This window comes from Citrobacter sp. CK189 (assembly GCF_030333505.1).
Classification (GTDB): Bacteria; Pseudomonadota; Gammaproteobacteria; order Enterobacterales; family Enterobacteriaceae; genus Citrobacter_B; species Citrobacter_B koseri.
The window spans coordinates 1-57671 of sequence record NZ_JAOWFV010000036.1; the positions used below are offsets into that span (position 1 = coordinate 1).

The following is a 57671-nucleotide window of genomic DNA, read 5'->3' on the forward strand; positions in this document are numbered from 1 at the left end:
TGGTGGCTACGACGGGATTCGAACCTGTGACCCCATCATTATGAGTGATGTGCTCTAACCAACTGAGCTACGTAGCCATCTTTTTTCGCGTTACCTTATCGGCGTTGCGGGGCGCATTATGCGTATTGAGCCTTGAAGCGTCAACCTCTTTTTCATTGAAAATGGCCGGAATGTGACTGTTTGGTTAGGTTGCGAACAGCGTGACGCAATATTCGGCAATTATTGGTTATTAATCGTTTTTTGCGGTGAAAAAACGGCGTAAAAAAAGAGTCCCGCAGGACTCTTTTTATCACGATAACTTATTTATAAGCGGACTGGTGTACGCCGACGGCGCGGCCTGATGGATCGTCCATCGTTTTGAACGCCTCATCCCATTCGATGGCCTTCGCAGAAGAACAGGCGACGGACGGGCCGCCTGGCACACATTCTGCCGCGCTGGGTACCGGGAACAGCTCTTCGAAGATTTCACGGTACAGGTACGCTTCTTTAGAAGATGGCGTGTTGTACGGGAAACGGAAGCGGGCGGTTTCCAGTTGCTGGTCGGAAATTTGCTCCGCCGCGACCTCTTTCAGCGTGTCGATCCAGCTGTAGCCGACGCCGTCAGAGAACTGCTCTTTTTGACGCCATGCCACGCTTGCGGGCAGGTAGGATTCAAAACATTCACGCAGGATATGTTTCTCCATTTTGCCGTTGCCGCACATTTTGTCTTCCGGGTTGATGCGCATCGCCACATCGAGGAATTTCTTATCCAGGAACGGGACGCGGGCTTCGACGCCCCAGGCAGACATCGCTTTGTTGGCGCGAGCGCAGTCAAACATATGCAACGCCTGTAGCTTACGCACGGTCTCTTCGTGCAGTTCTTTGGCGTTTGGCGCTTTATGGAAGTAGAGGTAGCCGCCGAACACTTCATCGGAACCTTCGCCGGACAGCACCATTTTGATTCCCATCGCTTTGATTTTACGCGACATTAAATACATCGGCGTCGAGGCGCGAATGGTGGTGACATCGTAAGTTTCGATGTGGTAAATCACGTCGCGAATCGCATCCAGACCTTCCTGCACGGTGAAGTGAATTTCGTGATGCACGGTGCCGAGATGGTTTGCCACTTCCTGCGCGGCTTTCAGATCCGGGGAGCCTTCCAGACCGACAGCAAAGGAGTGCAACTGAGGCCACCAGGCTTCCGAACGTTCCTGATCTTCCACGCGGCGTGCGGCGAATTTCTTGGTGATGGCGGAAATGATAGAGGAATCCAGGCCGCCCGAGAGCAATACGCCGTATGGCACGTCTGACATCAGGTGGCTTTTGACGGACTCTTCCAGCGCCTGACGCAGCACGTTTTTGTCCGTTTCGTTGTCTTTCACTGCGTCGAACTCGAACCAGTCGCGCTGGTAATACTGACGAATCTCACCGTCTTTGCTCCACAGGTAGCTGCCTGCCGGGAACTCTTTAATCGTGCGGCAGACCGGCACCAGCGCCTTCATTTCAGAGGCGACATAAAAGTTGCCGTGCTCGTCATGACCCATATAAAGCGGGATGATCCCGATGTGGTCGCGACCAATCAGCCAGGCATCCTGTTCGCTGTCGTACAGCGCAAAGGCGAACATACCCTGTAAGTCGTCGAGAAATTCCACCCCTTTTTCCTGGTACAGCGCGAGGATCACTTCACAGTCAGACCCGGTCTGGAACTGATAGCGGTCGCCATATTCCGCGCGTAATGCCTGGTGGTTATAAATTTCACCGTTAACGGCCAGCACATGTGTTTTCTTTTCGTTGTACAGCGGCTGCGCACCGGCGTTGACGTCGACAATAGACAGACGCTCGTGTGCCAGAATCGCGTTATCGCAGGCGTAAATACCGGACCAGTCAGGGCCGCGATGGCGCATCAAACGTGACAGCTCAAGGGCTTTTTTACGCAGCTCAACCGCGTCTGTTTTGATATCGAATACGCCAAAAATAGAACACATAACCTTCTCCATTAACCCGTTGCGTGGTGCTTTTTTGTGTTTGCTTGTTTATGAAAATGCCGCAAAGCCGCAGGGTTCGCAAGAGATTTGGCGTGATGAAAGCAAAAAATGCAATGGCAGTTGTTGAATGATGAAAAAAGATTACGTAATGAGCGTGTTTATTGATGAATCGATAATTTTATGGCGATTTTATTAAATGATGTTTTTTATCAGGCCTACGATTCGAACAGAACAATATTGTAGGCCTGATAAGCGCAGCGCTATCAGGCTGGGGGGCGTTTTCAGATAACGTCGATTTCGGCGACGGAAGGATAAATCCAGCTTGGTCTGAACGGCATGTCGTCGATATCGTTGAGCGTTGAGACGCCAGAGAGCACCAGAATGGTTTCCAGACCGGCCTGGAATCCCGCCAGAATATCGGTGCGCAGATTGTCGCCGACGATAACGGTCTCTTCCGAGTGTGCCTGCATTTTGTTTAACGCGGCGCGGATAATCCACGGGCTGGGTTTACCGACGTAAAAAGGCTTACGGCCAGAGATTTTTTCAATACCTGCACAGAGCGCGCCGCAGGCCGGATAGAAACCACGACCGTGGGTATCGGGGTTGGTGGCGATGAAACGGGCGCCGTTGGCGACGAAGAAGGCCGCTTTATGCATCATGTCCCAGTTATAGGAACGGGTCTCACCGACAATCACAAAATCGGGATTGACGTCGGTAATGGTAAAACCTGCTTTATACAATTCGTGAATTAGTGCGCCTTCACCGACCACATAGGCTTTCTTGCCTTCCTGACGACGCAGGAAATCGGCGGTGGCCATCGCGGAAGTATAAAAAACGCTGTCAGGTACGTTAACCCCTGCGGTAGCAAAGCGGTTCGCCAGATCCTGGCCGGTTTGCGAAGGGTAATTGGTCAGCAGCACCAGCGGCAGACCTTTTTCCATTACATCCGTCAGAAATTCTGCCGCACCGGGTACGGCAACATTGTCGTGCATCAGCACGCCGTCAATATCACAAATTACATTCTTGATGGTCATGAACTACCCAAAGGATTTAGTCATAATGCGCCACTATAAAAGCTCATTAATTTTCCAGCAAATGTTGCAACAAAATGCCGTTGAGCATGGCGCGTTTCACCAGCGCAAATGCGCCGATGGCGGAGCGGTGATCCAGCGTGGAACGGACAACCGGCAAATTTTTGCGAAACGCTTTCAGCGCCTGTGTGTTGATGCAGCTTTCGATCGCCGGCAGCAGCACTTTATCCGCTTCAGTAATTTCACCGGCAATCACGATTTTTTGCGGATTAAACAGGTTGATAGCGATAGCGATGGTTTTGCCCAGATGACGACCAACGTGTTCAATCACCTCTGCCGCTAAGCTGTCACCTTTATTAGCTGCCTTGCAGATGGTTTTAATCGTGCAGTCGTCCAGCGTAACGCGACTTTGGTAGCCTTGCTTGAGTAAGTGCTGTACGCGTTGTTCAATGGCCGCGTTGGCGGCGATGGTTTCCAGACAGCCAAAATTGCCGCAGTGACAGCGCTCGCCCAGCGGCTCGACCTGAATATGACCGATCTCCCCGACGTTGCCGTTGCGACCAATAAAAATGCGGCCATTTGAGATAATCCCGGCGCCAGTCCCCCGGTGTACACGCACCAGAATGGAATCTTCGCAATCCTGGCTCGCACCGAAATAGTGCTCGGCCAGTGCCAGACTGCGGATATCGTGACCGACAAAACAGGTTACGTGAAAACGTTTTTCCAGCGCTTCAACTAATCCCCAGTTTTCAACCTGAATATGCGGCATATAGCGGATTACGCCGCTTTCGGGATCGACAAGACCCGGCAGGATCACAGAAATCGCGATTAACTCGCGAAGTTTACGCTGATTACTGTCGACGAATGTGGTGATGGCATTGAGCAGGGCATGTTCCAGCGTCTCCTGAGTGCGCTCTGGCAGCGGGTAGTGCTCTTCAGCCAGCACTTTACTGCTCAGGTCAAACAGGGTAATGGTTGCGTCATGTCGACCCAACCGCACGCCAATGGCATGGAAATTACGGGTTTCGGTAACGATGGAGATGGCGCGGCGGCCCCCGGTGGAGGCCTGCTGATCAACTTCTTTGATCAGCCCGCGTTCAATGAGTTGACGCGTAATTTTGGTTACGCTGGCGGGAGCAAGCTGGCTTTGCTCGGCAATCTGAATACGCGAGATTGGCCCGTGCTGGTCAATCAGGCGGTAAACGGCCGCGCTGTTAAGCTGTTTTACGAGATCAACATTACCTATTTGAGCTTGTCCGCCTGGTGTCATACTTTCTCTTACTCAGTAACGACCTCGTTACCATTAACGATGGTCTTGATGATTTTAAAGTCGTGGGTGAAGGCGGTCAGGTTCGCAACTTTACCCGGCGCGAGGCTGCCGAGCTGCTTATCGACGCCAATCGCGCGCGCAGGGTAGAGCGTCGCCATACGCAGCACTTCATCCAGCGCAATACCGCAATGTTCAACCAGATTACGCACGCCTTCGATCATGGTTAATGATGATCCGCTCAGCGTACCGTTCTCATCCACACACAGTCCATTACGGTAGTATATTGTTTTACCAGCAAAAATGAACTGTTCAATGTTTGCACCCGCCGGGGCGGTTGCATCGGTCACCAGGCAAAGTTTGTCACCTTTCAGACGTTTAGCGTTACGAATGTTGACGTAATCAACATGCAGACCATCCGCGATGATGCCGCAATAAATATCGGCATCGTCAAGAATGGCGCCCGCCAGACCCGGTTCACGGCCCGTAATATACGGCATCGCGTTGAACAGGTGGGTGGCAAAGGTGATCCCTGCGCGGAAACCGGCTTTCGCCTCTTTTAACGTCGCATTGGAGTGACCGGCTGAAACCACAATGCCCGCCGCCGTCAGTTTGGCGATCACTTCCGCCGGCACCATTTCCGGCGCCAGCGTGACTTTGGTGATCACATCGGCATTATCGCACAGGAAGTCCACCAGCGCAGCGTCAGGTTGGCGGACAAAACTCGGATTATGGGTGCCTTTTTTGACCAGGTTCAGCCACGGACCTTCAAGATGAAGACCTAATGCCTGATTCGGGTATTTCGCCAGGTATTCACGCATGACGCGAATGCCCTGTTTCATCAGATCGTCGCTGGTGGTAATCAGCGTCGGCAGGTAGCTGGTGCAGCCTGATTTCTCATTGGCTTTCTGCATGATTTCCAGCGTTTCGACAGTCACCGCGTCAGCGGTATCGTTGAACTGGACGCCGCCGCAGCCGTTTAATTGCACATCAATAAAACCGGGGGAGAGAATGGCCCCATTCAACGCGCGTTGTTCTATCTCTGGCGGCAGTTCCGCCACTGGACAGATGCGATCAATCAGGCCATTGGCGACAACAATCGCATGGTCATCAAGAATTTCGTGACCGGTAAAAATCCGGCCCTGGGTTAAAGCATACATTCCGACCCCCGATTTCAAAAAAATGCCGCCCTGCGTCTGCGTACAGGGCGGAGATAACATTACAGACCTTTAATATTTTCGGCTTCTAACTCGTTGAAATATTTCAGTGTCTTAACTTTCAGTTCCATAGTGGAAGGTTCGTCGCACACCACGACCGCTTTCGGATGCAGTTGCAGACAGCTAATGGTCCACATGTGGTTGACGTTGCCTTCGACAGCCGCCTGTAGCGCCTGCGCTTTCTGATGGCCCAGCACCAGGATCATCACTTCTTCTGCGTCCAGCAGCGTACCCACGCCTACGGTCAGCGCATATTTCGGCACCTGATTGACGTCGCCGTCAAAGAAGCGGGAGTTTGCCACGCGGGTGTCATGGGTCAGCGTTTTGATACGCGTACGGGAAGCCAGGGAAGAAGCCGGTTCGTTAAACGCGATATGGCCGTCGTTACCTACGCCGCCCATAAACAGGTGAATTTTACCGTAAGAACGGATTTTTTCTTCATAATTACGGCATTCCGCATCGATATCCGGCGCGTTACCGTTGAGCAGGTTAATATTTTCTGCCGGAATATCAACGTGATCGAAGAAATTGCGGTGCATGAAGCTGTGGTAGCTTTCCGGGTGTTCTTTCGGAAGGCCAACATATTCGTCCATGTTGAACGTCACCACATGCTTAAAGCTGACCTGGCCCGCTTTGTGCATTTCGACTAATGCTTTATACGCCGTCAGCGGCGTGCCGCCGGTCGGCAGGCCCAGGACAAACGGGCGATCGGCGGTAGGTTTGAAGGCGTTAATACGGTTAACGATATGGCGAGCAGCCCATTTGCCGACCTGTTCTGCGGACGTCAGGGGGATCAGTCTCATTCTTCACCTCAAAAGTAAAAGTAATAAATTGGCGGATTGAGCATCTGTACGTTAGTAAGCGTAACCTGGATTCGTATGGACAGGCGCTAATCCGTGTTGATTTTTTGAATGATAAAATAAGTTTTCGCAGTTAGCCAGTATAAGGGAGGGTGAATAACGATATTTGGTGATTCAAATCACAAAAAACACGCGTTTAATTTGCGATACGAATTAATTTTTCACACACTCTGAGCGTAGATGAATAATTCATACCGTTGTTGCCAAACATCACGCTTTAACGATTTGTCGCACAATAAAAAAATGGCTTCCAGAAGCCTAATCGGGGTCTCGTAGGGGGAATAAGATGAATATTTTAGGTTTTTTCCAGCGACTGGGTAGGGCGTTACAGCTCCCTATCGCAGTGCTGCCAGTGGCGGCACTGTTGCTGCGATTCGGTCAACCAGATTTACTGAATGTCGCCTTTATCGCGCAGGTGGGCGGGGCGATCTTCGATAACCTCGCACTGATCTTCGCCATCGGTGTGGCATCCAGCTGGTCTAAGGACAGCGCGGGTGCAGCAGCGCTGGCGGGTGCGGTCGGGTACTTCGTCCTGACCAAAGCGATGGTGACGATTAACCCGGAAATCAACATGGGCGTCCTGGCGGGTATCATTACCGGTCTGGTGGGCGGCGCCGTTTATAACCGTTGGTCCGGTATCAAACTTCCTGATTTCCTGAGCTTCTTTGGCGGCAAACGTTTTGTGCCGATCGCCACGGGCTTCTTCTGTCTGGTGCTGGCGGCGATTTTCGGTTACGTCTGGCCTCCGGTTCAGCACGCTATTCATTCGGGCGGTGAATGGATCGTCGGCGCGGGTGCGCTGGGTTCCGGTATCTTCGGTTTCATCAACCGTCTGTTGATCCCGACAGGTCTGCATCAGGTGCTGAACACCATCGCCTGGTTCCAGATTGGCGAGTTCACTAACACGGCAGGTACGGTATTCCACGGCGACATCAACCGCTTCTACGCGGGTGACGGCACGGCGGGGATGTTCATGTCCGGCTTCTTCCCGATCATGATGTTCGGTCTGCCGGGTGCGGCGCTGGCGATGTACTTCGCTGCGCCGAAAGCGCGTCGTCCAATGGTTGGCGGTATGCTGCTGTCCGTTGCGATCACCGCGTTCCTGACCGGTGTTACTGAGCCGCTGGAATTCCTGTTCATGTTCCTGGCGCCGTTGCTGTACCTCCTGCACGCAGTATTGACCGGTATCAGCCTGTTCATCGCGACGCTGCTGGGTATTCATGCGGGCTTCTCCTTCTCCGCAGGCGCAATTGACTACGTGTTGATGTATAGCCTGCCTGCGGCCAGCAAAAACGTCTGGATGCTGCTGGTGATGGGCGCGGTCTTCTTCGTCATCTACTTCCTGCTGTTCAGTGCGGTAATTCGCGTGTTCAACCTGAAAACGCCGGGTCGTGAAGATAAAGACGACGATATCGTGACTGACGAAGCGAACAGCAACACTGAAGAAGGTATGACTCAACTGGCGACCAACTACATTGCTGCGGTTGGCGGTACGGATAACCTGAAAGCGATCGATGCCTGCATCACCCGTCTGCGCCTGACCGTTGCTGACGCGGCTCGCGTGAGCGATGCGATGTGTAAACGTCTTGGTGCGTCCGGCGTGGTGAAACTGAACAAACAGACCATCCAGGTTATCGTCGGCGCGAAAGCGGAATCTATCGGCGACGAAATGAAGAAAGTGGTGGCGCGTGGCCCGGTTGCGGCAGCGTCTGCTGACAGCGCGCCAGTGACTGCGGCGCCGGCGGCAAAACCGCAGGCGGTTCCTAATGCGGTGACCATCGCGACGCTGGTTTCTCCAGTCACGGGTGACGTGGTTGCGCTGGAACAGGTTCCTGACGAAGCGTTCGCCAGCAAAGCGGTTGGCGACGGCGTGGCGGTGAAACCAACGGATAAAACCGTTGTTTCCCCGGCGGCAGGCACCATTGTGAAAATCTTCAACACCAATCATGCGTTCTGCCTGGAAACTGAAAAAGGCGCGGAAATCGTTGTCCACATGGGGATCGATACCGTTGCGCTGAACGGTCAGGGCTTCAAACGCCTGGTGGAAGAGGGTACCGAAGTGGTTGCCGGTCAGCCGATCCTGGAAATGGATCTGGAGTTCCTGAACGCCAATGCGCGCTCGATGATTAGCCCGGTGGTTTGCAGCAACATCGACGATTTCAGCGGTCTGGTGATTAAAGCTGAAGGTCAGGTGGTTGCGGGTCAAACGCCACTGTATGAGATTAAAGGCAAATAATCGCTCCTGAGTAGAGTTTGTGCCTGAGCGGCGGGGGGAAACCTCCGCCGCTTTTTTTGCAGCCTGTAGGCTGGATAAGGTATAGCTGCTATCCGGCAAATGCGCCTGATGGCGCTGCGCTTATCAGGCCTACGGTTCGACGCAGTTTGTAGGCCGGATAAGGCGTAGCCGTCATCCGGCAAAGCGCCGTCGCTTTTTTTTACAGCAATCAGCCCCCATATTTTCTTCAAAGCCACTTTTTAAGTAACTAAAGGTTGTCAGTCTGTCCGGCTTATAAGATCATATGCCGTTATACGTTGTTTACGCTTTGAGGAATCCACGATGAGTGAGGCTGAAGCCCGCCCGACTAACTTTATTCGTCAGATCATCGATGAAGATCTGGCCAGTGGTAAGCACACCACAATCCACACCCGTTTTCCGCCGGAGCCGAATGGCTATCTGCACATCGGCCACGCGAAATCCATCTGTCTGAACTTTGGCATCGCGCAAGATTATCAGGGCCTGTGCAACCTGCGTTTCGATGATACCAACCCGGTAAAAGAAGATATCGAGTACGTTGATTCGATCAAAAACGACGTCGAGTGGTTAGGTTTTCACTGGGCTGGCAACGTTTGCTACTCCTCAGATTACTTCGATCAACTGCATGCGTATGCGGTTGAGCTGATCACCAAAGGTCTGGCGTACGTCGATGAGCTGACGCCGGATCAGATCCGCGAATATCGCGGTACGCTGAAAGAGCCGGGTAAAAACAGCCCGTTCCGCGATCGCAGCGTGGAAGAGAACCTGGCGCTGTTTGAAAAAATGCGTACCGGTGGTTTTGAAGAAGGTAAAGCGTGCCTGCGCGCCAAAATTGATATGGCGTCGCCGTTTATCGTGATGCGCGATCCGGTGCTGTACCGCATTAAATTTGCCGAACACCACCAGACCGGCAACAAGTGGTGCATCTACCCGATGTACGACTTTACCCACTGCATCAGCGATGCGCTGGAAGGCATTACGCACTCTCTGTGTACGCTGGAATTCCAGGACAACCGTCGTCTGTACGACTGGGTGCTGGACAACATCACCATCCCAGTTCACCCGCGTCAGTACGAATTCTCACGCCTGAATCTGGAATACACCGTGATGTCCAAGCGTAAGCTGAACCTGCTGGTGACGGACAAACACGTTGAAGGCTGGGACGATCCGCGTATGCCGACCATTTCTGGCCTGCGTCGTCGTGGCTATACCGCGGCCTCCATCCGTGAATTCTGCAAACGCATCGGCGTTACCAAGCAGGACAACACCATTGAGATGGCGTCGCTGGAGTCCTGCATTCGTGAAGATCTGAATGAAAACGCTCCGCGCGCGATGGCGGTTATCGATCCGGTGAAACTGGTTATCGAAAACTACCCGCAGGGCGAAAGCGAAATGGTCACCATGCCGAACCATCCGAACAAACCGGAAATGGGCAGCCGTGAAGTACCGTTTAGCGGTGAGATTTGGATCGATCGTGCTGACTTCCGCGAAGAAGCGAACAAGCAGTACAAGCGTCTGGTGATGGGGAAAGAAGTGCGTCTGCGTAACGCCTATGTGGTGAAAGCTGAGCGCGTGGAGAAGGATGCGGAAGGCAATATCACCACCATCTTCTGTACCTATGATGCGGACACCCTGAGCAAAGATCCGGCCGATGGCCGTAAAGTGAAGGGCGTCATTCACTGGGTAAGCGCGGCACACGCGCTGCCGGTTGAAATTCGTCTGTACGATCGTCTGTTCAGCGTGCCGAACCCGGGCGCCGCAGAGGACTTCCTGTCCGTGATCAACCCTGAATCGCTGGTAATTAAGCAGGGTTACGCGGAACCGTCGTTGCAGAACGCCGTAGCGGGTAAAGCGTATCAGTTTGAGCGTGAAGGCTACTTCTGCCTGGACAGCCGCTACACAACGGCGGATAAACGCGTGTTTAACCGTACCGTAGGTCTGCGCGATACGTGGGCTAAAGCGGGCGAGTAAAGCCACCGCATCACATCACCTTCCAACGCCGCATTTTGCGGCGTTTTTTTATCCTTTCCATTTTGTCATCCCGCTCTCTGTTTGCAGAGCGAATTAATGCCGTCGGGAAAATAATTTCGCAACAAAATAGTTTTGGCGTAGTGAATTTATGGAATGAATATCATTTCATGTGAAACCGATTTCATGTGCATGGAAAACAAGACAATTTTAACTTTTGTTCATCTTTTTTAGCGCCTGATGAAAATGTAACAGAAAGCAATGAAATATGTGCGGTTGCTCATACTCTTACATTCTCGTTACAGAAAGAGATTGATAATTCGCGTCGCGAAAAATAGTCTATTCACTGTAGTCTGCGAGGTTTTTCTCAACGCTACTTTTACATTTTTATTTTTCGCTGTCCGCTTTTGTTCGGCAGCATTTTATACGTCAAAGAGGATTAACACATGCGTACGTTTAGTGGCAAACGTAGTACGCTGGCGCTGGCTATCGCCGGTATCACAGCAATGTCAGGTTTGGTCGTCGTTCCACAGGCTCAGGCCGAAGGCTTTATTGACGATTCCACGTTAACAGGCGGCATCTATTACTGGCAGCGTGAGCGTGACCGTAAAGATGTCACCGACGATGACAAATATAAAACCAACCTTTCACACGCGACCTGGAACGCCAACCTGGATTTCCAGTCTGGTTATGCGGCTGATATGTTCGGTCTGGATATCGCGGCATTTACCGCGATAGAAATGGCGGAAAACGGCGACAGCGGACACCCCAACGAAATCGCCTTCTCGAAAAAGAATAAAGGTTACGATGAAGATTACTCTGGCGATAAGAGCGGGATCAGCCTTTATAAAGCCGCGGCAAAATTTAAGTACGGGCCAACCTGGGCGCGTGCGGGGTATATCCAGCCGACCGGTCAGACGCTGTTAGCGCCGCACTGGAGCTTTATGCCGGGTACTTATCAGGGCGCGGAAGCCGGAGCGAATTTTGACTACGGTGATGCGGGCGCGCTGAGTTTCTCCTATATGTGGGCCAACCAATATAAAGCGCCGTGGCACACCGATGTTGATAAATTCTATCAGGCCGATAAAAAGACCAAAGTGGATTACCTCCACTCTATCGGCGCTAAATACGATTTCAAAAATGACCTCGTGCTGGAAGCGGCATTTGGTCAGTCAGAAGGGTATGTCGACCAGTATTTTGCCAAAGCCAGCTACAAATTTGATTTGGGCGGCAACCCGTTCACCACCAGCTATCAGTTCTATGGTGCGCGCGACAAAGTTGATGATCGCAGCGTAAACGATATTTATGACGGCACCGCCTGGTTGCAGGCGCTGACTTTCGGTTACAAAGTGGCCGAAGTCGTCGATTTGCGCCTGGAAGGGACCTGGGTTAAGGCGGACGGTCAACAAGGTTACTTCCTGCAACGTATGACGCCAACTTACGCATCCTCAAACGGTCGTCTGGATATCTGGTGGGATAACCGCTCAGACTTTAACGCCAACGGCGAAAAAGCCGTCTTCTTCGGTGCGATGTACGATCTGAAAAACTGGAACCTGCCGGGCTGGGCAGTGGGGGCGTCATACGTTTATGCCTGGGACGCGAAGCCATCAACCTGGCAGATTACCCCGGATGCGTACTATGACAAAAACCGTACCATTGAAGAGTCTTCTTACAGCCTTGATGCGGTCTACACCCTACAGGAAGGCCGTGCCAAAGGCACCATGTTTAAACTGCACTTCACGGAATATGACAACCACTCCAACATCCCAAGCTGGGGCGGCGGTTACGGCAACATCTTCCAGGATGAACGTGACGTGAAGTTCATGGTTATCGCTCCGTTCACTATTTTCTGATGCCCGTTGCGGCAGGCGATTTGTCTGCCGCAACGTTGAGGACACTGATATGAAAAAACTGTTACTCATCGCCATGATGGCATCGGGACTGGTGGCCTGCGCGCAGCCAACCGCGCCGAAAGAAGACAGTCAGTTAAAAGAGGCGTACAGCGCCTGCATCAATACGGCGCAAGGTTCGCCAGAGAAAATCGAGGCCTGTCAGAGCGTACTGAACGTGCTGAAGAAAGATGACCAGCACAAGCAGTTTGCTACAGAAGAGAGCGTACGCGTGCTGGATTACCAGCAGTGCATTCAGGCTACGCGTACGGGGAACGATCAGGCGGTGACCGCCGATTGCGACAAAATCTGGCAGGAAATTCGCAGTAAAAATAGCGCCAAATAAAAGCAGGGCGGGTTAATGGTGGGCGGAGAGAGCTCTCCGCCCGTTTGCGTTTTTTAAGGCCGCTACCGGCTCGAAGGCATAAAAAAAGCCAACCGGTCGGTTGGCTTTTTAGGAGGGTTCACATTACTTCGCGTCGTGCGCGTGCTCGTCTTCCCGGCAATCGCCTTCAGCGCAGTGGCCGTAGAGATAGAGGCTGTGGTTCGTCAAACGAATGCCATGCTTAGCCGCAATCTCACGCTGGCGCGCTTCGATAGAATCATCACTGAATTCGATCACTTTGCCACAATCGAGGCAAATAAGGTGATCGTGATGATGCTGTTGGGTCAGCTCAAAAACGGATTTACCGCCTTCAAAATTGTGGCGGGTTACGATACCGGCGTCATCAAACTGGTTCAGCACGCGGTACACGGTCGCCAGCCCAATCTCTTCACCCATGTCGATCAGACGTTTATATAAATCTTCCGCACTGACGTGATGGTTATCCGGTTCCTGAAGAACTTCCAGAATTTTTAAACGAGGAAGCGTTACTTTCAGGCCAGCCTTCTTTAATGCGGTATTGTTGTCAGTCATGCGGAATCTGTCCTGTTGCTAAACGATTCACTTCAAACAAAGAAGTGACAGAAATTGCACTTGAGATCATGCGTTTCATTATAGAACTGCCACGCCTAAATGAAAACTGCAAGCCTCCGGCAAATATTGTTAATAAAAACGAGGTATCGCCAACAAACACACTGTGCAATACCAGAATAACACCCGGACATTGTACAGGGTCAGGCAAGAAAGTTACAAATTTGTAGCAATTATTTTAATTGGTTTTATCTATTGATGCGACGCAGATGCTTTTCTGCGCCGCACAAAATCAGGCGTTAATGATTTCGTCGAGGTGCAGTTCGCCGGAAATCTGTTTAACCCATTTTTCAACGCGCTCTGCGGTCAGTTCAGGCTGACGGTCTTCGTCGATAGCCAGACCAACAAAGTGATCGTCGTCAGCCAGACCTTTGGACGCTTCAAAATGGTAGCCCGCCGTTGGCCAGTGGCCGACGATGGTCGCGCCGCGCGGCTCAATGATGTCGCGGATGGTGCCTAACGCGTCGCAGAAATATTCTGCGTAATCTTCCTGGTCGCCGCAGCCGAACAGCGCCACCAGTTTACCGTTAAAATCAATCTCTTCGAGAGTCGGGAAGAAGTCATCCCAGTCACATTGCGCTTCACCGTAGTACCAGGTCGGGATGCCCAGCAGCAGGATGTCGTACCCTTCCAGGTCCTCTTTGCTGCTTTTCGCAATGTCATGCACATCGGCAACGTCTTTACCAAGCTGTTTTTGAATCATTTTTGCGATATTTTCGGTATTACCGGTGTCGCTGCCGAAAAAGATGCCAGTGATTGCCATGAGTAAAATAACCTCTTGAAACTTATTGAAATGGTGGTGGCGTATTGCCCGCAGATAAGGGCAATCATAGCAGAACAGTCAGGCATGCGGAAACAGCAATCACGCGGGACTGCACTCTGTGCTACATGATTTATGATATTGAGCAGTTTTTCAGACTACGCCCTGGCCGCGCAGCGCTGCCAGTTGAGTCATCAGCATCTCTTCGATGAGTTCGCTACGGCTCATATTGCGGGATTCGGCCAGCTCGTTCAGCGCATCGACAGCCTCAGCGTTGAGTTTCAGTTCGACACGCTTAAGGCCACGTACTTTGTCGCGTTTTAGCTGGTTACGCTTATTAATGCGCAGCTGTTCATCACGCGAAAGCGGATTGGTTTTGGGTCGTCCCGGGCGACGCTCGTGTGCGAACAGATCTAATGTCGTACGGTCCGTTTGTTCTTTGGCCATGATTTTGGTGACTTCGGGGAAACAATCAGCCAGGCGTCTGCCCGGATGGATAGCGCGCCATCATACATCAGCAAGGCAGACACGCCAACGCCCGCGGACGTAATCGCGCGCGGACGCTGAGTTTTTAATCAGTTGGCCTTATCTGCCAGATAGCGACGAATGGCGCGCAGCACCGCATCGGGTTTTTCCGCGTGAACCCAGTGGCCCGCTCCGGCGATGACGTGCGCTCGCGCCTGAGGGAACTGCGCCAGCAGATCGTGACGATATGCTTCGGTCACATAAGGCGAGTTGCCGCCGGGGATAAACAACGCCGGGTGATCCCAGGCTGGAATGGTCTCCCAGCCCACAATATGTGGATACTGTTCCCACAACACCGGTACGTTAAAGCGCCATTCGCCGTCGATAAACGATTTCAGCAGAAACTGGATGACGCCTTCTTCTTGCAGATGTTGACGCATAACGGTGGCGGCCTGTTGACGGGTTTCGGCGCCCGCGTCGGTGACGGCATTGATGGCGGCGAAGATTTCATCGTGGCGGCGAACGTGGTAATCGACCGGCGCGATGTCGATCGCGACTAACTGGTCAATACGCTCCGGCGCCAGTGCGGTGAGCGCCATTACCGCTTTACCGCCCATGGAGTGGCCGATAAAGGTGGCTTTCTCAATGCCTTCGGCATCAATGGTATCCAGTAAGTCTTGCGCCATTGCCGGGTAGTCCATCACCGGATCGCGAGGGGAGAGACCGTGGTTGCGCATATCAACCTGAATGATATCGTGATCGGTCACCAGGTCGCGCGCCAGAACGCCGAGGTTGTCCAGGCTGCCAAACAAACCGTGAACGAGGACGATGGGAGAATTATTGTGCAGGTTTTGTGCAGTTTGCGCTCGGATATTCAATTTCATGGCAAAGTTCTTTTTTTCGCTCTGTCGGGTTAGGGTATTATGTTGACTATTCTGCCACAGGGCTGCAACAACTACGGTTTACTCCGAGTTTTTCCGTCAGCCAGGTTTGACGCTATCCGCTGTTGGAATTTGCCTTTACACTACGTGCAGGTAATCCCAACGACTTGTATTCAGATAAGACACCGCACTGGATTAAGATGAAAACGATTGAAGTTGATGATGAACTCTATAGCTATATTGCCAGCCACACCAAGCATATTGGCGAGAGCGCATCCGACATTTTACGGCGCATGTTGAAGTTTTCCGCCGTATCACAGCCTGTCACTCCGGCGGCGAAAGAGGTTCGCATCGCGCAACCTGCTATCGTGGAAGCGAAGCCCGTCAACCCCGTAAAAGATAAAGTCCGCGCCATGCGTGAACTGCTGCTTTCCGACGAGTACGCGGAGCAGAAGAAAGCGGTAAACCGCTTCATGCTGGTGCTGTCTACACTCTACTCACTGGATAATCGCGCGTTTGCCGAAGCGACGGAGTCGTTGCATGGCCGTACGCGCGTCTATTTTGCGGCTGATGAACAAACGCTGCTGAAAAATGGTAATCAAACCAAACCGAAACATGTGCCCGGCACGCCGTATTGGGTGATTACCAACACCAACACCGGCCGTAAATGCAGCATGGTTGAACACATCATGCAGTCAATGCAATTCCCGGCGGAATTGATTGAGAAGGTTTGCGGAACAATTTAATCCTTGCATTAAAAGGACCAGGCAATGGCAATCCACAACCGTGCAGGTCAACCTGCGCAACAGAGTGATTTGATTAACGTCGCCCAACTGACGGCACAGTACTATGTACTGAAACCCGAAGCAGGGAATGCAGAGCACGCCGTGAAGTTCGGTACGTCCGGGCATCGCGGTAGCGCAGGTCGTCATAGTTTTAACGAGCCGCACATCCTGGCGATCGCCCAGGCGATTGCGGAAGAGCGTGCAAAAAACGGTATCACTGGTCCTTGTTATGTGGGCAAAGATACCCACGCGCTGTCTGAACCGGCATTTATCTCTGTACTGGAAGTGCTGGCGGCGAACGGTGTTGATGTCATCGTGCAGGAAAACAATGGCTTCACGCCAACGCCTGCCGTTTCTAACGCTATCCTGGTTCACAATAAAAAAGGCGGCCCGCTGGCTGATGGCATCGTGATCACGCCATCTCACAACCCACCGGAAGACGGCGGTATTAAGTACAACCCGCCAAACGGTGGCCCGGCGGATACCAACGTCACCAAAGTGGTGGAAGACAGGGCCAACGCGCTGTTGGCTGACGGTCTGAAGGGCGTGAAGCGTATCTCTCTGGATGCGGCGATGGCCTCAGGCCACGTTAAAGAGCAGGATCTGGTGCAGCCGTTTGTTGAAGGGCTGGCGGATATCGTCGATATGGCGGCGATTCAGAAAGCGGGCCTGACGCTGGGCGTCGATCCGCTGGGCGGTTCCGGTATCGAATACTGGAAGCGTATTGCTAAGCACTACAACCTGAACCTGACTATCGTTAACGATCACGTTGACCAGACGTTCCGCTTTATGCATCTCGACAAAGACGGTGCAATCCGTATGGACTGTTCCTCCGAGTGCGCGATGGCGGGTCTGCTGGCGCTGCGTGATAAGTTCGATCTGGCGTTCGCCAACGACCCGGACTATGACCGCCACGGCATCGTGACTCCGGCAGGGCTGATGAACCCGAACCACTATCTGGCGGTAGCGATCAACTATCTGTTCCAGCACCGTCCGCAGTGGGGCAAAGAGGTGGCGGTCGGTAAAACGCTGGTTTCCTCTGCGATGATCGACCGCGTGGTGAACGATTTGGGGCGTAAACTGGTGGAAGTGCCGGTCGGCTTTAAATGGTTCGTCGACGGTCTGTTCGACGGCAGCTTCGGCTTCGGCGGCGAAGAGAGCGCCGGGGCGTCTTTCCTGCGTTTCGACGGCACGCCGTGGTCTACCGATAAAGACGGCATCATCATGTGCCTGCTGGCGGCGGAAATCACGGCCGTCACCGGGAAGAACCCGCAGGAGCACTACAACGAGCTGGCGGCCCGCTTCGGCGCGCCGAGCTATAACCGTTTGCAGGCAAGCGCAACGTCTGCGCAGAAAGCCGCATTGTCTAAGCTCTCTCCAGAAATGGTGAGCGCCAGCACGCTGGCGGGCGATCCGATCACCGCGCGTCTGACGGCGGCGCCGGGTAACGGCGCGTCGATTGGCGGCCTGAAAGTGATGACCGACAACGGCTGGTTTGCCGCGCGGCCTTCTGGCACGGAAGACGCTTATAAGATTTATTGCGAAAGTTTCCTCGGCGAGGAACACCGCAAGCAGATCGAAAAAGAAGCGGTTGAGATTGTCAGCGAAGTGCTGAAAAACGCGTAAGTGCGGTTTGTGTGCCGGGCGGTACTGCGTTTGCCCGGCCTACAACAACGATCGTAGGCCCGGTAAGCGTTAGCGCCACCGGGCTTTTTTTTAGCCGTGTTTGTTTTTCAGCTCAAAGCGCGGCGATACCAGTCCATACAGCGTCCAGCCGAGGAAGGTCACGATGGAGCCGTACAGCATCGCTTCTTCACCGGATGAATACAGCGCGTAGAAGCTGTACAGTGCGCCGATGAATGCCACGAAGTTCGCCGTTTTGGCTTTTGACGACGGAACATTTGCCACTTTCTGAATGATCACCAGCGCGGCCATCGACAGAATGTACGGGATAATGTTTGTTACCACCGCCAGGTTAACCAGCACGTTGAACTGGCTGTTCAGCGATGGGCTGATGGTCATCAGCGATAATCCGCTCTGGATAATCACGATGGTCAGCATCCCCTGAACCGGCGCATCCACTTTCGTTACGCGAGAGAAGATTTTCGGGAAATAACCTTCATCCGCCGAGGATTTGAAGACCTGGGCGATAGTGAACTGCCAGCCCAGCAGCGAACCGCAGCAGGACATCACCATCAACGCCATGATCACTTTACCGACTTCCGGGGTAAACATCTGTGCGAACGCCAGACCGAACGGCGCGGTGGAGTTGGCCAGATCCATGTTCGGTACGATCCCGGCAATCACGTTGGTGGAGATGATGTAAATCACCGCCGCGCCCAGCGTACCGCCTAATACCGCAATCGGTACGTTACGCTCCGGGTTTTCCACTACTTCGGCGTTGGCGCAGGCAGATTCCAGACCGAGGAAGGCCCACAGCGTCATCGCAATAGAAGAACCGACGGCGGTGAAGAACGGTACGTGATGCGGGTTCCAGGAGTTGGCGTACAGCGTTGGGCTAAACCAGAACCAGCCGATGATGCACAGACCGACAACCGGAATAATCACGCCCCAGACGGTGATACTGCTGATTTGCCCGGTAATGCGCGCGCCGCCGAAGTTGGCGACGGTGCACAGCCACAGCACGCCGATGGTCGCCAGACCGATCTGCACCGGTGACAGCGTGGCGCCGAACAGCTCGGTGCCGTAGCCGACGGCGGAGATGGCGATAGCGACGTTGGCAATCAGCAGCGAAACGCCATAGGTGTAGTTCGCCATAAAGTTGCCGGACTTACCAAAGGCATACTCCGCGTAGCCGCCCATACCGCCGGATTTACGGCTAAACATCCCGCATTTGGCGAAAGCCCATGCCAGCGCCATTGAACCAACGGCAGTCACCAGCCACGAGATGATCGAGATGGTGCCGACCTCCGCAAGTTTGGTGGGCAGCATGATAATCCCGGAGCCCATCATATTGACCATTGTCAGGATGGTGAGCTGAACGACGCCCATTTTATTGGATTTGGCTTTACTCATAATTTTTCCCCTTTCAGCAGGGTGTTCTGTGCTTCGCGCGGTTTAATGACGTAGCACCACACCTGTTTACGGCCGTCGTGTTCTTCGATGTAAACGCCCTGTAGTTCAGGCGCAAAGCCCGGCAGCAGGTTGATCCCTTCTTCCAGCGCGCTGAAATAACGCAGCACCGCACCGCCCCAGATTTCACCCGGAACAACGCACAAAACCCCTGGCGGATACGGAAGCGCGCCTTCTGCCGCGATCCGTCCTTCCGCATCCGGCAGGCGAACCAGTTCGACTTCACCGCGCAGATAGGCGTAGTTGGCGTCCTGCGGGTTCATGCTGACGCGTGGAAAATGGGATTTACGGAACATCTCTTTTTGCAGCTGTTTCACGTTATGGCGTGCGTACAGATCGTGCATCTCCTGGCACAGCTGACGCAGGGTGTAGCCGGCATAACGCGCTTCATGCTGCTTATAAATTGACGGCAGAACGTCAGCCAGCGGCGCATCGGCTTCCAGCAGTTTCTCAAAGCGCACCAGCAGGGCGACGAGTTGCTGCAATTTCGCCATGTCTTCCGCTGGCGTCAGCAGGAACAGGATCGAGTTGAGATCGCATTTTTCCGGCACCACGCCGTTTTCACGCAGGAAGTTGGCAAGGATGGTCGCCGGAACGCCGAAGGTGTCGTATTCGCCGTTGCGCGCATTGATGCCCGGCGTCGTGAGCAGCAGTTTGCACGGATCAACAAAGTACTGGTGTTCGGCGTAGCCTTCGAAGGCATGCCAGTGTTCGCCCGGCACAAAGTGGAAGAAGCGCAGGTCGTTTGCGATCTCCGCCGTGGGGTAAGACTGCCACGGTTTGCCGTCGATCAGTTCCGGCACAAACGGACGGATGTGATGGCAGTTATCAAGGATCAGCTTACGAGCATTGATGCCATTCGCCACGCAGTCCATCCACATGTTACGGCCACCGACGCCTTCGTGCATTTTGGCGTTGATGTCCAGGGCGGCGAACAGCGGGTAGAACGGGCTGGTGGAGGCGTGCATCATGAACGCGTTATTCATACGTTTATGCGGCACATAGCGAGACTGACCTTTGATATGGCTGTCTTTCTTGTGGATCTGCGAGGTCTGGGAGAAACCGGCCTGCTGTTTGTGAACAGACTGCGTGACCAGGATTCCCGGATCGTTCTCGTTCAGATCCAGCAGCAACGGCGAGCAATCGGCCATCATCGGGATAAACTGCTCGTAGCCGACCCATGCGGAGTCAAACAGGATGTAGTCGCACAGATGACCAATCTTATCCACTACCTGACGGGCGTTATAGATGGTGCCGTCGTAGGTGCCTAACTGGATCACTGCCAGGCGGAACGGACGGGCGTCTTGCGCGCGTTGCGGCGCCACTTCGCTGACCAGTTCACGCAGATAGTCTTCTTCAAAGCAGTGGGCGTCGATCCCGCCGATGAAGCCGTACGGGTTGCGTGCGGTTTCCAGATAAACCGGCGTCGCGCCCGCCTGCAACAGCGCGCCGTGGTGGTTCGATTTGTGGTTATTACGATCGAACAGCACCAGATCGCCTGGGGTCAGCAGCGCGTTAAGTACCACTTTGTTTGACGATGAGGTGCCGTTCAGCACAAAGTAGGTTTTATCGGCGTTGAACACTTTCGCGGCGTGTTGTTGCGCGATGCACGGCGCGCCTTCATGGATAAGCAGATCGCCCATCGCCACGTCGGCGTTACACAAATCAGAGCGGAAAAGCGTTTCGCCAAAGTACTCAACAAACTGGTTCCCTGCGGGGTGACGGCGGAAGAATTCACCGCCCTGATGCCCCGGACAGTCAAATGCGCTGTTGCCCTGGTTTACGTAATCCACCAGCGCCCGGAAGAACGGCGGGCGCAGTTGCGTTTCATAGTGGCTGGCAGCGGTCTCCAGTTGGCGGCCATAGAAGGCGTTACGGGCTTCATTATGTTCGAATACGCCCGAGATCCGCGGCAGATATTCTGCCGGAACGCGCTCTTCATTTTGTGTCGCGATAAACACGGGAATACCGTAGCCCGTCGCATCAATCTCATCGAGTTTACCTCGTTCAATATCATTGATGGATAACACGATAGCGGCAACATCAATGAAATTACTTTCATCAACATTAACGATACTGCGCTGTGTAGAAAAACAATCAGGGCAGGAACGACTGACGGCAATTTTTAATTCAGACATTTTCATCTCTTTATTTTCAGGTAATAGCAGGTCCTCAATTTCTCGAATGAGAAACTGATAGCTCCGGAAAAAAAGCAATACGACGCCACTGATAAATAAATCAGTAAATTGCTTTTTAGAAGATGCAATAAACCCTAACCTTTCCGGTCACAGGTAAAACAGGGTTATGCAGTGTGAGCACCACGAGATACAGGCGTTAGCCTGCAATGCAAGGGGTCAGGAAGACCTGTATGCTGGAGTGCCCTTAGTCGAAAGACTAACGGGCATTAAAGAAATGAAAGTCGAAGCTGTTACGGTGAGCAAACATCATAATATGAGTTGTCCGCCTTATATGGGGCATTGTACGGCTATTATTTTCCATTTTGGTTACCTTTACTGGATAAGTGGAAGGTGAGGGTATTTTATCCAGGAAATGAGCCTGATCTGTGAAGAAGATCAATAAAAAACGATCATTTCTAAAATATTTAGTCGTTGTTTATGCATATCACACGATAAGATATCGTATTGTTGTTTATATGTTATGGGTTTGTATTTTTATATTTTTTAAGGAATGAGCTTACACTGCAAAATACATTATTTGCAGTGTGGTTAATGATAAAAATGATATTTAGGAATTAATTAAAAAAAATGAATAACCATTCATGGCATAAAACGATAACCGATTCCGGTTTCGGTAATGAAATGGCGGGGGCGGGCGGGATCTTTCTCCAGTTTCTGTCGCAGGTGACCCATATAAATACGCAAATAGTGACTGTGCTCGACGGCGTTCGGTCCCCAGACCTGGTTCAACAGCTGCCGCTGGGTGAGCACTTTGCCCGCATTATTCAGCAACACGGCCAGTAAGCGAAACTCAATCGGCGTCAGGTGAATTTCTTCTTCATCACGGTGGACAAGGTGTGCTGCTAAGTCCACTTTTATGCTGGAAAACTGCACGATGGGGTCAGGAGAAGGGCCGCTGGCGTGACGGCGCAGCGCCACGCGTAAGCGCGCCTGTAGTTCGCCAATGCCGAAGGGTTTACTCAGATAGTCATCGGCGCCCGCATCCAGCGCAGTGATTTTATCGCTCTCCTCGCTGCGAGCAGAAAGCACAATCACCGGAATTGCGCTCCATTGTCGCAGGTCGCGAATAAAATCGATGCCGTCGCCGTCAGGCAGGCCAAGATCAAGAATGATGAGATCGGGTTTCCGCGTGGCGGCTTCCAGCAACCCACGGCTCAGCGTCTCTGCTTCGTACACGCGCAGCCCGTCGCTTTCCAGCGCGCTACGCAGAAAGCGACGAATAGCCTGTTCGTCTTCAACAATCAGAACGTTGGTCACATATCCTCATGAAAATCTTCAAATTCAGGTGCAGTTTCCTGCGGGAGTGTAACACGGAAACAGGCTCCGCCCTGCGGGCGATTGTGGGCGGAAATCGTTCCACCGTGCACTTCAACAATCGCCTGGCAAATAGCCAGCCCCAGCCCAACGCCCGGTACGGCAGACTCTTTATTTCCCCGGGCAAATTTGTCGAAGATACTTTTCTCCTGCCCGTCAGGAATGCCGGGGCCATTATCCCAGACGTCAAGCTGAAGATGTTCGTCTTCAACATGGGCATCAATGCCGATCTCCGCCTGTGAACCGGCGTATTTGACGGCGTTTTCCAGAAGGTTGATCAGTACCCGTTCAAACAGCGGGCCGTCAACGTGTACCAGCGTCAGCGGCGCTGGCAGCGACAGGTTAATGGGGTGGGGTAGCCCCGGCTCCAGCATTTGCAGGGCGCTGCCGACAACCTCTTCCAGCGTCAGCCACTCTTTTTTAAGATTAAATCCACCGGACTGAATGCGCGCCATATCCAGCAGGTTATTCACCAGTCGGGTGGTGTTGAGAATGTGCTGGCGGATTTCGCTGGCCTGGCGCGCATGTGGCGATCCTTCACTTGCCAAATCCAGGGTTAAAATCTCCGCCTGACCAAACAGCACCGTCAGCGGCGTGCGCAAGTCGTGGGAGAGGGCGGCGAGCAGGGCATTGCGAATGCTTTCGCGCTCGCTGGCGAGTCGGGCCAGCTCTTCACTGGCGGTAAGCGTCAGACGCTCCAGCGCGCTGGCGACCAGCAAGGTGAATGTTTCCAGTAGCCGCTGTTGCTCCGGGATCATCAACTGGCGAAGATTCCCCGGCTCGACCACCACCAGTCCATGCGTTTTATCGGCGCTTTTTAACGGTAAAATTTGATACGGCACGCCGGGCAGGGTATCCGTGCCCGCCCCGGCCGGCTGGCCTTTGTCAAAGCTCCACCGGGCGATGGCGTCATCCCACGGCGTTATGCCCTGCTGGTGGGTCAGCGGCGTCAGCGTGCCGTTTTCATCCGGCAATAACACCTGGCTGCGGGCCTGAAACGTGGAGGCGATAAACTGTTCGCTGGTGGCGGCGATATCCTGCCTGCTTCGCCCCACCGCCAGCGCTTTGGACATCTCGTACAGATGGCGCGTGCGCTGTTCCCGATAGCGGGCAACCCGCGCCTGATAGCGTACGCCCGCCGTCAGGTTACCGATCACCAGCCCCACCGTCAGCATCACGGCGAAGGTCAACAGATACTGCACATCGGAAACGGCAAGCGTGCCGCGAGGAGCAATAAAAAAGAGATCGAAGCTGGCGACGTTAATAAAGGTTGCCACTACCGAGGGCCAGCGCCCATAAAACAGAGCGATAATCACCACGCCCAGCAGATACAGCATCACCAGGTTAGCGGCGTCAAAGGCGACCATCCACTGTACGGCGATGACGGTGGTCACCGCGCAAAGAGTGATCGCGACCAGGCAGCCCTGTATCTGCACTCGCCACTTATCTTTGAAGGCACGGGTATCCGGTGTCTGATTCAACGGGCGAGTCGGGGGATCATCAAGGGCGACGACCACCTGATCGAGATCCGGCGCCTGTTTCGCCAGGCGATCGGCAAACGAATCTCTGCGCCACCAGCGTCGCGTTGCCGGGCGACCCAGCACAATTTTGCCGAGGTTATGTTCCCGGGCGTAACGCACAACCGCTTTTTCTTCGGCGGGATCGGAAAGCGTGGCGGTTTCTGCGCCCAGCTCCTGTGCCAGACGCAGGGCGCTCAAGATGGCGCGCCGCTGCTTTTCCGGCAGGCGATGCAGCGCCGGGGTTTCGACATACACCGCGTGCCAGACGCTGCCGAGGCGGGCAGCCAGCCGCGCGGCGGCACGCACCAGTTTTTCACTGCCGGTGTTGTGCCCGATGCACAGCAGAATGGCGTCGCGGGTATGCCACACTTTCTCTTCGCCCGGATGGCTCCGCCAGGCGCGCATTTGATCGTCCACCCGGTCGGCCGTGCGGCGCAGCGCCAGTTCACGCAGGGCGATCAAATTGCCTTTGCGAAAGAAGTGCTCAATGGCGCGTTCAGCCTGGCCGGCAATGTACACCTTGCCCTCTTTCAGACGCGCTCGCAGATCGTCAGGCGGCAGGTCGACCAGAACCACCTCGTCGGCGGCATCGAAGAAGGGGTCTGGCACGGTTTCACGAACCTGAATGCCGGTCACGCCGCTGACCACATCGTTGAGGCTTTCCAGGTGCTGGACGTTGACGGTGGTAAAGACGTCAATACCCGCTTCCAGCAGCTCTTCAATATCCTGCCAGCGTTTGGGATGGCGCGAGCCTGGCGCATTACTGTGCGCCAGTTCGTCCATGAGAATAAGCGCCGGGCGACGGGCCAGCGCCGCGTCAAGATCGAACTCGCTGAGATGGCGTCCGTGACGCGTCTGCCGTTTTAGCGGCAGGATGCTGAGGCCGTCCAGCAGCGCGGCGGTCTCTTTACGCCCGTGGGTTTCCACGACACCCGTCAAAATATCCAGCCCTTGCGCCCGCAGTCGCTGCGCCTCAGCCAGCATCGCCCAGGTTTTCCCAACGCCTGCGCAGGCACCGAAGAAGATTTTCAGTTTTCCCCGGTGTGGTGCGGCGGTCTGTTCCAGCAGGCGATCGGGGTCAGGGCGTAGCGGTTCTTCATTAACCATCAGAGCTTATCCAGCGCTAAATTGAGTTCCACGATATTGACCACTGGCTGGCCGATAAAACTCACCAGCGGCTTTTGCGTATATTCTGCGACCAACTGCGTCACGGCTTCAACGCTGAGATTTCGCGCTTTGGCGACGCGCGGGATCTGCCACGCCGCCGCTGCTGGCGTCAGGTTATTGTCCAGCCCGCTGGCGGAGGCGGTGAGCAGTTCCACCGGAATCGTCGTGCTGGCGTCCGGGTTAGCGGCCCGCAGCGCCTTCACCCGCTGCTGCAACTGGTTATCCAGTTCCGGGTTGCTGACCGCCAGATTACTGCCGCCGGAAGCCATGGGATTATAGGGTATTTCCGCCGTTGCTGACGGGCGTCCCTGAAAATAGCCGTCGGCGGTAAAATTCTGCCCGATAAGCGCAGAGCCGCGCACGAGACTGCCATCAACAATCAGTGAGCCGTTAGCCTGATGCGGGAACCACCATTGCCCCAGCGCGGTGGTAAGCAGCGGGTAAATGCCGCCGGTTAGCAGCGTCAGAAACACCAGCGTTGATAATGCAGGACGTAATCCACTCATTATAAACCTCACACCAGACCCAGCAGAGTCAGCAGTAAATCAATCACTTTAATGCCGATAAACGGCACAACCAGACCACCCAGGCCGTAGACCCACAGGTTACGGCGCAGCATGGCAGAGGCCGAAAGCGGCTTATAGCTCACCCCTTTCAATGCCAGCGGGATCAGAAAAACGATAATCAACGCATTGAAGATCACCGCGCTGAGGATTGCGGAATCCGGCGAATGCAGACGCATAATGTTCAGCGTATTCAACTGCGGGTACGTCGCGGCAAACGCCGCCGGAATGATGGCGAAATATTTCGCCACGTCATTGGCGATACTGAACGTAGTGAGCGAACCGCGCGTCATCAGCATCTGTTTACCGATATGCACCACTTCGATCAGCTTGGTCGGGTTGGAATCCAGATCAACCATGTTACCGGCTTCTTTCGCTGCCTGAGTACCGGAGTTCATCGCCACCGCCACATCAGCCTGCGCCAGCGCCGGTGCATCGTTGGTTCCGTCGCCGGTCATCGCCACCAGGCGACCTTCAGCCTGGTACTGGCGGATCAACGCCAGCTTGGCTTCTGGTGTGGCTTCCGCCAGGAAATCATCCACACCGGCTTCGGCGGCAATCGCCGCGGCCGTCAGGCGGTTGTCGCCGGTGATCATCACCGTTTTGATGCCCATTTTGCGCAACTGGGCAAAACGTTCCTTAATCCCGCCTTTGACAATATCTTTCAGCGCGATAACGCCCAGCACGCGGGAACCTTCCACCACCACCAGCGGCGTGGCGCCAAGACGGGCGACGCTATCCACTTTTTGCTCCACGTCAGCAGGGAAGTGACCGCCGCTGGCTTCAACGTGGCGGCGAATGGCATCCACGGAACCTTTACGGATCATTCGGTTATCAATGTTGATGCCGCTCATCCGGCTTTGCGCGGTAAAGGGAACAAAGGTGGCATGGCGCGACTGCACATCGCGCTCGCGCAGATTAAAACGCTGTTTGGCGAGAATGACGATGCTGCGGCCTTCCGGCGTCTCGTCGGCCAGCGAAGAGAGTTGCGCTGCGTCGGCCAGCGTCTTTTCATCCACGCCCTGAGCGGGCAGAAAGTCCGAGGCCTGACGGTTGCCGAGGGTGATGGTGCCGGTTTTATCCAGCAGCAGGACGTCCACGTCGCCTGCGGCTTCTACCGCCCGCCCACTGGTGGCGATGACGTTTGCTCCCAGCATTCGACTCATCCCGGCGACGCCGATCGCCGAAAGTAATCCGCCGATAGTGGTGGGGATCAGGCAAACCAGCAGGGCGACCAGCACCGTCACGCTGACGGCATGGCCGCCCCAGGCGGAAAAGGGCCAGAGCGTGGCGGTTGCCAGTAAAAAGACAATAGTCAGGGCAACCAGCAGAATGGTCAGCGCGATTTCGTTTGGCGTTTTACGGCGCTGCGCGCCTTCCACCATCGCGATCATCCGGTCAAGGAAGGTTTCGCCGGGATTCACGCTGCATTCGATGACCAGCCAGTCGGAGAGAATACGTGTTCCGCCGGTCACTGAGGCAAAGTCGCCGCCAGATTCACGAATCACCGGCGCGGACTCACCGGTAATGGCGCTTTCGTCCACCGATGCGCCGCCTTCAATGACCTCGCCGTCGCAGGGAATAATATCGCCCGCTTCAACCAGGACGATATCCCCTTTACGCAGCTCATCGGCAGGGAGGCGATCCGCCTGCGCGCCATACTTTGGTTCACGCAGTTTGCGGGCAAATGCCGTTTTCTTCACCCCTTTCAGACTGCTGGCCTGCGCTTTGCTGCGACCTTCCGCCAGCGCTTCGGCAACGTTTGCGAACAGGACGGTAACCCACAGCCAGAGGCTTATCGCGCCAGTAAACCGGGGATTACCTGGCATCTGCCCGGTTGCCATCGCCGCCGTGATAAGGGTCGTCAGCAGACTGCCGATCCAGACAATAAACATGACCGGATTGCGCCACTGGGTATGTGGGCTTAATTTTTTCACGGCCTCGATCAGCGCCTGAGCGACCAGGGAGGGCTCGAACAGCGCCAGTTGTTTGCGACTCATCACCATGTACTCCGCTTCGCTCAATATAAAGAGAGGTGTTCAGCAACCGGCCCAAGCGCCAGCGCAGGAATAAAGGTCAGTGCGCCCACCAGCAACACCGTACCGATCAGCAGGCCGACAAACAGCGCGCCGTGCGTCGGCAGTGTGCCGGGGCTGGCCGGCTGGCGCTTTTTACCGACCAGCGATCCGGCAATTGCCATGACCGGGATAATCACCCCGAAGCGACCGATAAACATGCAGAAGGCCAGCAGGCAGTTCCAGAAGGGTGTGCTGGCGTTCAGACCGGCAAAGGCGCTGCCGTTGTTGTTGGCCGCCGAAGAGACGGCGTACAGCACTTCGCTAAAACCGTGTGGGCCGGGGTTGAGCATTCCGCTACGGCCGGTTTCGGTCATCATCGCCAGCGCCGTACCGAGCAATACCAACGTCGGGGTAATCAGAATCGCCAGAGCGGTCATTTTCATTTCGCGCACGTCGATTTTTTTACCCAGATATTCTGGCGTGCGGCCAATCATCAGCCCGGCGATAAATACGGCTAACAATACGAACAACAGCATGCCGTACAAACCCGAACCGACGCCGCCAAAAACCACTTCGCCGATTTGCATCAGCCACATTGGCACCATGCCGCCCAGCGCGGTAAAGGAGTCATGCATAGCGATAACCGCCCCGCAGGAGGCCGCCGTGGTCACGACGGCAAACAGGCTGCTGACCAGCACGCCAAAGCGGCTCTCTTTGCCTTCCATATTGAGGCTGCTGTCGGCGCCAAACTTCAGCAGATGAGGATTGCCCTGAACTTCCGCCGACATCACCACGGCGACGCAGACCACGAAAATGATCGACATCGCCCACAGCAGCATCTGCCCCTGACGGCGATCGCCTGACGCATCGCCAAAGGCAAAGCAAAGCGCGGCGGGAATCAAAAAGATCGCCAGCATCTGTACCATGTTGGTTAATGCGCTCGGGTTTTCAAACGGATGCGATGAGTTGGCGTTGAAGAACCCGCCGCCGTTGGTGCCGAGCATCTTTATGGCTTCCTGTGAAGCTACCGGCCCCATCGGTAAAAGCTGTTTCACACCTTCAACACTGGTGAACGATTGATAGGGCAGCAGGTTTTGCAGTGCGCCCTGCTGGATGAAAAGCAGGGCGATTAACAGGGCGAGCGGCAATAAGATCCACAGCGTAATGCGCACCAAATCCATCCAGGCGTTGCCCAGCGTATTCATGCTCTGGCGCGTAAAGGCGCGGATCAGAGCGAAGATCACCGCGATACCGGTAGCCGCCGACAGGAAGTTCTGTACGGTCAGTCCCGCCATCTGGCTGAAGTAGCTTAAGGTGGTTTCCCCACCGTAGGACTGCCAGTTGGTATTGGTGACAAAACTGATGGCCGTATTGAGCGCCAGATGCCAGGAAAGGCCAGGCAACTGCTGCGGGTTCAGCGGCAGCAGGTTTTGCCCCAGCAGCATCAGAAACAGCACTGCCAGACCCAACAGATTCAGGGTAAGAATGGCCAGCAGATACTGTTTCCAGTCCATTTCCTGCGTCGATATCCCCAACCCGCGCCATAGCAGACGCTCTGCGCTGGCGGTGCCTGGCAGGGGAATGTCGTTGATAAGTCGCGCCAGACCCACGCCTAAAGGGCGGGCGAGCACGAACAGGATCAGTAAAAAACTGGCTGTCAGTAAAAATCCCTGGGCCGCCATCAGAATGCCTCCGCATTAATCAGGGCATACACCAGGTAACCCAAAAGTAAGAAAATCAGCATGATGCCGATGATTACGCCTGCACTCACGGTGCACCTCCAGTGGTTTTTCTTCTGATATGCGGAGGGTAATTTTTTGCCTGCAAAGATTTCGCAAAAATCGGCGCGTAGGGTGTAAAAAAAGTATAAAAATGGAAAAGACCATCATTTAACTAATGATTAGTATTAATTTAACTTTTATGTAACTTAATTACAGGGCGAATGTAAATAAACCTTAAATAGACAAAAATAAGTGGTCGGATGAGTAGTAAAATTACACGCAAAGCGGTACTATTTTCAGCAGATAACCAATTTGACTTTACCGGTGATGATTACCGGCCAGATAAAGGGGAGAAAAGTATGGAACTCTATAAAGAATATCCAGCTCATGTTGTTTTGTTACGCCGCACTCTCGCCGTTGTGGCTGGGGTTCTGGCGCTGCCGGTCATGTTGTTCTGGAAAGACCGTGCTCGTTTTTACAGCTATCTGCATCGCGTCTGGTCGAAAACCAGCGATAAACCGGTGTGGATGGAGCAGGCAGAAAAAGTGACCTGCGATTTCTACTGATATACAGCATCGTCCGAGAAAACCGCCAACAGAAATGTGGCGGTTTTTTTATACGTTATGCCGGATGGCGGCGATGCCTTATCCGGCCTACAGGATAGTGCCACACTGTAGGCCCGGTAAGCGTAGCGCCACCGGGCGTAAGAAATGTGGCGGTTTTTTTATACGTTATGCCGGATGGCGGCGATGCCTTATTCGGCCTACAGAATAGAGCCACGCTGTAGGCCCGGTAAGCGCTGCGCCACCGGGCGTAATGTCATTCAGGACTCAACCGCCAGCGGGCGGTTTCTGAATTTGAGTGACTGATACAGCCAAATCAGCAGTACCAGCGCCACGCAGGCCAGCGCTCCCCAGGTTATCTGGTCGAACACATCGATATAGGCATTGATGGCGTAGTTGATCGCGCCGCTTGCATCAAACGCGCTCTGCGAGGTCTGATCGGCAATGACGCCAGCCAGATAGTTGGCGATCGCGCCGGAGAGCAACATATAGATGCCGGTCAGAACGCCCGTCACGCCAGGGATCTCAATACGTGTAATCTGCGACATTGCGACCGGGTCGATGAACAACTCGGCAAAACCCATTACCGCCAACCCTAAGATCATCAGTGGCATAGAAGAGTGACCGTAGGCGGCAGATAACCGGGCGCTTACGGTCAGAATGCAGAATCCGGCGCTCATCAAACCGAGACCCAGGGCGAATTTCCCCCAGATCCGCACGGTACGGTTGCCGCCCATACTCTCCTTAATCAGCCAGGCCAGCACCACGCCGCACAGCATGACCGCGAAGGCATTCACTGACTGGAACATCGCCGTCGGTACTTCGTAACCCAGAATCGTACGGTTCACGAATCGGTCGATGTACAAACTGATGGAGCTGCCGCCCTGTTGGGCGAACGCCCAGAACAACATGCTGAAGAAGGTGAGAACCACAATCAGCCCCAGCTCTTTACGCTGTTTTTGCGTCTGTGCCTGACGGTAGATTTTTGTCAGCACCGCAAGACCAATAACGGTGGCGACAATCAGCGCATAGACCGACCATTCTTTCCAGAACAGCACCGTGATCAGCAGCGGTGCGGCGACCAACAGCACCAGCAGCCAACACCAGTTGGGCAGAACAAACGTTCTGGCGTGCAGCGCGGCTTTATTCACCCCAGTGGTGTGGGCGAAATGGCGATTGCCGCACAGGAAGATAATTAACCCGGCGATCATGCCGATGGCGGCCAGCGCAAAACCCATCGCCCAGCTGTACTCTTCCTGAACATAACCACAGGCGATAGGGGCAACGATCGAGCCGATATTGCCGGCGGCATACAGCAGTGAGAATCCCCCGTCGCGGCGTGGATCTTCCGGTTTATACAGCTCACCCAACAGGCAACTGATGTTGGATTTGAACAGACCGTAACCGCAGACGATGATCGCCAGCGACAAGTAAAGGAAGGTCGGCGCGATTTCACTCGCCCCCAGCACCAGATGCCCAACGGCCATCAAAAATGCTCCCAGCATGACCGCCATGCGATTACCAAGCACTTTATCCGCCAGATACCCGCCGAGAATCGGGGTGACATAGACCAGCGAACAGTAAGCGCTGAACAGCGCATACGCATGGTTATCGTCGTATTTTAGCTGGTTGGTGAGGTAGAGAATCAGCAGGGCGCGCATGCCGTAAAAGCTGAAGTATTCCCAAATTTGCAGTGCGACGACGTAATAAATGGCGCGCGGTTGAGAAGATGGTTTATTCATTGTGATTCCGGGATGGATGTCACACCGCAAAAGAAATCCGCGGCGTGAGTGTGTTTCCTTAAAGTTATAACTTCGATACAGATCTGATTATTTTTGCAATATGCTGTCTGATTGCATAAATATACATGAATCAGATCGAGTAAGGGTAAGCATTTTGCATCTTAAAACGGCGTGATTGTTTCTCAATGTGTCGAAGAAATGGCTATCGACGAAGTGACGGGAGAACGCTATTTTAACGTAGTGCACATATGAAGAAGGGAGCGATGATGAAAAACACCGAACTGGAACAACTGATCAATGAAAAGCTGAACAGCGCGGCCATCAGCGATTACGCGCCGAATGGCTTACAGGTTGAAGGCAAAGAGACGGTGCAAAAAATCGTGACCGGCGTGACGGCAAGCCAGGCCTTACTGGATGAAGCGGTACGCCAGCAGGCTGATGCGGTCATCGTTCATCATGGTTACTTCTGGAAAGGGGAATCTCCGGTCATTCGCGGTATGAAACGCAACCGGCTGAAAACGCTGCTGGCGAATGACATTAACCTCTATGGCTGGCATCTGCCGTTGGATGCGCACCCGGAACTGGGAAACAACGTGCAGCTGGCGGCGCTGCTCGGCATTACCGTGATGGGGGAAATCGAGCCGCTGGTGCCGTGGGGAGAGTTATCAATGCCGGTGCCGGGGCTGGAACTGGCCTCGTGGATTGAAGCGCGCCTGGGGCGTAAACCGTTATGGTGCGGCGATACCGGGCCGGAAAAAGTGCAGCGTGTGGCCTGGTGTACCGGTGGCGGGCAAAGTTTTATCGACAGCGCCGCGCGCTTTGGCGTGGATGCGTTTATTACCGGCGAGGTCTCTGAACAAACGATTCACTCCGCCCGCGAACAGGGGCTGCATTTCTATGCCGCCGGACACCACGCCACCGAGCGCGGCGGTATTCGCGCGTTAAGCGAATGGCTGACTGAAAATACGAGTCTGGATGTGACCTTTATTGATATTCCTAATCCGGCATAACGCATAAAACACGAGAGGGACGAAAGTGCAACGAGCGCGTTGTTATCTGTTAGGTGAAACGGCGGTGGTGCTGGAGCTTGAACCGCCGGTCACGCTGGCATCCCAGAAACGCATCTGGCGACTGGCGCAGCGTCTGGTCGATATGCCGAATGTTGTTGAAGCGATTCCGGGTATGAACAATATCACGGTGATCCTGCGCGAGCCGCAGACGCTGGCGCTGGATGCGATTGAACGTTTGCAGCGCTGGTGGGAAGAGAGCGAGGCGCTGGAGCCTGATTCACGCTTTATCGAAATTCCCGTGACTTACGGCGGCGAGGGCGGCCCGGATCTGGCGGAGGTGGCGCGACACAGCGGATTAAGCGAAAAGCAGGTGGTTGAACTGCACGCTTCAGTAGAGTACGTCGTCTGGTTTTTAGGTTTTCAGCCGGGCTTCCCGTATCTCGGGGGCTTACCGGAACAATTACACACGCCAAGACGGGCAGAACCGCGCCTGATTGTTCCGGCGGGTTCCGTGGGGATTGGCGGCCCGCAAACCGGGATTTACCCTCTGCCGACGCCGGGCGGCTGGCAACTAATCGGCCATACGCCGCTGAAGCTGTTCGATCCACAGCGGGATGAGCCCATCCTGTTACGTCCGGGCGACACCATACGCTTTGTCCCGCAGAAGGAGGGGGTATGCTGAACATTATTCGCGCGGGTATGTACACCTCAGTGCAGGATGGGGGACGACACGGCTATCGTCAGTCCGGTATTAGCCATTGCGGCGCGCTGGACAAACCGGCGCTGCATATCGCGAACCTGCTGGTGGGGAATGACGCCAGTGCTCCGGCGCTGGAGATTACGCTCGGCCAACTGGTGGTGGAATTTGAATCCGACGGCTGGTTTGCATTGACCGGCGCCGGGTGCGAGGCCCGTCTGGACGACCAACCGGTCTGGACCGGCTGGCGGCTGCCGGTGAAAGCGGGGCAGCGTCTGGCGCTGAAGCGCCCGCTCCACGGAATGCGCAGCTATCTGGCCGTGGCAGGCGGCATTGACGTGCCTGAAGTGATGGGGTCATGCAGCACCGACCTGAAAGTCGGCATTGGCGGGCTGGAAGGGCGTTTGTTAAAAGATGGCGATCGGCTGGCGACAGGAAGGTCAGAACGCCAGTTCAGCGGCCCGCAGGGCGTTAAACAGCTACTGTGGGGGAACCGGATTCGCGCGTTGCCTGGCCCGGAATACCAGGAGTTTGAAGCGGCCTCGCAGGAGGCGTTCTGGCGCTCGCCGTGGCAGCTTAGCCCGCAAAGTAACCGTATGGGCTATCGTTTGCAGGGGCAACCGCTGAAACGTACCACCGAACGTGAGTTACTGTCGCACGGGCTGCTGCCGGGCGTTATTCAGGTGCCGCATAATGGTCAGCCGATCGTGCTGATGAACGATGCCCAGACCACTGGCGGCTACCCGCGTATCGCCTGCATCATTGAGGCGGATATGTATCATCTGGCGCAGATCCCTCTCGGGCAACCGATCCATTTTGTTCAGTGTACGCTGGAGGAGGCGCTTAAGGCGCGTCACGACCAGCAGCGTTATCTGGAACAGTTAACATGGCGACTCAACGATGAACATTGATCTTAACGCAGACTTAGGAGAAGGGTGCGCCAGCGATGCGGCGTTACTGCAACTGGTGTCATCCGCCAACATCGCCTGCGGATTTCACGCGGGCGATGCGCAAACCATGCTGGCGAGCGTGCGCGAAGCGCTGAAAAACGGCGTAGCGATTGGCGCGCATCCCAGTTTCCCGGATCGGGAAAACTTTGGCCGCACCGCCATGACGTTACCGCCGGAAACCGTCTATGGCCAGACGCTGTACCAGATCGGCGCGCTGGCGGCGATAGCCCGCGCGGAAGGCGGCGTTATGCGTCATGTCAAACCGCACGGTATGTTGTACAACCAGGCGGCGAAAGATCCACAGCTGGCGGATGCCATCGCCAGAGCGGTACATGCCTGCGATCCGTCGCTGATTCTGGTCGGGCTGGCGGGCAGCGAACTGATCCGCGCAGGCGAGCATTATGGCCTGACGACGCGTCAGGAAGTTTTTGCCGATCGGGGGTATCAGGCTGACGGCAGCCTGGTGCCGCGAACCCAGCCGGGCGCGCTGGTAGAAGACGAAGAGCACGCGTTGGCGCAAACGCTGGGCATGGTGGAATCCGGTAGAGTGAAAAGCATTACCGGTGAATGGGCGAACGTTGTGGCGCAAACGGTATGTATTCACGGCGACGGCGAGCACGCACTCGCTTTTGCCCGTCGTTTGCGCGCGGCGTTTGAAGAACGCAGTATCAGGATTATGGCATAACCAATAACCAGGCTGACACAGTGCCCGAAGAGGCGCTGTGCAAATAAAAACAACGCAACACGACTGACAGGAACGGATCATGGGAGACGCAATTTCTCTCTGGCCACTGATGGGTATCGCCGTCATTGTGGCTGGATTTCTTTTACGCTTTAACCCGGTATTAGTGGTCATTATTGCCGGGATCGTCACGGGACTGGCGGCGCAGATGCCGATCGCCACGATCCTCGAAAAACTGGGTGAAGGGTTCCTCAATACCCGTAACCTGCCCTTTATTCTGCTGATTCCGCTGGCGGTTATCGGTCTGCTGGAACGTCACGGGCTCAAAGAGCGCGCGCAGGCGTGGATCGCGAAAATCCGCAGCGCCACGGCAGGACGTCTGCTGATTGTCTATCTGTTTGTCCGCGAAGCGACGGCAGCGCTGGGGCTGACCAGTCTCGGCGGCCATCCGCAAATGGTGCGTCCGTTGCTGGCGCCGATGGCGGAAGGGGCGGCAGAGAAAATACACGGGGAACTGCCAGGCACGGTTCGCTACCGGCTGCGGGCAATGTCAGCAGCCACCGATAACGTCGGGCTGTTTTTTGGCGAAGACATTTTCGTGGCTTTTGGCGCCATCATCTTTATGCACAACTTCATGCTGGAGTCCGGCGGGATTCAGACCGAGCCGCTGCATATTGCGCTGTGGGGGATTCCGACGGCGATCTGCGCTTTTCTGATTCACGGCGCGCGCCTGTGGCGTCTGGACAATTATCTGCAACGTGAAGTGGCGAAAGTCAGCGCGGCGATGAGCAAAGGAGAGGCGAAATGAATTTTCAACAAAGCTATCTCTATTGGCTGGCCGGTGTGGTGCTGTTGATTGTCGCCGTCATGTCGTGGCAGGACAAAGCCAACCCGCGTCGCCTGACGACGGGGTTATTCTGGGGCGTTTATGGCGTACTGTTCCTGCTCGGCGACTGGACTTATCAGCTGGTGGGCGACAAACGCATGGTTAACATCGCCGTCGGTGGGGCGGTGGTGGTGATGGCGCTGATTGCCGGTTTTGGCGGCGTGAAGCTGGGAAGCTATCACCAGCGAACTCGCGAACAGCGTGAGGAAAGCGCCAGTCGTCTGGGCAACCGCCTGTTTTATCCGGCGCTGGCGATCCCGGTGGTCACGGTGATCGGCGTGCTTATGTTCAACCATGTTCCCGGATTGCAGGAGACGCTGTTCGGGCCGGGCAATCACGCCACGCTGGTGACGCTGTTTTCCATGACTGCGGGGTCATTGATTGGTCTGGGGATGGCGATAAAGATGACGCATGAGAAGGTGCACCAGCCGATTCAGGAAGCGCGTCGTCTGCTGGATTCCATCGGTTGGGCGTTCATTTTACCGCAGATCCTCGCCACGTTAGGGCTGTTATTTACCGCAGCAGGCGTCGGCAGCGGAATTTCGTATCTCACCCAGGAATATCTTGCCGTCGATAGCCGTTTTATCGCCGTGGCGGTCTACACCATCGGTATGGCGCTACTGACGATGGTGATGGGGAACGCCTTTGCCGCATTCCCGATTGTGACGGCGGGGATTGGGATTCCAATCCTGGTGCTGCAACATGGCGGGAATCCGGCGGTGATGGCGGCAATCGGCATGTTCTCCGGCTACTGCGGAACGCTGATGACGCCGATGGCGGCAAACTTTAATATCGTGCCTGCGGCGCTGCTGGAACTGCCGGATAAAAATGCGGTGATCAAAGCGCAGGTGCCGACCGGTATTGTGCTGCTGTTGGTTAACGTGTTCCTGATGTATTTCCTGATGTTTCTGTAAGGAGGAAGGATGAAGACGGTATTAATCACCGGGTTTGAACCCTTCGGCGGCGAGCAGGTTAACCCTTCCTGGGAAGTGGTCTCGCGTCTCGACAATGCTATCATCGCAGGGTGTCGCGTGGTGGCCCGCCAGCTCCCTTGCGTCTTTGGCGACTCTCTCACCGTGCTGAATGCGGCGATTGACGCGTTATCCCCGGTGCTGGTGCTGGCGATAGGGCAGGCCGGAGGGCGCACGGATATTACCGTGGAGCGCGTGGCGATTAATATTGACGATGCGCGTATCCCCGATAATCGCGGCAGGCAGCCGGTTGATGAGCCCATCGTGGCGGAAGGCCCGGCAGCCTGGTTTAGCACGCTGCCGATCAAAGCGATGGTCTCGGCGATGCGCGAAGCGGGGATTCCGGCATCGGTCTCTCAGACCGCAGGCACTTTTGTCTGCAACCACGTAATGTATGGACTGTTGCATAAATTGCGCGATATTCAGGACGTGAAGGGTGGATTTATCCATATTCCTTATCTGCCGGAACAGGCGGCGGCACATCCTGGCGCGCCCAGCATGGCGGCGGAAACGGTGCGTCAGGCGTTGGAAATCGCCATTGTCACAGCGCTTCATGTGGAAACTGACATTGCAGTAACAGGCGGAGCAACTCACTAACAAAGGACAGAACTATGCCTGAAGGCCCGGAGATCCGTCGTGCGGCGGATAACCTGGAGGCGGCGATCAAAGGCAAACCGTTGACGGACGTCTGGTTTGCCTTTTCGCAGTTAAAACCGTATGAATCGCCGCTGATTGGGCAGACGGTCACCCATATCGAAACGCGGGGGAAAGCGTTGCTGACCCACTTTTCGCAGGGGCTGACGCTCTACAGCCATAACCAGTTGTATGGTGTATGGCGAGTAGTGGAGACGGGGAACATCCCGGCAACCACCCGGGTATTACGCGTTAACCTGCAAACGGTGGATAAAACTATTCTGCTTTACAGCGCGTCCGACATTGAAATGTTGACGCCGGAACAGCTCGCCACCCACCCGTTTCTGCAACGCGTCGGGCCGGACGTGCTGGACCCGCGGCTGACGCCCGATGATGTAAAAGCGCGTCTGCTCTCTGCGCGTTTTCGTAATCGTCAGTTTTCCGGGCTGTTGCTGGATCAGGCGTTTCTCGCCGGGCTGGGCAACTATCTGCGTGTGGAAATTCTCTGGCAGGTAGGGCTGACGGGGCAGCATAAGGCGAAAGATCTCAGTGACCAACAGCTGGAGGCGTTATCTCATGCGCTGCTCGATATCCCGCGCCTTTCTTATACCACGCGCGGTCAGGCGGATGAGAACACGCATCACGGCGCGCTGTTTCGTTTTAAGGTGTTCCACCGGGACGGCGAAGCCTGCGAGCGCTGCGGCGGCATTATTGAGAAAACGACGCTCTCCTCGCGCCCGTTCTACTGGTGTCCACACTGCCAGACGTAATTCGTCAACGCGCCGGATGGCGGCTTCGCCTTATCCGGCCTACAGGCCAGACCATCCGACGTGGGAACTAGGCGGGGGAATAGGTTTTGCGATATTGCAACGGCGTTTTACCCATATTCTTGCGAAAACAGGTAATAAACCAGGCGTACTCGGAGAAACCGACCTGTTCGGCAATCTCACGCACTGAGCTGTTGGTGTGCAGCAGCAATTCACATGCCTGACGGATACGGCGCATCATCAGATACTCCTGAATGGTGCCGCCCGTTTCCTCGTGAAAGCGGCGTGAGGCATGTCCGCGCGAGCAGCCCATCTCGCGGGCGATATCGTCCAGCGAGCAGCGCTGGTGAAAATGAGTTTCTATCCAACGGATAATGCTGACCGAAAAGGTATTGTATCCCGTCGCCTGCTCCTGATGCGGCAGCAGGCTGATAATCTGCATCACCAGAAATGCGCTGTCGCTGACGCTGAACGTTTTGCTTTTTACCAGCGTTTCAAAACGGCTCAGCAGCGTTTCAATCACCGGCTGTACGTCGCCGACATCAAATACCCGCGCCTTTTCTCCCCGACCGCAGAGCTGACGCAGCAACATTTGCTGACGTGGAAAATCCCGCAGGTACTGCTCAATAATTGAGCCATTAAAATGCAGCGTTGTACGGTGATAAACATTACGATCGTCCTGCTCGACAAACACCTTATGCAGCTTTCCCGGCGGAAAAATAAAAATACGCCCCGGTTTAACGGTGTACTGCTGGTGCTCCATTAGCGCGATGCCAACTCCCTGAGAAACTGACAGGATCTCCACACACTGATGCCAGTGGTAGTAGTTGGCAGGCATATTCTTCATGCGGTTAAAGTAAATCGACTTATCGTTGAGGTTGATATTCTCAAGATAACTGCTGTCTTCCATTCGCTGCATTTCTGCCCGCCCCTCCCGCAATGTGAATAAACTTAAACTTTTATCACTCTAATCGAATTTTTGTCGCTAAAAGCGGATGAATGTTGTTATTCATCACCGACGTTGTCCGAAAATACGACAATTATCACATTTGTCTGTCCGTCTGAATCCTTATTATGCGTCCAACATTTATCAAATGAAACGAGGTTTCATTATGCGAATAAGGCAAGAATACGTCGGACTGGCGCAACAATGGCTGGCGTCAGCCGTCCCCCATTTGAGGCGAGGAAACACGCGTCTGGACGCCGGAGAAACGTCTGCACACTATCCGGCGGATGTCGCCGGAATGGAAGGTTTCTCTCGTCTGTTGTGGCTGCTGGCGCCGTTACTGAGCGGTGGCGAAGCCGATGATTTTCGCGAGACGTTTATCGACGGTATTCGTCACGGCTGCGATCCCGAACACCCTGACTACTGGGGCTCCCTGGCGGATAACGATCAGCGATGCGTCGAAATGGCGGCGTTTGGCCTGGCGCTGGCGTTACCGGGAACGGGGCTTTGGTCAGCGCTTTCCATCGACGAGCAAAACAATCTGGAGCGCTGGTTACGCCAGAGCGCCGACATTCAGATCCCCGATAACAACTGGCATTTCTTCCCGGTGCTGGTGCAGGTGGGGCTTAAGTGCGTCGGGCGGCATTACGACATGATGGTAATTGATAAGCATCTGAATGCCATTGAACCGTTCTGGCTTGGCAACGGCTGGTACGCCGATGGCGCCGGTAAGCCGCGCGACTACTACATCTCCAGCGGGTTTCACTTTTACAGCCTGCTGTACAGCCACTTTATGCAGGATGCTGATCCCGAACGTTGCCTGCGCTATCGTCAGCGCGCGCGTCAGTTCGCGAAAGATTATATCCATTACTTTACCGGTGACGGCAATGCGATCCCCTTTGGCCGTAGCCTGACTTATCGCTTCGTACAGGTCGCATTCTGGAGCGCGGTGGCATATACCGGGCTGGATGTGTTTAGCGTACCGGTTATCAAAGGGCTGATCCTGCGGCATATCGACTGGTGGCTGAGCCAACCGTTTATCGGCCCGGATGGTTTGTTCACGCTGGGGTACACATACCCGAATCTGGTGATGACCGAAGATTACAACAGCCCCGGTTCACCGTACTGGGCATGTAAAGCATTGCTGATTCTGGCGCTGCCGCAAGAGAGTGCGTTCTGGCAGGCGGAACCCGCGCCATTGCCCGCGCTGGAGACGGTTCACCCGATAGCGGAAGCCGGGCAGTTTATTGTTCATGCGGAGGATAACCATCACGTCTGGATGCTGATGTCCGGGCAGTACGATCGCAATAACTTCGTCAATTTCGACGCCAAATACTGCAAGTTCGCCTATTCCAGCCACTTTGGTTTCACCCTTGAACGCGGCGTGTATGGTCTGAACCATGCCGCCTGTGACTCGACGCTGATGTTCAGCGAGCAGGACGGCTACTGGCGCGGGCGTCGCGAGTGCGATGCGGTGGAGATGACGCCAGCGTGGCTTCGAAGCGTCTGGCGCCCCTGGCCGGATGTCAGCGTCACCACCTGGCTTATTCCGCATGAGCAGGGACATCTCCGGCTGCATCGCGTTGTAACCCCACGCACGCTCGACTGCGTGGAAGGCGGATTCGCACTGAATCGCCATCATCTGACGACGACCCGAATGGCAAAAAACGGGCTGACTCTCTGTACCACCTCCGGCGTGTGTCAGATCGAGGATTTGCTGGCTGAACGCCAGCCGCTGGTCGTCACCACCCCGCCGAACAGCAACATTCTGTATGCCTCTCCTGGAGAGATCCCCTGTCTCGGCACGACGCTCACGCCGGGCACTCACTGGCTGGCCTGTAGCGTTAACGCCACGATGTCTCCGACGCTGCCGCCGCCGGTAATCATGGCATTCGATCGTGTCAATCAGGTGCTGACGCTGAACTCGAAAACGCTGGAAATAAAATAATTGACGCTGATGCGGAGAAAATAATGATGAACCCTGTTCAGTCGACACGTTCGGCTTACATCAAGCTGAGTCTGTTTGTATTTCTGTTTACCTTTACCTGGGCGGCCAGTTTTGGCCTGTATGCTATCTGGCTGGGGGATAAAGCCGGGCTGGATGGCGTGGAAATCGGCACGGTGTTTGCCGTTAACGGCGTTTTTGCGGTGATTATCAAACCCGTTTACGGCTACATCATGGACAAAATGGGCATGAAAAAACACCTGCTCTATTTTGTCTGTATTGTTTCGGCACTGATGGCGCCGTTTTACATCTGGTGCTATCTGCCGCTGCTGCAAACCCATTTTGTCAGCGGAATGATTGTCGGCGCGCTGTTTTTCAGCCTCGGCTGGTATGCGGGCGTGGCGGCAGAAGAGTCGTATGTTGACCGTTTCAGCCGTCTGTATGACATGGAGTTTGGCCGTATCCGCATGTGGGCGGCGCTGGGCTGGGCGACGGCGTCGTCGTTTTCCGGCTATCTCTACAATATCTCCCCCAAAATCAACTTTGTTATCAGCACCGTTTCCGCGCTGTGCATGTTCGCGGTGCTGCTGACGCTGAAGGTCGATCACTTTGGTCAGGAAGAAAACAACGTTCTGTCGAAAGAGAAGATTGTCATTGGCGATGTGTTCCAGCTGCTGCGTAATAAAAAGTTCTGGACCTTCTCCCTGTATATCGCGGGCGTGGCATGGATGATGTTTATTGCCGAGCAGCAATTCTCTCGCTATTTCGTCACCTTCTTCAGTACCAAAGAGGAAGGAAACGCCATGTTTGGCTATATGAGCACCGCGCAGTCCGCCGCCGAGTTCTTCGGCATGATGCTGGTGCCCGCCATCATTAACCGCATCGGTGCCAAGCAGGGGATGCTCCTGACAGGGCTGGTGATCAGCCTGCGTTTGATTATCTCCGGGTTAACCAACGATCCGCTGATTATCTGCCTGGTGAAACCGCTGTATGGGATTGAAATTGCGCTGATTCTGGTCTCGGTTTTCAAATATATCGCCGAACACTTCGACAAGCGCGTCAACGCCACGATGTATCTGCTGGGCTATCAGGCCATGATTTACGTCGGCTCTATCGTGGTGGCGCCGCCTGCCGGGTATGCCTACCAGAAGATCGGTTTTGAGCACACCTATCTGATTATGGGCATCATCGCGCTGATATTTACCGGGATCTCCGCCATCACGCTATCTCCCTGCTATCAGCATAAAAAAAACACCGCCATCCCTGCCCACGGGCAAGAAGCCATTCATTAAAGTAAAGAAAACGAGAGAATTATGTCTGCAACTATCCGTAAAGAAACGATTGTCCCTGTTGCGCTACAGCGCGGCGAGCGCGCTGCTATCGCGCAGAAAATTCGTCATGCGTTGCCGGTGATTTTAAAGGCTGTTGATCGTAACAGCGCTTATTTCGGCCAGCGTTTTCCCGATGCGGCATGTAAAAACGGTATCTATCCGATTATCGATAATCAGGAGTGGACGACCAGTTTCTGGACCGGGCAACTGTGGCTGGCATGGGAGTGGACAGGGAATGCCGCATATCGCGCGTTAGCCGGGCAGCATGTCCGCTCCTTTGGCGAACGTATCGCAAAGCGCGACCACACTAACCACCACGACCTCGGGTTTCTGTACAGCCTTTCCTGCGTGGCTGCCAGCAAATTGACCGATAACCGGGAGGCAATATATATCGCCCAACAGGCGGCAGAAGTGTTGATGGAGCGCTATCACGACAAGTGCGGCATTATTCAGGCGTGGGGCGAGCTGGATAACCCGGAGCAGCAGGGTAGGATGATCATTGACTGCAATATGAATCTGCCGTTGTTGTATCAGGCCAGCGCGACAACGGGCGACCCGCGCTATGCACAGGCGGCGAAAAGCCATATTGAGCAGGCGCGACGCTATATTGTGCGCGAGGACGGCTCGACGTTTCACACGTACTATATGGATGTTCACACCGGTGAGCCACGCTTTGGCAATACTCATCAGGGGTTCTCCGACGATTCCTGCTGGTCGCGTGGGCAGGCATGGGGCGTGTATGGCTTTCTGCTGAACTACCTCTATACCGGAGATGAGAAACTGCTGGAATTGAGCCAGACGCTGGCAAACTATTTTATTAACCGTTTGCCGGAAGACCTGGTCTGTTACTGGGATCTGGCGCTGACCGATCCCAACAGCGAAAGAGACAGTTCTGCCAGCGCGATTCTCGCCTGCGCCTTGCTGGAGCTGGTAAAACAGCTTCCGGCGACTCATCCCGATCGCGAAAGTTATGAGGCGCTGGCATTGCGAATGATTGAGCGGATGCTCGACGGCTATCTCAATCTGGAGCACAAAGAAGGCGAAGGATTATTAAAACATTCTGTTTATTATTTTAAAGGTAACGTCGGCGTGAATGAATGCTGTGCCTGGGGTGATTATTTCCTGATGGAGGCCATTACCCGCGCAACGTCATGCTGGAATAGTTACTGGTAATACCCCACTCCTCCTGTTGAATAATAATGCTATTCAGTTAGCAGGGGGAGATTTTATCTCTGTTTCTGCAAGGAAAATATAATGCAAAGTAAGAATATGAATACAGCCCTATTAGCGGCTGCACTGGTCATGCCTTCCGCCAGCGTTTTTGCGGACAATAACAGTCATTCAACGACGGTGCCACAGGCAAAAGAAAAACCGTTTACGACGGTTTATTTTGCGCCACGCACACAGTATCGCACGGCCAGCGAGCGTTTTTTACAACGACTGATGCTGACAGGCGTGGTGCAGGACCCGAACAGTATTTTCGCCCGAATGTACTGGAGTTTTGAGACGGACTCCGATCTCGGTAAGAATATGGAGCAGTGGAAAAGCAGCTACGAAGAAGCGGAGTTTAACAAGCCGTTCCCGCTGGGCGAGAGCGACTTCTGGCTTGAACCTGGGGTTGTCTTTCATTGGGAGTCCGCCGGTTCGCGTATCGATCCTTACCTCGGCATTGGTTATCACTTTGACCCAACGCTGGGTGCCGTTTTACGCTATCGCTATAATCATCAAAATCACGACAGCCAGACGCTACAGGGCGACTGGGATGACTCTTCGGAACATCGCGTTGATATTTATCTGACCAAATATTTTACGCCAGATTTTTGGGTGCAATATAATCCGACATATTACAGTAAAACGCATAGCGATAAATTTGAATATGCGAATGGTAAAAACCATACGCTGCAACATAATTTTGTTTTTAACTTCCATGCGACGCCGCGTTTTTATCCCTTCTTTGAATTAGGTTATCTGGATGAATATAAAGATGGCGATGACACCAAAAACGAATACCAGATCAGGGTTGGGTTTAAATATAATTTAAATTAAACATCTTTATGCCTGCGGCTGTTTCGGCGCATAGGTTGAAATAAAACGGGCAACCGCAGGCCCGGTCAACAAAATGCTGAACAGCCGCAGGGTTTGCATCGCCATAATCAGCGCCATGTCGGCGTTGCTACCGGCGGCGATCACCGCCACGGTATCCAGCCCGCCGGGGCTGGTGGCAAGCCAGGCGGTGATAAAATCAATCTGCATGTAGTGGGCGAGTCCCCAGGCCATCGCCGCGCAAATCGCCATCAGGGCAAAGATGGAGGCCAGAATCTGCGGCAGCGGACGCAGCGCCATAAAAAAGACCTGCCTGTCGAACCCTAATCCGATGCGCCAGCCAATGGCCATATACGCAATCGCCAGCAGCCATTCCGGCAGTTCAATTACGATCATGCCGCCTGCATGAAGCCATGCGCCGACGATCATCGGTGCCAGCATCGTACCGGAAGGAATGCGCAATATGCGCCCGGTGAAACCTGCAACCGCAGCCAGCAGCAGCGTGCTCCACAGATTGCCGCTCAGCGGCGGGAACCACGCAATCTGCTGGCTGACCGCTTCTGCGCTGTCGCCGAGGATCAGCCGCGTGACCAGCACGGCGGCGCCTGCGACAAACAGTACCCGCAGGTACTGCATAAACGCCACCAGGCGGATATCCGCGCCGTAGTCCTGCGCCATCGCCACCATTGCCGCCGCGCCGCCGGGGGAGGAACCCCATGCGCCGGTATTGCCCGGCAGTGAGCTGTAGCGCACCAGCAGCCAGCCGACCACCGCGCTGGAGAGCAGCGTCACCAGCAGAATGGCTAACACCACCGGCCAGTTCACCGCCAGTGTGGTGAGAATCGAACCAGTAAGGTTTTGCGCAATCATGCAGCCGAGAATGGCCTGCGCTGCGAGAAAAGTGGAGCGGGGGAGTTGCAGCGTAATGCCTTTCAGACTGAATGCGATACCGGCAATCATCGGGCCGAGCAGCAGCGCCGCCGGAAGGTGGATGCAGAGAAAAGCCAGCGAAAGAAGGAGTGATAGCAGGAACAACAAACCCCACTGCAAAACCGGCATCCTGTGCTCCCAGGCGGTATCCAATCAAGTGTATCGATACAGCATAGAGAAAAAGTACGCTGAAAAAAATATCAGGCGTCAATAAAAGCGGGCTAAACCAGAACTGAATAACAGGTGTCTGGTACTGTTTTATACTGACAGGAGGATACTTTAATTTTACCTCGACAGTATTGATATGCCTGACACCTGTGGGTTATTCACAAATCATCTGAAAAAATCATCAACGGTATCATTCCAGTTGTGACCTGAAACAGACCATTCCTGATTGATTGGGGGTGGGAAGCCACTTCGGCAGTATCCATTTTTAGATTCAAAATCAAATACACCATGCGGATAATTATTAATTAAAAGCACGCATTTCCTGCTGTCTTCTGACCAACCGATCTTCACATCAGACGGGATATGCCCGTCTGAAACGTCTTCTGTATTGTAGATATGTAGAGCATCTCTGATAGGATTACCATCAACAGACTCATCAAGGGCATAGAAATATCCCGTTTTTCCATCGTCTTCAAACACTGCTGCAAATGAACCTTCGGGGGCCAGACTCTCTATCACCTGCGCTTCACCCACAATGAGCTGAGCCTGAACCGTAACCAGTATTGTCATTTGAATTTCCTTAAGTTTGTATCTGAGTTTTTTCTCTGATTGAATTATGTATATTAATAATTCAATCAAAGTCTTTGAACGGGGGAAGTCCCTGGGATTTACGCCATCTTTTAATTTCTTCAATGATGCCTTGTGGACTGTCCTCCCTGTCATCCGGGGGATAGAAAATCAATCCATTACTTTCAGGATGATCCACGATTTTATCGAAATGATCGACTAATGAGTCAATGTGAGATTCAAATTCTCTTCCTTTCAGATTGCCAGGGTTTTCAAAAAATTCATTCAGGAATTCTATGAATTCAGCTTCGGTGTAGTCTTCGATTTTTTGTTTAAAATGAATCATATGTTCACCTTTCTAATGTGTTGTTAAATACAGGTCCTCGTATTTATTCAGAGTCTTTGAATGATGGGCGTCCCTGAGATTTGCGCCATCTTTTAATTTCTCCAATGATGCCTTGTGGACTGTCCTCCCTGTCATCCGGGGGATAAAAAATCAAACCATTGCCTTCAGGATGATCCACGATTTTATCGAAATGATCGACTAATGAGTCGATGTAAGATTCACGGTCCATTTCTCCCTGGTAGCGCGGGTTTGCGGAGAATTCATTTAGGAAGTCTAAGAATTCGGATTCAGTGTAGTCTTCGAGTTTTTGTTTAAAATGAATCATATGTTCACTTTTCTAATGTGTTGTTAAATACAGGGCCTCGTATTTACTCAGAGTCTTTGAATGATGGGCGTCCCTGAGATTTTCGCCATCTTTTAATTTCTTCAATGATGCCTTGTGGACTGTCCTCCCTGTCATCCGGGGGATAAAAAATCAAACCATTACCTTCAGGATGATCCACGATTTTATCGAAGTGTTTGACTAGCCTATTAGAGTGAGATTCAAATTCTCTTCCTTTCAGATTGCCAGGGTTTTCAAAAAATTCATTCAGGAATTCTATGAATTCGGATTCAGTGTAGTCTTCAAGACGTTGTTTTAGTTCCATGTGTATCCTCTCTACTTATTTGAGTGATTTTTAATGTGATTTTTTACAGTGTTAACGCGCATATTATCCATATCAAAGACTGCACCACCATTAATAATAAAATCAAAATGGTGAATTTCAAACCATGGTCTGCCTCCTACCTGTTCAGAAGGAATGCTAAATGGTGCGTTGCCACTAAGAATTCTGGTTTGATTCGATTTACTAAACTGTGACATCAGTTCAGGGCATTCCGACACCGCAAGCCAGAACTCTTTTCTGAAATGGTCAAAGTTGCGAAACGTTCTTCCTCGCAGCTTATCTGCGACCTGTGCAGGTATCGGCGCTCCCAGCCCTGAACTGGCGGCCTCAAGCCAACGGCTATTTTCGGGTAAAATTTCGCCGTAACCGGTTGCCGTGCCGGGTTGTTTGCGCGGATCTTCACGAAGATAAACATATATCGGCTGAATGCCTGAATCGGCCGGAAAGACCAGAATATAATCGTTAAAATCGGCGACATCCGGCACAGGGATCGGTGGCGTGGTGTACTCATTTTTGCCATCCGGGATTGGTGTCACCAGAATGGTTGGCTGATCAAGCGGTGGAACATTGCTTCCGGTGTGATTAGGTAAATCACCAGTCTCGGGGTTTTCCGGTGTCCAGGTGATTAACGGCCCGTCTACGTCGTGGGCGGGGGTAAATTCATAGCGCTTCGCGTTGGCATTCCACACCATGTTCGCGACGCGAACGTTTTCATAGGGGGTACCTTCCCCTGTATGTACGCCATAGACCTGCGGTGCGCCGTGAGTGTCGGTACCCCAGAAAAAGCGTACCCGGGTGGTGGCGGTACTTCCGGTTAGCGCTTTCTGTCTGAGGGTCTCTTCGTACCAGTATTCATCACGCCCGGGAACGCGCGCGCTGCCTTCGCCAGCAGACGAAATATACAGAGCGGAAACCAGTGCTCCCACATAAGGTATCGCTCTTGTCGCACTGAGCGTACCGCTGAGCGGCCACTCTCCCCACACCTGCGCCAGTCCGCCCAGAGCCAGCGGTATGGCTGAGGCTTCCGCGGGCTGCGTATATCCGCAACAATCATCGACTGACGATTGTGCAAAAATCGCCATCTGGCCGAAGTTTTCTGCCGGTTCTTCTGTGTTCCCGGCGTCCGTACATCCTTTCGCTTTCAGGCAGGATTTAGCATAGACCGGTGTGATTTTTGGGGGATGTTGGCTGGGGGGCGTGATTTTTATTGCCGCTGGTCTGGGGGAACTTACCGGTTGAGGGCGCTGCGGCATAAACAAGTGGTTATATTCAGCGGGAAATGCCAGGTAGTCAAATTCGGTATTGGCGATGAGGTGTTTGCAAAGAATATAATCATATGATACCGCAATCTCTTCGGTATCCAGCTCATTAAGGGCCACATGCGTTTGAATACTTCTTACAGAAGCATTTCTTAGTTGAATATAATAATAGCGTTCCCATCGGCCCGTTCTGTTTATTCGCCAGAAATCAATTTCAATGAACAGCCTTTCATTATTAGTGATTGTATTACAAAATAGCGGGGTGCTTTTATCGATTAATTTGCTGAATCTGAGTCCCTGAAGGTTAATACCTTTTCCTGTATTACTCAATGCGCTGAATAGCGAAAATATGAAGATCTCGTCTTCATGCCCTTTTTGCCAGCGATTACCTGTTGACGAATATGTTCCACATCCCGCCGAAATGTTTCCTTGTTCCTCACCTGTGATTCTCAGGTAAATAATATCGCCCATTCCATTTAGCCTTTACCTGCATCCAATTGTGTCGGATTAAAGATCTAATGGTTTTAAAGGTCAAATAATGCATTAGCTATTGATGCTATGTGAAAGGAAATAGCTATTTTTTCGGCGGTAATATATTGGGAGTGACTGGAGTAATAAAGGTTATATTGGCAAGATGAATATTGTTGCCAGAGTTTCAGTAAATAATAAAGGCCACCGGTGTTACCCGATGGCCAGGATGATTAACGCTTAATATCAGACTTGAAATCGCGCTTTTCGTAGCCGGTGTACAGCTGACGCGGACGGGCGATTTTCATGCCTTCGCTGTGCATTTCGTTCCAGTGTGCAATCCAGCCCACGGTACGCGCCATCGCGAAGATCACGGTGAACATGGAGGACGGAATGCCCATCGCTTTCAGAATGATGCCGGAGTAGAAGTCTACGTTCGGGTAGAGTTTCTTCTCGATAAAGTACGGGTCGTTCAGCGCGATGTGTTCCAGCTCCATCGCGACTTCCAGCAGGTCATCTTTGGTGCCCAGCTCTTTCAGAACTTCGTGGCAGGTTTCACGCATGACGGTAGCGCGCGGGTCATAGTTTTTGTAAACACGGTGACCGAAGCCCATCAGGCGGAAAGAATCATTCTTGTCTTTTGCCCGGCGAATAAATTCCGGGATGTGTTTAACAGAGCTGATTTCTACCAGCATTTTCAGCGCCGCTTCGTTCGCGCCGCCATGCGCCGGTCCCCACAGGGAGGCAATGCCCGCTGCGATGCAGGCGAACGGGTTCGCGCCGGAGGAGCCTGCGGTACGGACGGTTGACGTCGATGCGTTCTGTTCGTGATCGGCGTGAAGAATCAGAATCCTGTCCATTGCGCGTTCCAGCACCGGGTTAACTTCATAGTTTTCGCACGGTGTGGAGAACATCATGTTCAGGAAGTTGCCGGAATAGGAGAGGTCGTTGCGCGGGTAGACGAACGGTTGACCGATAGAATACTTGTAACACATTGCCGCCATTGTCGGCATTTTGGACAGCAGGCGGAACGCGGCGATTTCACGATGACGCGGATTATTCACATCCATCGAGTCGTGGTAGAACGCAGCCAGCGCGCCGGTGACGCCGCACATAACGGCCATCGGATGCGAGTCGCGGCGAAAACCGTGGAACAGACGGGTAATCTGCTCATGGATCATGGTATGGCGTGTGACGGTGGTTTTGAACTCGTCGTACTCTGCCTGGGTCGGTTTCTCGCCGTACAGCAGGATGTAACATACTTCCAGATAGTTAGACTCGGTAGCCAGTTGGTCAATCGGGAAGCCGCGATGTAACAGAATGCCTTCGTCGCCGTCGATGAAGGTGATTTTGGATTCGCAGGATGCGGTAGAGGTGAAACCTGGATCAAAAGTGAACATCCCCTTTGAGCCGAGACTACGAATATCAATAACGTCTTGACCGAGTGTGCCCTTTAGCACATCCAGTTCAATAGCAGAGTCACCATTTAGGGTGAGTTTTGCTTTTGTATCAGCCATTTACGGTCTCCTTAGCGCCTTATTGCTTAAGACTACTCAGTGAGATTTGCTTCGTTACATAAATCAACCGTTACCAGTTTGTTATTTGGCTCGCCGCTCTGCGAAAGAGGAGAAAACCAGGGTACAGAGCAATGGGCGCTTGCAGGTAAAAACAGTTAACTTATGGCGAATTAGCAACAAATCAACAACTTAGCAATCCGAATTATTAAACCTGACTATCACTAATAACTGTCCTGAATAAATTGGTCAATACCGCCACACTGTTACATAACTTATTAGCAGGTGAAAGAGTGACCCCATAACTTTTGCGCATTATATGCCTTTTCTGGTGTTGTTTGTAACAACTTTGTTTAATGTTTGTCAAATCAGATGATTAAAAATTAAATAAATGTTGTTATCGTGACCTATGTCACTGTTCGGGATAAAACCCGACAAACTATATGTAGGTTAATTGTAATGATTTTGTGAACGTCCTATACTGCCGCCAGGTCTCCGGAATACCCTGCAATCCCGAGCCACCCAGCGTTGTAACGTGTCGTTTTAGCAACTGGAAGCAGTGTTTTACATGACGCGCAGTTATAGAAAGGACGCTGTCTGACCCGCAAGCAGACCGGAGGAAGGAAATCCCGTCGTCTTTCTGGCTACAGGTAGATTCACCCTCTGTACCCGAAGTCCAAAGGGAATAATAAGAACAGCATGTGGGCGTTATTCATGATAAGAAATGTGAAAAAACAAAGACCTGTCAATCTGGATCTGACAACGATCCGGTTCCCAATCACGGCGATAGCGTCCATTCTCCATCGCGTTTCTGGAGTGATCACCTTCGTGGCGGTCGGGATTCTGTTGTGGTTATTGGGCACCAGCCTCTCTTCCCCTGAAGGATTCCAGCAGGCATCCGCCATCATGGGGAGCTTCTTTGTTAAATTTATTATGTGGGGCATCCTCACCGCGCTGGCGTATCACGTCGTGGTCGGTATTCGTCACATGATGATGGATTTTGGCTATCTGGAAGAAACATTCGAAGCGGGTAAACGCTCAGCCAAAATCTCTTTTGTTATCACTGTCGTGCTTTCACTTCTCGCAGGAGTCCTCGTATGGTAAGCAACGCCTCCGCATTAGGACGCAATGGCGTACATGACTTCATCCTGGTCCGTGCTACCGCTATCGTTCTGACCCTCTACATCGTTTATATGGTGGGCTTTTTCGCAATAAGCGGCGAGCTGACCTTTGATGTCTGGAGCGGTTTCTTCTCATCGGCATTCACCAAAGTCTTCACCCTGCTGGCACTTTTCTCCATCTTGATTCATGCCTGGATTGGCATGTGGCAGGTGTTGACCGACTACGTTAAACCTCTGGCCCTGCGCCTTGTGCTACAGCTGGCAATCGTTGTTGCGCTGGTGGTTTACGTCATTTATGGATTTGTTGTGGTGTGGGGTGTGTAATGAAACTGCCAGTCAGAGAATTTGATGCTGTTGTTATTGGCGCAGGCGGCGCAGGTATGCGCGCAGCGCTGCAAATTTCCCAGAGCGGCCAGACCTGTGCGCTGCTCTCCAAAGTCTTCCCAACCCGTTCCCATACCGTATCCGCGCAAGGTGGCATCACCGTGGCGCTCGGTAATACCCATGAAGATAACTGGGAATGGCACATGTACGATACCGTAAAAGGATCGGACTACATCGGCGACCAGGACGCGATTGAATATATGTGCAAAACCGGCCCGGAAGCGATTCTGGAACTGGAGCACATGGGGCTGCCTTTCTCCCGTCTTGACGATGGCCGTATCTATCAGCGTCCGTTCGGCGGCCAGTCGAAAAACTTCGGCGGCGAACAGGCGGCGCGTACCGCAGCGGCGGCTGACCGCACCGGTCACGCGCTGTTGCACACGCTGTATCAGCAGAACCTGAAAAACCACACCACCATTTTTTCTGAATGGTATGCGCTGGATCTGGTGAAAAACCAGGATGGCGCGGTAGTGGGGTGTACCGCGCTGTGTATCGAAACCGGCGAAGTGGTCTACTTCAAAGCGCGCGCAACCGTGCTGGCGACCGGCGGCGCAGGCCGTATTTACCAGTCCACCACTAACGCTCATATCAACACCGGCGACGGCGTGGGTATGGCGCTGCGTGCCGGTGTTCCGGTGCAGGATATGGAAATGTGGCAGTTCCACCCGACCGGCATTGCGGGCGCGGGCGTGCTGGTGACAGAAGGCTGCCGTGGTGAAGGCGGTTATCTGCTGAATAAACATGGCGAGCGCTTTATGGAGCGCTATGCCCCGAACGCGAAGGACCTGGCCGGTCGTGACGTGGTCGCGCGTTCTATTATGATCGAAATCCGTGAAGGTCGCGGCTGCGACGGCCCGTGGGGGCCGCACGCGAAACTGAAGCTCGACCATCTGGGTAAAGAAGTACTCGAATCCCGTCTGCCGGGTATCCTCGAATTGTCCCGTACCTTTGCGCACGTTGACCCGGTTAAAGAGCCGATCCCGGTTATCCCAACCTGTCACTACATGATGGGCGGTATCCCGACCAAAGTGACCGGTCAGGCGCTGACTGTGAACGAGCAGGGCGAAGACGTGGTGATTCCTGGCCTGTTCGCGGTGGGTGAGATCGCCTGCGTATCCGTACACGGCGCTAACCGTCTGGGCGGCAACTCGCTGCTTGACCTGGTGGTCTTCGGACGTGCGGCCGGTCTGCATTTGCAGGAGTCCATCGCCGAGCAGGGCGCGCTGCGTGACGCCAGCGAGTCTGACATTGAGGCCTCTCTGGAACGTCTCAACCGCTGGAACAACAACCGTGACGGTGAAGATCCGGTGGTTATCCGTAAAGCGTTGCAGGAATGTATGCAGCACAACTTCTCGGTATTCCGTGAAGGCGACGCGATGGCGAAAGGGCTTGAGCAACTGAAGGTGATCCGCGAGCGTCTGAAAAACGCCCGTCTGGATGACACCTCCAGCGAGTTCAACACCCAGCGCGTCGAGTGTCTGGAGCTGGACAACCTGATGGAAACGGCTTACGCAACTGCGGTATCCGCCAACTTCCGTACCGAAAGCCGTGGCGCGCATAGCCGCTTCGACTTCCCGGATCGCGATGATGAAAACTGGCTGTGCCATTCCCTGTATCTGCCAGAGACGGAATCCATGACGCGTCGTAGCGTCAATATGGAACCGAAACTGCGCCCGGCATTCCCGCCGAAGATTCGTACTTACTAATGCGGAGACAGGAAAATGAAACTCGAGTTTTCGATTTATCGCTATAACCCGGATGTTGATGACGCTCCGCGTATGCAGGATTACACCCTGGAAGGCGAAGAAGGGCGTGACATGATGCTGCTGGATGCGCTGATGCAGCTGAAAGAGAAAGATCCCAGCCTCTCTTTCCGTCGCTCATGCCGTGAAGGCGTGTGCGGTTCAGATGGCCTGAACATGAACGGCAAAAACGGTCTGGCGTGTATTACGCCGGTTTCGGCGCTACACCAGTCGGGTAAGAAGATTGTTATCCGTCCGCTGCCCGGTTTACCGGTTATCCGCGATTTGGTGGTAGACATGGGGCAATTCTACGCACAATATGAGAAGATTAAGCCTTACTTATTGAATAATGGGCAAAATCCACCCGCTCGTGAGCATTTACAGATGCCCGAGCAGCGTGAAAAACTCGATGGGCTGTATGAGTGTATTCTTTGTGCGTGCTGTTCAACGTCGTGCCCGTCGTTCTGGTGGAACCCGGATAAGTTTATCGGCCCGGCAGGCCTGTTAGCGGCGTATCGTTTCCTGATCGATAGCCGTGATACCGAGACCGACAGCCGCCTGGAAGACCTGAGCGATGCATTCAGCGTATTCCGCTGTCATAGCATCATGAACTGCGTCAGTGTATGTCCTAAGGGACTGAACCCGACGCGCGCCATCGGCCATATTAAGTCGATGTTGTTGCAACGCAGTGCGTAAATAATAACGCCGGATGGCGCTGCGCTTATCCGGCCTACGTAACAGTAGGCCCGGTTAGCGTAGCGCCACCGGGCAAATTGCAGAAACCTTTAAAAACTGCCAGATAAGTAAATAATCGAGACGTTCAGCGCGAGACAAGGCGCGGTTGAACGAATCCCCTGGAGCATAGTTGACTATGTGACTGGGGTGAGTGAAAGCCGTAACGCAGTCGCAGCCGGAACGACGAAGATTATTTAGACAGTTTCTAAAGGTTCCTTCGCGAGCCGCTACACAGAGAAGAGCTCGCAAGTGAACCCCGGCACGCACAGCAATGTGCGTGGTAGTATCCACGGCGAAGTAAGCATACAGAATGCTTAAGGGATCACGATGCAGAACAGCGCTTTGAAAGCCTGGTTGGACTCTTCTTACCTCTCTGGCGCAAACCAGAGCTGGATAGAACAGCTCTATGAAGACTTCTTAACCGATCCTGACTCGGTAGACGCTAACTGGCGTTCGACGTTCCAGCAGTTACCTGGCACCGGAGTCAAACCGGATCAATTCCATTCAAAAACGCGTGATTATTTCCGTCGTCTGGCGAAGGATGCCTCACGTTACTCTTCTTCGATTTCCGACCCTGACACCAATACGAAGCAGGTCAAAGTCCTGCAACTTATCAACGCTTATCGTTTCCGTGGTCACCAGCATGCGAATCTCGATCCGCTGGGACTGTGGGAGCAAGAAAACGTGGCGGATCTGGACCCCTCTTTCCACGATCTGACAGAGGCCGATTTCCAGGAAAGCTTTAACGTAGGTTCTTTTGCGATTGGCAAAGAGACGATGAAGCTGGGCGAACTTATTTCCGCGCTCAAACAAACATACTGCGGCCCGATTGGCGCCGAGTATATGCACATCACCAGCACCGAAGAGAAACGCTGGATTCAGCAGCGTATCGAATCCGGCCGCGCCGCCTTCAGCGCGGAAGAGAAAAAACGCTTCCTCAACGAACTGACCGCCGCCGAAGGGCTGGAGCGTTATCTGGGGGCGAAATTCCCGGGGGCAAAACGCTTCTCGCTGGAAGGCGGCGATGCGTTAATCCCGATGCTCAAAGAGATGATCCGTCATGCGGGCAACAGCGGCACCCGCGAAGTGGTGCTGGGTATGGCGCACCGTGGTCGTCTGAACGTGCTGGTCAACGTGCTGGGTAAAAAACCGCAGGATCTGTTCGACGAATTTGCGGGCAAACATAAAGAGCATCTCGGCACCGGCGACGTGAAGTACCACATGGGCTTCTCGTCTGATATCGAAACCGAAGGCGGTCTGGTTCACCTGGCGCTGGCGTTTAACCCGTCGCACCTGGAAATCGTCAGCCCGGTGGTGATCGGTTCCGTGCGCGCCCGTCTGGATCGTCTGGATGAGCCGAGCAGCAATAAAGTGCTGCCAATCACCATTCACGGTGACGCCGCAGTGACGGGCCAGGGCGTGGTTCAGGAAACCCTGAACATGTCCAAAGCGCGTGGTTACGAAGTGGGCGGTACGGTGCGTATCGTCATCAACAACCAGGTGGGCTTTACCACCTCTAACCCACTGGATGCGCGTTCCACCCCATACTGCACCGACATCGGCAAGATGGTTCAGGCGCCGATTTTCCACGTTAACGCGGATGACCCGGAAGCGGTGGCTTTCGTTACCCGTCTGGCGCTGGACTTCCGTAACACCTTTAAACGCGATGTCTTCATCGATCTGGTGTGCTACCGCCGTCACGGCCATAACGAAGCCGACGAGCCGAGCGCAACCCAGCCGCTGATGTACCAGAAAATCAAAAAGCATCCGACGCCGCGTAAACTCTACGCCGACAAGCTGGAAGCGGACAAAGTCGCTACGCTGGAAGACGCCACTGAAATGGTCAACCTCTACCGCGATGCGCTGGATGCAGGCGAATGCGTGGTGAAAGAGTGGCGTCCGATGAACATGCACTCCTTCACCTGGTCGCCGTACCTCAACCATGAATGGGATGAGAGCTACCCGAACAAGGTGGAAATGAAGCGTTTGCAGGAACTGGCTAAACGCATCAGCACGGTGCCGGAAGCGGTAGAAATGCAGTCGCGCGTCGCCAAAATTTACGGCGATCGTCAGTCGATGGCCGCTGGCGAGAAGCTGTTCGACTGGGGCGGCGCGGAAACGCTGGCCTACGCCACGCTGGTTGATGAGGGGATTCCGGTGCGTCTGTCCGGCGAGGACTCCGGTCGCGGCACCTTCTTCCACCGTCATGCGGTGATTCATAACCAGGCAAATGGTTCCACGTATACGCCGTTGCAGCACATTCATAACGGTCAGGGCACCTTCCGCGTCTGGGACTCCGTCCTGTCTGAAGAAGCGGTGCTGGCGTTCGAATACGGCTATGCGACCGCTGAACCGCGCACCCTGACCATCTGGGAAGCGCAGTTCGGCGACTTCGCCAACGGCGCGCAGGTGGTGATCGATCAGTTCATCTCCTCCGGCGAGCAGAAATGGGGGCGGATGTGCGGCCTGGTGATGCTGCTGCCGCACGGTTACGAAGGGCAGGGGCCGGAGCACTCCTCCGCGCGTCTGGAACGTTATCTGCAACTTTGCGCTGAACAGAACATGCAGGTTTGCGTCCCGTCCACCCCGGCGCAGGTTTACCACATGCTGCGTCGTCAGGCGCTGCGCGGTATGCGCCGTCCGCTGGTCGTTATGTCGCCGAAGTCGCTGCTGCGTCATCCGCTGGCGGTCTCCAGCC

At 54.0% G+C, this 57671-nt stretch carries 52 protein-coding genes and 1 tRNA gene (1 of these 53 running past the window's edge); 24 read left to right on the forward strand and 29 right to left on the reverse strand.

Annotated elements, in window-relative coordinates; translation table 11 throughout:
* From OGV83_RS06450 to nagB, 6 genes are all read right to left on the reverse strand, one after another.
* Positions 1–77: transfer RNA gene (locus OGV83_RS06450), tRNA-Met, on the reverse strand.
* Positions 78–299: 222 nt separating this feature from the next.
* A complete protein-coding gene (gene asnB, locus OGV83_RS06455) occupies positions 300–1964 on the reverse strand; it encodes an asparagine synthase B (protein WP_047458165.1) in 1665 nt (554 codons plus the stop codon).
* A 281-nt stretch (positions 1965–2245) separates the two neighbouring features.
* Positions 2246–2998, reverse strand: coding sequence for a ribonucleotide monophosphatase NagD (nagD, locus tag OGV83_RS06460; RefSeq protein ID WP_012133329.1), 753 nt, complete (start codon positions 2996–2998; stop codon positions 2246–2248).
* Positions 2999–3044: 46 nt separating this feature from the next.
* Complete coding sequence (gene nagC / locus OGV83_RS06465; RefSeq protein ID WP_012133328.1) at positions 3045–4265, reverse strand: DNA-binding transcriptional regulator NagC; 1221 nt, start codon at positions 4263–4265, stop codon at positions 3045–3047.
* A gap of 8 nt (positions 4266–4273) precedes the next feature.
* Entirely contained in the window at positions 4274–5422 is a 1149-nt protein-coding gene (nagA, locus tag OGV83_RS06470) for an N-acetylglucosamine-6-phosphate deacetylase (RefSeq protein WP_012133327.1), read from the reverse strand.
* A 59-nt stretch (positions 5423–5481) separates the two neighbouring features.
* Positions 5482–6282, reverse strand: coding sequence for a glucosamine-6-phosphate deaminase (gene nagB / locus OGV83_RS06475; protein ID WP_012133326.1), 801 nt, complete (start codon positions 6280–6282; stop codon positions 5482–5484).
* A 343-nt stretch (positions 6283–6625) separates the two neighbouring features.
* Between nagB and nagE the strand changes: the two genes are divergently transcribed.
* From nagE to chiQ, 4 genes are all read left to right on the forward strand, one after another.
* A complete protein-coding gene (gene nagE / locus OGV83_RS06480) occupies positions 6626–8575 on the forward strand; it encodes a PTS N-acetyl glucosamine transporter subunit IIABC (RefSeq protein ID WP_286463306.1) in 1950 nt (649 codons plus the stop codon).
* Between the two features lie 321 nt (positions 8576–8896).
* On the forward strand, positions 8897–10564 hold the full coding sequence (glnS, locus tag OGV83_RS06485) for a glutamine--tRNA ligase (protein ID WP_012133322.1): 1668 nt from the start codon (positions 8897–8899) through the stop codon (positions 10562–10564).
* 443 nt (positions 10565–11007) lie between these two features.
* A complete protein-coding gene (gene chiP / locus OGV83_RS06490; protein WP_012133319.1) occupies positions 11008–12414 on the forward strand; it encodes a chitoporin ChiP in 1407 nt (468 codons plus the stop codon).
* 49 nt (positions 12415–12463) lie between these two features.
* Positions 12464–12796 (forward strand): ChiQ/YbfN family lipoprotein, encoded by a 333-nt coding sequence (gene chiQ, locus OGV83_RS06495; RefSeq protein WP_047458156.1) that lies wholly within the window; start codon positions 12464–12466, stop codon positions 12794–12796.
* A gap of 123 nt (positions 12797–12919) precedes the next feature.
* Here the strand turns inward: chiQ and fur are convergent, their stop codons facing one another.
* The 4 genes from fur to ybfF form a co-directional block, all read right to left on the reverse strand.
* The gene (fur, locus tag OGV83_RS06500; RefSeq protein WP_007373881.1) at positions 12920–13366 is read right to left on the reverse strand and encodes a ferric iron uptake transcriptional regulator; all 447 of its coding nucleotides are present in this window, start codon (positions 13364–13366) and stop codon (positions 12920–12922) included.
* 289 nt (positions 13367–13655) lie between these two features.
* A complete protein-coding gene (fldA, locus tag OGV83_RS06505) occupies positions 13656–14186 on the reverse strand; it encodes a flavodoxin FldA (RefSeq protein ID WP_047458152.1) in 531 nt (176 codons plus the stop codon).
* A 150-nt stretch (positions 14187–14336) separates the two neighbouring features.
* Positions 14337–14630 carry a LexA regulated protein gene (ybfE, locus tag OGV83_RS06510; protein ID WP_012133315.1) on the reverse strand — a complete coding sequence of 98 codons (294 nt, stop codon included), beginning with the start codon at positions 14628–14630 and terminating at the stop codon, positions 14337–14339.
* Between the two features lie 128 nt (positions 14631–14758).
* Positions 14759–15532 (reverse strand): esterase, encoded by a 774-nt coding sequence (ybfF, locus tag OGV83_RS06515; protein WP_286463307.1) that lies wholly within the window; start codon positions 15530–15532, stop codon positions 14759–14761.
* Positions 15533–15729: 197 nt separating this feature from the next.
* On the opposite strand from ybfF, the gene seqA reads away from it, so the two are divergent.
* Both seqA and pgm read left to right on the forward strand, forming a co-directional pair.
* Positions 15730–16275 (forward strand): replication initiation negative regulator SeqA, encoded by a 546-nt coding sequence (gene seqA, locus OGV83_RS06520; RefSeq protein WP_071259742.1) that lies wholly within the window; start codon positions 15730–15732, stop codon positions 16273–16275.
* 24 nt (positions 16276–16299) lie between these two features.
* On the forward strand, positions 16300–17940 hold the full coding sequence (gene pgm / locus OGV83_RS06525) for a phosphoglucomutase (alpha-D-glucose-1,6-bisphosphate-dependent) (protein WP_012133312.1): 1641 nt from the start codon (positions 16300–16302) through the stop codon (positions 17938–17940).
* A gap of 90 nt (positions 17941–18030) precedes the next feature.
* On the opposite strand, the gene potE is transcribed toward pgm, so the two are convergent.
* From potE to kdpF, 9 genes are all read right to left on the reverse strand, one after another.
* A complete protein-coding gene (potE, locus tag OGV83_RS06530; RefSeq protein WP_012133311.1) occupies positions 18031–19350 on the reverse strand; it encodes a putrescine-ornithine antiporter in 1320 nt (439 codons plus the stop codon).
* Complete coding sequence (gene speF, locus OGV83_RS06535) at positions 19347–21545, reverse strand: ornithine decarboxylase SpeF (RefSeq protein ID WP_024130539.1); 2199 nt, start codon at positions 21543–21545, stop codon at positions 19347–19349. Before speF ends, potE begins: the two co-directional genes overlap by 4 nt.
* Positions 21546–21801: 256 nt before the next feature.
* Positions 21802–21906 carry a leader peptide SpeFL gene (speFL, locus tag OGV83_RS06540; RefSeq protein WP_114149115.1) on the reverse strand — a complete coding sequence of 35 codons (105 nt, stop codon included), beginning with the start codon at positions 21904–21906 and terminating at the stop codon, positions 21802–21804.
* 278 nt (positions 21907–22184) lie between these two features.
* Positions 22185–22862, reverse strand: a complete 678-nt coding sequence (kdpE, locus tag OGV83_RS06545; RefSeq protein WP_012133308.1) for a two-component system response regulator KdpE — start codon at positions 22860–22862, stop codon at positions 22185–22187.
* Positions 22859–25546: a two-component system sensor histidine kinase KdpD gene (gene kdpD, locus OGV83_RS06550; RefSeq protein WP_286463308.1), complete on the reverse strand. Its 2688-nt coding sequence runs from the start codon at positions 25544–25546 to the stop codon at positions 22859–22861. The genes kdpE and kdpD overlap by 4 nt, the downstream gene beginning before the upstream one ends.
* Positions 25546–26112: a potassium-transporting ATPase subunit KdpC gene (gene kdpC / locus OGV83_RS06555; protein WP_101743884.1), complete on the reverse strand. Its 567-nt coding sequence runs from the start codon at positions 26110–26112 to the stop codon at positions 25546–25548. The genes kdpD and kdpC overlap by 1 nt, the downstream gene beginning before the upstream one ends.
* 8 nt (positions 26113–26120) lie before the next feature.
* Positions 26121–28169, reverse strand: coding sequence for a potassium-transporting ATPase subunit KdpB (kdpB, locus tag OGV83_RS06560; RefSeq protein WP_286463309.1), 2049 nt, complete (start codon positions 28167–28169; stop codon positions 26121–26123).
* A gap of 20 nt (positions 28170–28189) precedes the next feature.
* Positions 28190–29869 (reverse strand): potassium-transporting ATPase subunit KdpA, encoded by a 1680-nt coding sequence (kdpA, locus tag OGV83_RS06565; protein WP_286463310.1) that lies wholly within the window; start codon positions 29867–29869, stop codon positions 28190–28192.
* Positions 29869–29958, reverse strand: a complete 90-nt coding sequence (kdpF, locus tag OGV83_RS06570; RefSeq protein ID WP_047458128.1) for a K(+)-transporting ATPase subunit F — start codon at positions 29956–29958, stop codon at positions 29869–29871. Before kdpF ends, kdpA begins: the two co-directional genes overlap by 1 nt.
* A 309-nt stretch (positions 29959–30267) precedes the next feature.
* Here kdpF and OGV83_RS06575 point away from each other — a divergent pair, with 309 nt between their 5' ends.
* Positions 30268–30474 carry a YbfA family protein gene (locus OGV83_RS06575; protein ID WP_024130535.1) on the forward strand — a complete coding sequence of 69 codons (207 nt, stop codon included), beginning with the start codon at positions 30268–30270 and terminating at the stop codon, positions 30472–30474.
* A gap of 257 nt (positions 30475–30731) precedes the next feature.
* Here the strand turns inward: OGV83_RS06575 and OGV83_RS06580 are convergent, their stop codons facing one another.
* On the reverse strand, positions 30732–32213 hold the full coding sequence (locus OGV83_RS06580) for an MFS transporter (RefSeq protein WP_012133300.1): 1482 nt from the start codon (positions 32211–32213) through the stop codon (positions 30732–30734).
* A gap of 266 nt (positions 32214–32479) precedes the next feature.
* On the opposite strand from OGV83_RS06580, the gene ybgI reads away from it, so the two are divergent.
* The 8 genes from ybgI to nei all read left to right on the forward strand — a co-directional run bounded on the left by ybgI (position 32480) and on the right by nei (position 38812).
* Complete coding sequence (gene ybgI, locus OGV83_RS06585; RefSeq protein WP_024130534.1) at positions 32480–33223, forward strand: radiation resistance protein YbgI; 744 nt, start codon at positions 32480–32482, stop codon at positions 33221–33223.
* A 25-nt stretch (positions 33224–33248) separates the two neighbouring features.
* Positions 33249–33905, forward strand: coding sequence for a 5-oxoprolinase subunit PxpB (gene pxpB, locus OGV83_RS06590; RefSeq protein WP_047458123.1), 657 nt, complete (start codon positions 33249–33251; stop codon positions 33903–33905).
* The gene (gene pxpC / locus OGV83_RS06595) at positions 33899–34831 is read left to right on the forward strand and encodes a 5-oxoprolinase subunit PxpC (protein WP_012133297.1); all 933 of its coding nucleotides are present in this window, start codon (positions 33899–33901) and stop codon (positions 34829–34831) included. The genes pxpB and pxpC overlap by 7 nt, the downstream gene beginning before the upstream one ends.
* Complete coding sequence (gene pxpA / locus OGV83_RS06600) at positions 34821–35555, forward strand: 5-oxoprolinase subunit PxpA (protein WP_049009860.1); 735 nt, start codon at positions 34821–34823, stop codon at positions 35553–35555. The genes pxpC and pxpA overlap by 11 nt, the downstream gene beginning before the upstream one ends.
* A gap of 79 nt (positions 35556–35634) precedes the next feature.
* Positions 35635–36360 carry a DUF969 domain-containing protein gene (locus tag OGV83_RS06605; protein ID WP_012133295.1) on the forward strand — a complete coding sequence of 242 codons (726 nt, stop codon included), beginning with the start codon at positions 35635–35637 and terminating at the stop codon, positions 36358–36360.
* A complete protein-coding gene (locus OGV83_RS06610) occupies positions 36357–37352 on the forward strand; it encodes a DUF979 domain-containing protein (protein WP_112002177.1) in 996 nt (331 codons plus the stop codon). The genes OGV83_RS06605 and OGV83_RS06610 overlap by 4 nt, the downstream gene beginning before the upstream one ends.
* A 9-nt stretch (positions 37353–37361) precedes the next feature.
* Entirely contained in the window at positions 37362–38006 is a 645-nt protein-coding gene (gene pcp, locus OGV83_RS06615) for a pyroglutamyl-peptidase I (protein WP_012133293.1), read from the forward strand.
* A 14-nt stretch (positions 38007–38020) separates the two neighbouring features.
* Complete coding sequence (nei, locus tag OGV83_RS06620) at positions 38021–38812, forward strand: endonuclease VIII (RefSeq protein ID WP_286463311.1); 792 nt, start codon at positions 38021–38023, stop codon at positions 38810–38812.
* Positions 38813–38879: 67 nt separating this feature from the next.
* On the opposite strand, the gene OGV83_RS06625 is transcribed toward nei, so the two are convergent.
* Positions 38880–39728 (reverse strand): AraC family transcriptional regulator, encoded by an 849-nt coding sequence (locus OGV83_RS06625; protein WP_058668776.1) that lies wholly within the window; start codon positions 39726–39728, stop codon positions 38880–38882.
* A gap of 193 nt (positions 39729–39921) precedes the next feature.
* Between OGV83_RS06625 and OGV83_RS06630 the strand changes: the two genes are divergently transcribed.
* The 4 genes from OGV83_RS06630 (at position 39922) to OGV83_RS06645 (ending at position 45077) form a co-directional block, all read left to right on the forward strand.
* Entirely contained in the window at positions 39922–41703 is a 1782-nt protein-coding gene (locus OGV83_RS06630; RefSeq protein WP_286463313.1) for a DUF2264 domain-containing protein, read from the forward strand.
* Between the two features lie 23 nt (positions 41704–41726).
* The gene (locus OGV83_RS06635; protein ID WP_012133289.1) at positions 41727–42992 is read left to right on the forward strand and encodes an oligosaccharide MFS transporter; all 1266 of its coding nucleotides are present in this window, start codon (positions 41727–41729) and stop codon (positions 42990–42992) included.
* Between the two features lie 21 nt (positions 42993–43013).
* Positions 43014–44204, forward strand: coding sequence for a glycoside hydrolase family 88 protein (locus tag OGV83_RS06640; RefSeq protein ID WP_047458103.1), 1191 nt, complete (start codon positions 43014–43016; stop codon positions 44202–44204).
* Between the two features lie 81 nt (positions 44205–44285).
* Entirely contained in the window at positions 44286–45077 is a 792-nt protein-coding gene (locus tag OGV83_RS06645) for an oligogalacturonate-specific porin KdgM family protein (protein ID WP_200023829.1), read from the forward strand.
* 6 nt (positions 45078–45083) lie between these two features.
* On the opposite strand, the gene OGV83_RS06650 is transcribed toward OGV83_RS06645, so the two are convergent.
* From OGV83_RS06650 to OGV83_RS21610, 8 genes are all read right to left on the reverse strand, one after another.
* Entirely contained in the window at positions 45084–46133 is a 1050-nt protein-coding gene (locus OGV83_RS06650) for an AbrB family transcriptional regulator (RefSeq protein WP_058668778.1), read from the reverse strand.
* 204 nt (positions 46134–46337) lie between these two features.
* Positions 46338–46742, reverse strand: coding sequence for a DUF2251 domain-containing protein (locus OGV83_RS06655; protein WP_049011595.1), 405 nt, complete (start codon positions 46740–46742; stop codon positions 46338–46340).
* Positions 46743–46803: 61 nt separating this feature from the next.
* Positions 46804–47085, reverse strand: a complete 282-nt coding sequence (locus OGV83_RS06660; protein WP_286463314.1) for a bacteriocin immunity protein — start codon at positions 47083–47085, stop codon at positions 46804–46806.
* Between the two features lie 43 nt (positions 47086–47128).
* Entirely contained in the window at positions 47129–47410 is a 282-nt protein-coding gene (locus OGV83_RS06665; protein WP_286463315.1) for a bacteriocin immunity protein, read from the reverse strand.
* A 43-nt stretch (positions 47411–47453) separates the two neighbouring features.
* Entirely contained in the window at positions 47454–47732 is a 279-nt protein-coding gene (locus OGV83_RS06670) for a bacteriocin immunity protein (RefSeq protein ID WP_049011593.1), read from the reverse strand.
* Between the two features lie 11 nt (positions 47733–47743).
* Complete coding sequence (gene tssD / locus OGV83_RS06675) at positions 47744–49480, reverse strand: type VI secretion system tube protein TssD (RefSeq protein ID WP_286463317.1); 1737 nt, start codon at positions 49478–49480, stop codon at positions 47744–47746.
* Between the two features lie 230 nt (positions 49481–49710).
* The gene (locus OGV83_RS06680; protein ID WP_012133280.1) at positions 49711–50994 is read right to left on the reverse strand and encodes a citrate synthase; all 1284 of its coding nucleotides are present in this window, start codon (positions 50992–50994) and stop codon (positions 49711–49713) included.
* A gap of 205 nt (positions 50995–51199) precedes the next feature.
* Positions 51200–51307 (reverse strand): hypothetical protein, encoded by a 108-nt coding sequence (locus tag OGV83_RS21610; RefSeq protein ID WP_418222314.1) that lies wholly within the window; start codon positions 51305–51307, stop codon positions 51200–51202.
* Positions 51308–51690: 383 nt separating this feature from the next.
* Here OGV83_RS21610 and sdhC point away from each other — a divergent pair, with 383 nt between their 5' ends.
* The 5 genes from sdhC to sucA all read left to right on the forward strand — a co-directional run.
* Positions 51691–52095 carry a succinate dehydrogenase cytochrome b556 subunit gene (sdhC, locus tag OGV83_RS06685; RefSeq protein WP_047458089.1) on the forward strand — a complete coding sequence of 135 codons (405 nt, stop codon included), beginning with the start codon at positions 51691–51693 and terminating at the stop codon, positions 52093–52095.
* Positions 52089–52436, forward strand: coding sequence for a succinate dehydrogenase membrane anchor subunit (gene sdhD, locus OGV83_RS06690; protein ID WP_012133278.1), 348 nt, complete (start codon positions 52089–52091; stop codon positions 52434–52436). The genes sdhC and sdhD overlap by 7 nt, the downstream gene beginning before the upstream one ends.
* The gene (gene sdhA / locus OGV83_RS06695) at positions 52436–54202 is read left to right on the forward strand and encodes a succinate dehydrogenase flavoprotein subunit (protein WP_012133277.1); all 1767 of its coding nucleotides are present in this window, start codon (positions 52436–52438) and stop codon (positions 54200–54202) included. The genes sdhD and sdhA overlap by 1 nt, the downstream gene beginning before the upstream one ends.
* A gap of 15 nt (positions 54203–54217) precedes the next feature.
* A complete protein-coding gene (gene sdhB / locus OGV83_RS06700) occupies positions 54218–54934 on the forward strand; it encodes a succinate dehydrogenase iron-sulfur subunit SdhB (RefSeq protein ID WP_286463318.1) in 717 nt (238 codons plus the stop codon).
* Between the two features lie 366 nt (positions 54935–55300).
* Positions 55301–57671: the 5' portion of a 2-oxoglutarate dehydrogenase E1 component gene (gene sucA / locus OGV83_RS06705; protein ID WP_012133275.1), read on the forward strand. The gene runs 431 nt beyond the window's last position; 2371 of the gene's 2802 nt are visible here — the first part of the coding sequence; its start codon is at positions 55301–55303; its stop codon lies off the right edge, out of view.

Bases quoted from the DNA above. Each gene is read 5' to 3' on its own strand.
- OGV83_RS06670 (WP_049011593.1), bottom strand. From the start codon at position 47,732: ATGGAACTAAAACAACGTCTTGAAGACTACACTGAATCCGAATTCATA.
- nagB (WP_012133326.1), bottom strand. From the start codon at position 6,282: ATGAGACTGATCCCCCTGACGTCCGCAGAACAGGTCGGCAAATGGGCT.
- OGV83_RS06630 (WP_286463313.1), top strand. From the start codon at position 39,922: ATGCGAATAAGGCAAGAATACGTCGGACTGGCGCAACAATGGCTGGCG.
- OGV83_RS06645 (WP_200023829.1), top strand. From the start codon at position 44,286: ATGCAAAGTAAGAATATGAATACAGCCCTATTAGCGGCTGCACTGGTC.
- OGV83_RS21610 (WP_418222314.1), bottom strand. From the start codon at position 51,307: ATGCGCAAAAGTTATGGGGTCACTCTTTCACCTGCTAATAAGTTATGT.
- nagD (WP_012133329.1), bottom strand. From the start codon at position 2,998: ATGACCATCAAGAATGTAATTTGTGATATTGACGGCGTGCTGATGCAC.
- pxpC (WP_012133297.1), top strand. From the start codon at position 33,899: ATGCTGAACATTATTCGCGCGGGTATGTACACCTCAGTGCAGGATGGG.
- ybgI (WP_024130534.1), top strand. From the start codon at position 32,480: ATGAAAAACACCGAACTGGAACAACTGATCAATGAAAAGCTGAACAGC.
- kdpA (WP_286463310.1), bottom strand. From the start codon at position 29,869: ATGGCGGCCCAGGGATTTTTACTGACAGCCAGTTTTTTACTGATCCTG.
- kdpD (WP_286463308.1), bottom strand. From the start codon at position 25,546: ATGGTTAATGAAGAACCGCTACGCCCTGACCCCGATCGCCTGCTGGAA.
- tssD (WP_286463317.1), bottom strand. From the start codon at position 49,480: ATGGGCGATATTATTTACCTGAGAATCACAGGTGAGGAACAAGGAAAC.
- pcp (WP_012133293.1), top strand. From the start codon at position 37,362: ATGAAGACGGTATTAATCACCGGGTTTGAACCCTTCGGCGGCGAGCAG.
- OGV83_RS06575 (WP_024130535.1), top strand. From the start codon at position 30,268: ATGGAACTCTATAAAGAATATCCAGCTCATGTTGTTTTGTTACGCCGC.
- asnB (WP_047458165.1), bottom strand. From the start codon at position 1,964: ATGTGTTCTATTTTTGGCGTATTCGATATCAAAACAGACGCGGTTGAG.
- sdhB (WP_286463318.1), top strand. From the start codon at position 54,218: ATGAAACTCGAGTTTTCGATTTATCGCTATAACCCGGATGTTGATGAC.
- nagC (WP_012133328.1), bottom strand. From the start codon at position 4,265: ATGACACCAGGCGGACAAGCTCAAATAGGTAATGTTGATCTCGTAAAA.
- chiQ (WP_047458156.1), top strand. From the start codon at position 12,464: ATGAAAAAACTGTTACTCATCGCCATGATGGCATCGGGACTGGTGGCC.
- OGV83_RS06605 (WP_012133295.1), top strand. From the start codon at position 35,635: ATGGGAGACGCAATTTCTCTCTGGCCACTGATGGGTATCGCCGTCATT.
- nagA (WP_012133327.1), bottom strand. From the start codon at position 5,422: ATGTATGCTTTAACCCAGGGCCGGATTTTTACCGGTCACGAAATTCTT.
- speFL (WP_114149115.1), bottom strand. From the start codon at position 21,906: ATGGAAAATAATAGCCGTACAATGCCCCATATAAGGCGGACAACTCAT.
- potE (WP_012133311.1), bottom strand. From the start codon at position 19,350: ATGAGTAAAGCCAAATCCAATAAAATGGGCGTCGTTCAGCTCACCATC.
- OGV83_RS06610 (WP_112002177.1), top strand. From the start codon at position 36,357: ATGAATTTTCAACAAAGCTATCTCTATTGGCTGGCCGGTGTGGTGCTG.
- sdhD (WP_012133278.1), top strand. From the start codon at position 52,089: ATGGTAAGCAACGCCTCCGCATTAGGACGCAATGGCGTACATGACTTC.
- fur (WP_007373881.1), bottom strand. From the start codon at position 13,366: ATGACTGACAACAATACCGCATTAAAGAAGGCTGGCCTGAAAGTAACG.
- OGV83_RS06655 (WP_049011595.1), bottom strand. From the start codon at position 46,742: ATGACAATACTGGTTACGGTTCAGGCTCAGCTCATTGTGGGTGAAGCG.
- OGV83_RS06665 (WP_286463315.1), bottom strand. From the start codon at position 47,410: ATGATTCATTTTAAACAAAAACTCGAAGACTACACTGAATCCGAATTC.
- pgm (WP_012133312.1), top strand. From the start codon at position 16,300: ATGGCAATCCACAACCGTGCAGGTCAACCTGCGCAACAGAGTGATTTG.
- OGV83_RS06625 (WP_058668776.1), bottom strand. From the start codon at position 39,728: ATGCAGCGAATGGAAGACAGCAGTTATCTTGAGAATATCAACCTCAAC.
- kdpB (WP_286463309.1), bottom strand. From the start codon at position 28,169: ATGAGTCGCAAACAACTGGCGCTGTTCGAGCCCTCCCTGGTCGCTCAG.
- OGV83_RS06580 (WP_012133300.1), bottom strand. From the start codon at position 32,213: ATGAATAAACCATCTTCTCAACCGCGCGCCATTTATTACGTCGTCGCA.
- seqA (WP_071259742.1), top strand. From the start codon at position 15,730: ATGAAAACGATTGAAGTTGATGATGAACTCTATAGCTATATTGCCAGC.
- glnS (WP_012133322.1), top strand. From the start codon at position 8,897: ATGAGTGAGGCTGAAGCCCGCCCGACTAACTTTATTCGTCAGATCATC.
- chiP (WP_012133319.1), top strand. From the start codon at position 11,008: ATGCGTACGTTTAGTGGCAAACGTAGTACGCTGGCGCTGGCTATCGCC.
- OGV83_RS06680 (WP_012133280.1), bottom strand. From the start codon at position 50,994: ATGGCTGATACAAAAGCAAAACTCACCCTAAATGGTGACTCTGCTATT.
- OGV83_RS06635 (WP_012133289.1), top strand. From the start codon at position 41,727: ATGATGAACCCTGTTCAGTCGACACGTTCGGCTTACATCAAGCTGAGT.
- speF (WP_024130539.1), bottom strand. From the start codon at position 21,545: ATGTCTGAATTAAAAATTGCCGTCAGTCGTTCCTGCCCTGATTGTTTT.
- OGV83_RS06640 (WP_047458103.1), top strand. From the start codon at position 43,014: ATGTCTGCAACTATCCGTAAAGAAACGATTGTCCCTGTTGCGCTACAG.
- kdpC (WP_101743884.1), bottom strand. From the start codon at position 26,112: ATGAGTGGATTACGTCCTGCATTATCAACGCTGGTGTTTCTGACGCTG.
- nei (WP_286463311.1), top strand. From the start codon at position 38,021: ATGCCTGAAGGCCCGGAGATCCGTCGTGCGGCGGATAACCTGGAGGCG.
- fldA (WP_047458152.1), bottom strand. From the start codon at position 14,186: ATGGCAATCACTGGCATCTTTTTCGGCAGCGACACCGGTAATACCGAA.
- sdhC (WP_047458089.1), top strand. From the start codon at position 51,691: ATGTGGGCGTTATTCATGATAAGAAATGTGAAAAAACAAAGACCTGTC.
- OGV83_RS06660 (WP_286463314.1), bottom strand. From the start codon at position 47,085: ATGATTCATTTTAAACAAAAAATCGAAGACTACACCGAAGCTGAATTC.
- ybfF (WP_286463307.1), bottom strand. From the start codon at position 15,532: ATGAAATTGAATATCCGAGCGCAAACTGCACAAAACCTGCACAATAAT.
- ybfE (WP_012133315.1), bottom strand. From the start codon at position 14,630: ATGGCCAAAGAACAAACGGACCGTACGACATTAGATCTGTTCGCACAC.
- OGV83_RS06650 (WP_058668778.1), bottom strand. From the start codon at position 46,133: ATGCCGGTTTTGCAGTGGGGTTTGTTGTTCCTGCTATCACTCCTTCTT.
- nagE (WP_286463306.1), top strand. From the start codon at position 6,626: ATGAATATTTTAGGTTTTTTCCAGCGACTGGGTAGGGCGTTACAGCTC.
- pxpA (WP_049009860.1), top strand. From the start codon at position 34,821: ATGAACATTGATCTTAACGCAGACTTAGGAGAAGGGTGCGCCAGCGAT.
- sdhA (WP_012133277.1), top strand. From the start codon at position 52,436: ATGAAACTGCCAGTCAGAGAATTTGATGCTGTTGTTATTGGCGCAGGC.